This window comes from Limnomicrobium aquaticum, assembly GCF_040545545.1.
Lineage (GTDB): Bacteria > Pseudomonadota > Alphaproteobacteria > Rhizobiales > Rhizobiaceae > Ensifer_A > Ensifer_A aquaticum.
The window spans coordinates 1-57671 of sequence record NZ_JBEPMB010000012.1 but is presented as its reverse complement, the minus strand read 5'-3'; the positions used below and the strand labels follow the sequence as shown (position 1 = coordinate 57671).

General features: G+C 61.4%; 51 protein-coding genes (1 of these 51 running past the window's edge). 23 read left to right on the top strand and 28 right to left on the bottom strand.

Annotated elements, in window-relative coordinates:
• Positions 1-496, bottom strand: the 5' portion of a protein-coding gene (locus ABID16_RS22240; RefSeq protein ID WP_354558568.1) for an FxsA family protein. 14 nt of this gene lie to the left of the window's left edge; 496 of the gene's 510 nt are visible here — the first part of the coding sequence; it begins with the start codon at positions 494-496; its stop codon lies off the left edge, out of view.
• A gap of 114 nt (positions 497-610) precedes the next feature.
• Here ABID16_RS22240 and ABID16_RS22235 point away from each other — a divergent pair, with 114 nt between their 5' ends.
• The 5 genes from ABID16_RS22235 to gyrB all read left to right on the top strand — a co-directional run bounded on the left by ABID16_RS22235 (position 611) and on the right by gyrB (position 5982).
• Complete coding sequence (locus ABID16_RS22235; protein WP_354558567.1) at positions 611-1309, top strand: Tim44/TimA family putative adaptor protein; 699 nt, start codon at positions 611-613, stop codon at positions 1307-1309.
• Entirely contained in the window at positions 1309-2418 is a 1110-nt protein-coding gene (gene mltA / locus ABID16_RS22230; RefSeq protein WP_354558566.1) for a murein transglycosylase A, read from the top strand. The genes ABID16_RS22235 and mltA overlap by 1 nt, the downstream gene beginning before the upstream one ends.
• A gap of 1 nt (position 2419) precedes the next feature.
• A complete protein-coding gene (locus ABID16_RS22225; RefSeq protein ID WP_354558565.1) occupies positions 2420-2971 on the top strand; it encodes a Smr/MutS family protein in 552 nt (183 codons plus the stop codon).
• Positions 2968-3336: a helix-turn-helix domain-containing protein gene (locus tag ABID16_RS22220; RefSeq protein WP_354558564.1), complete on the top strand. Its 369-nt coding sequence runs from the start codon at positions 2968-2970 to the stop codon at positions 3334-3336. Before ABID16_RS22225 ends, ABID16_RS22220 begins: the two co-directional genes overlap by 4 nt.
• Positions 3337-3543: 207 nt before the next feature.
• The gene (gene gyrB, locus ABID16_RS22215; protein ID WP_354558563.1) at positions 3544-5982 is read left to right on the top strand and encodes a DNA topoisomerase (ATP-hydrolyzing) subunit B; all 2439 of its coding nucleotides are present in this window, start codon (positions 3544-3546) and stop codon (positions 5980-5982) included.
• 83 nt (positions 5983-6065) lie between these two features.
• Here the strand turns inward: gyrB and ABID16_RS22210 are convergent, their stop codons facing one another.
• Positions 6066-6647 (bottom strand): nitroreductase family protein, encoded by a 582-nt coding sequence (locus tag ABID16_RS22210; protein WP_354558562.1) that lies wholly within the window; start codon positions 6645-6647, stop codon positions 6066-6068.
• A 359-nt stretch (positions 6648-7006) separates the two neighbouring features.
• Here ABID16_RS22210 and ABID16_RS22205 point away from each other — a divergent pair, with 359 nt between their 5' ends.
• From ABID16_RS22205 to ABID16_RS22170, 8 genes are all read left to right on the top strand, one after another.
• A complete protein-coding gene (locus ABID16_RS22205) occupies positions 7007-8299 on the top strand; it encodes a polyhydroxyalkanoate depolymerase (protein WP_354558561.1) in 1293 nt (430 codons plus the stop codon).
• A gap of 151 nt (positions 8300-8450) precedes the next feature.
• On the top strand, positions 8451-8885 hold the full coding sequence (locus ABID16_RS22200; protein WP_354558560.1) for a DUF2852 domain-containing protein: 435 nt from the start codon (positions 8451-8453) through the stop codon (positions 8883-8885).
• A 109-nt stretch (positions 8886-8994) separates the two neighbouring features.
• Complete coding sequence (locus tag ABID16_RS22195) at positions 8995-9735, top strand: M48 family metallopeptidase (protein WP_354558559.1); 741 nt, start codon at positions 8995-8997, stop codon at positions 9733-9735.
• Between the two features lie 96 nt (positions 9736-9831).
• Positions 9832-10506, top strand: coding sequence for a phosphoribosylanthranilate isomerase (locus ABID16_RS22190; protein WP_354558558.1), 675 nt, complete (start codon positions 9832-9834; stop codon positions 10504-10506).
• A complete protein-coding gene (gene trpB, locus ABID16_RS22185; RefSeq protein ID WP_354558557.1) occupies positions 10503-11723 on the top strand; it encodes a tryptophan synthase subunit beta in 1221 nt (406 codons plus the stop codon). Before ABID16_RS22190 ends, trpB begins: the two co-directional genes overlap by 4 nt.
• 5 nt (positions 11724-11728) lie before the next feature.
• Positions 11729-12568 (top strand): tryptophan synthase subunit alpha, encoded by an 840-nt coding sequence (trpA, locus tag ABID16_RS22180; protein WP_354558556.1) that lies wholly within the window; start codon positions 11729-11731, stop codon positions 12566-12568.
• 36 nt (positions 12569-12604) lie between these two features.
• Positions 12605-13471: an acetyl-CoA carboxylase, carboxyltransferase subunit beta gene (gene accD / locus ABID16_RS22175; protein ID WP_354558555.1), complete on the top strand. Its 867-nt coding sequence runs from the start codon at positions 12605-12607 to the stop codon at positions 13469-13471.
• A gap of 56 nt (positions 13472-13527) precedes the next feature.
• Complete coding sequence (locus tag ABID16_RS22170) at positions 13528-14823, top strand: bifunctional folylpolyglutamate synthase/dihydrofolate synthase (protein ID WP_354558584.1); 1296 nt, start codon at positions 13528-13530, stop codon at positions 14821-14823.
• Between the two features lie 52 nt (positions 14824-14875).
• Here ABID16_RS22170 and trxA read toward each other — a convergent pair whose 3' ends face one another.
• From trxA to ABID16_RS22110, 12 genes are all read right to left on the bottom strand, one after another.
• A complete protein-coding gene (gene trxA, locus ABID16_RS22165; protein WP_112695299.1) occupies positions 14876-15196 on the bottom strand; it encodes a thioredoxin in 321 nt (106 codons plus the stop codon).
• 84 nt (positions 15197-15280) lie between these two features.
• Positions 15281-18856, bottom strand: coding sequence for a double-strand break repair helicase AddA (gene addA, locus ABID16_RS22160; protein ID WP_354558554.1), 3576 nt, complete (start codon positions 18854-18856; stop codon positions 15281-15283).
• The gene (gene addB, locus ABID16_RS22155; RefSeq protein WP_354558553.1) at positions 18849-22040 is read right to left on the bottom strand and encodes a double-strand break repair protein AddB; all 3192 of its coding nucleotides are present in this window, start codon (positions 22038-22040) and stop codon (positions 18849-18851) included. The genes addA and addB overlap by 8 nt, the downstream gene beginning before the upstream one ends.
• Before the next feature lie 4 nt (positions 22041-22044).
• Positions 22045-22779: a nucleotidyltransferase family protein gene (locus ABID16_RS22150; protein WP_354558552.1), complete on the bottom strand. Its 735-nt coding sequence runs from the start codon at positions 22777-22779 to the stop codon at positions 22045-22047.
• Between the two features lie 28 nt (positions 22780-22807).
• A complete protein-coding gene (gene tsaE / locus ABID16_RS22145) occupies positions 22808-24322 on the bottom strand; it encodes a tRNA (adenosine(37)-N6)-threonylcarbamoyltransferase complex ATPase subunit type 1 TsaE (RefSeq protein WP_435532464.1) in 1515 nt (504 codons plus the stop codon).
• 5 nt (positions 24323-24327) lie between these two features.
• On the bottom strand, positions 24328-26814 hold the full coding sequence (locus ABID16_RS22140; protein WP_435532463.1) for a sensor histidine kinase: 2487 nt from the start codon (positions 26812-26814) through the stop codon (positions 24328-24330).
• A 255-nt stretch (positions 26815-27069) separates the two neighbouring features.
• Positions 27070-28470: an adenosylhomocysteinase gene (gene ahcY, locus ABID16_RS22135; RefSeq protein ID WP_354558549.1), complete on the bottom strand. Its 1401-nt coding sequence runs from the start codon at positions 28468-28470 to the stop codon at positions 27070-27072.
• 226 nt (positions 28471-28696) lie between these two features.
• A complete protein-coding gene (locus ABID16_RS22130) occupies positions 28697-28969 on the bottom strand; it encodes an HPr family phosphocarrier protein (protein WP_354558548.1) in 273 nt (90 codons plus the stop codon).
• Between the two features lie 28 nt (positions 28970-28997).
• Positions 28998-29399, bottom strand: a complete 402-nt coding sequence (locus ABID16_RS22125; RefSeq protein WP_354558547.1) for a PTS sugar transporter subunit IIA — start codon at positions 29397-29399, stop codon at positions 28998-29000.
• A 148-nt stretch (positions 29400-29547) separates the two neighbouring features.
• Positions 29548-29805 (bottom strand): hypothetical protein, encoded by a 258-nt coding sequence (locus ABID16_RS22120; RefSeq protein ID WP_354558546.1) that lies wholly within the window; start codon positions 29803-29805, stop codon positions 29548-29550.
• Positions 29806-29993: 188 nt separating this feature from the next.
• Positions 29994-31757, bottom strand: a complete 1764-nt coding sequence (locus ABID16_RS22115; protein ID WP_435532466.1) for a sensor histidine kinase — start codon at positions 31755-31757, stop codon at positions 29994-29996.
• Positions 31758-31876: 119 nt separating this feature from the next.
• On the bottom strand, positions 31877-32608 hold the full coding sequence (locus ABID16_RS22110) for a response regulator transcription factor (RefSeq protein ID WP_230829920.1): 732 nt from the start codon (positions 32606-32608) through the stop codon (positions 31877-31879).
• Positions 32609-32934: 326 nt separating this feature from the next.
• Between ABID16_RS22110 and ABID16_RS22105 the strand changes: the two genes are divergently transcribed.
• The 3 genes from ABID16_RS22105 (at position 32935) to ABID16_RS22095 (ending at position 35763) form a co-directional block, all read left to right on the top strand.
• A complete protein-coding gene (locus tag ABID16_RS22105; RefSeq protein WP_354558545.1) occupies positions 32935-34545 on the top strand; it encodes a phosphoenolpyruvate carboxykinase in 1611 nt (536 codons plus the stop codon).
• Positions 34546-34686: 141 nt separating this feature from the next.
• Complete coding sequence (gene arfB, locus ABID16_RS22100; RefSeq protein ID WP_354558544.1) at positions 34687-35121, top strand: alternative ribosome rescue aminoacyl-tRNA hydrolase ArfB; 435 nt, start codon at positions 34687-34689, stop codon at positions 35119-35121.
• A 30-nt stretch (positions 35122-35151) separates the two neighbouring features.
• Positions 35152-35763 (top strand): alpha-ketoglutarate-dependent dioxygenase AlkB family protein, encoded by a 612-nt coding sequence (locus ABID16_RS22095; protein WP_354558543.1) that lies wholly within the window; start codon positions 35152-35154, stop codon positions 35761-35763.
• Positions 35764-35772: 9 nt separating this feature from the next.
• On the opposite strand, the gene coaA is transcribed toward ABID16_RS22095, so the two are convergent.
• The 8 genes from coaA to hisB all read right to left on the bottom strand — a co-directional run bounded on the left by coaA (position 35773) and on the right by hisB (position 40839).
• On the bottom strand, positions 35773-36768 hold the full coding sequence (gene coaA / locus ABID16_RS22090) for a type I pantothenate kinase (protein WP_354558542.1): 996 nt from the start codon (positions 36766-36768) through the stop codon (positions 35773-35775).
• The gene (locus tag ABID16_RS22085; protein WP_354558541.1) at positions 36765-37088 is read right to left on the bottom strand and encodes a phosphoribosyl-ATP diphosphatase; all 324 of its coding nucleotides are present in this window, start codon (positions 37086-37088) and stop codon (positions 36765-36767) included. The genes coaA and ABID16_RS22085 overlap by 4 nt, the downstream gene beginning before the upstream one ends.
• Positions 37085-37879, bottom strand: coding sequence for an imidazole glycerol phosphate synthase subunit HisF (gene hisF / locus ABID16_RS22080; protein WP_354558540.1), 795 nt, complete (start codon positions 37877-37879; stop codon positions 37085-37087). Before hisF ends, ABID16_RS22085 begins: the two co-directional genes overlap by 4 nt.
• 97 nt (positions 37880-37976) lie before the next feature.
• Positions 37977-38306: a hypothetical protein gene (locus tag ABID16_RS22075; protein WP_354558539.1), complete on the bottom strand. Its 330-nt coding sequence runs from the start codon at positions 38304-38306 to the stop codon at positions 37977-37979.
• A gap of 5 nt (positions 38307-38311) precedes the next feature.
• On the bottom strand, positions 38312-39049 hold the full coding sequence (gene hisA, locus ABID16_RS22070; RefSeq protein ID WP_354558538.1) for a 1-(5-phosphoribosyl)-5-[(5-phosphoribosylamino)methylideneamino]imidazole-4-carboxamide isomerase: 738 nt from the start codon (positions 39047-39049) through the stop codon (positions 38312-38314).
• Positions 39050-39071: 22 nt separating this feature from the next.
• A complete protein-coding gene (gene hisH, locus ABID16_RS22065; RefSeq protein ID WP_354558537.1) occupies positions 39072-39722 on the bottom strand; it encodes an imidazole glycerol phosphate synthase subunit HisH in 651 nt (216 codons plus the stop codon).
• Complete coding sequence (locus ABID16_RS22060) at positions 39722-40192, bottom strand: DUF2628 domain-containing protein (RefSeq protein WP_354558536.1); 471 nt, start codon at positions 40190-40192, stop codon at positions 39722-39724. The genes hisH and ABID16_RS22060 overlap by 1 nt, the downstream gene beginning before the upstream one ends.
• A gap of 38 nt (positions 40193-40230) precedes the next feature.
• The gene (hisB, locus tag ABID16_RS22055; protein WP_354558535.1) at positions 40231-40839 is read right to left on the bottom strand and encodes an imidazoleglycerol-phosphate dehydratase HisB; all 609 of its coding nucleotides are present in this window, start codon (positions 40837-40839) and stop codon (positions 40231-40233) included.
• Between the two features lie 215 nt (positions 40840-41054).
• On the opposite strand from hisB, the gene hslV reads away from it, so the two are divergent.
• The 4 genes from hslV to ABID16_RS22035 all read left to right on the top strand — a co-directional run bounded on the left by hslV (position 41055) and on the right by ABID16_RS22035 (position 45603).
• Entirely contained in the window at positions 41055-41585 is a 531-nt protein-coding gene (hslV, locus tag ABID16_RS22050; protein ID WP_354558534.1) for an ATP-dependent protease subunit HslV, read from the top strand.
• A 27-nt stretch (positions 41586-41612) separates the two neighbouring features.
• Positions 41613-42920 carry an ATP-dependent protease ATPase subunit HslU gene (hslU, locus tag ABID16_RS22045; protein WP_354558533.1) on the top strand — a complete coding sequence of 436 codons (1308 nt, stop codon included), beginning with the start codon at positions 41613-41615 and terminating at the stop codon, positions 42918-42920.
• Positions 42921-43137: 217 nt separating this feature from the next.
• A complete protein-coding gene (locus ABID16_RS22040; RefSeq protein WP_354558582.1) occupies positions 43138-44085 on the top strand; it encodes a DUF1402 family protein in 948 nt (315 codons plus the stop codon).
• Positions 44086-44187: 102 nt separating this feature from the next.
• Positions 44188-45603, top strand: a complete 1416-nt coding sequence (locus ABID16_RS22035) for a cytochrome P450 (protein ID WP_354558532.1) — start codon at positions 44188-44190, stop codon at positions 45601-45603.
• On the opposite strand, the gene ABID16_RS22030 is transcribed toward ABID16_RS22035, so the two are convergent.
• Entirely contained in the window at positions 45604-45870 is a 267-nt protein-coding gene (locus ABID16_RS22030; RefSeq protein WP_354558531.1) for a DUF2798 domain-containing protein, read from the bottom strand.
• A 259-nt stretch (positions 45871-46129) separates the two neighbouring features.
• Between ABID16_RS22030 and ABID16_RS22025 the strand changes: the two genes are divergently transcribed.
• Positions 46130-48130, top strand: a complete 2001-nt coding sequence (locus ABID16_RS22025) for a hydantoinase/oxoprolinase N-terminal domain-containing protein (protein ID WP_354558530.1) — start codon at positions 46130-46132, stop codon at positions 48128-48130.
• 111 nt (positions 48131-48241) lie between these two features.
• Positions 48242-50410: a malate synthase G gene (locus ABID16_RS22020; RefSeq protein ID WP_354558529.1), complete on the top strand. Its 2169-nt coding sequence runs from the start codon at positions 48242-48244 to the stop codon at positions 50408-50410.
• An 88-nt stretch (positions 50411-50498) separates the two neighbouring features.
• Here the strand turns inward: ABID16_RS22020 and ABID16_RS22015 are convergent, their stop codons facing one another.
• On the bottom strand, positions 50499-51152 hold the full coding sequence (locus ABID16_RS22015; protein ID WP_354558528.1) for a L,D-transpeptidase: 654 nt from the start codon (positions 51150-51152) through the stop codon (positions 50499-50501).
• 188 nt (positions 51153-51340) lie between these two features.
• Here ABID16_RS22015 and ABID16_RS22010 point away from each other — a divergent pair, with 188 nt between their 5' ends.
• Positions 51341-51847 (top strand): MmcB family DNA repair protein, encoded by a 507-nt coding sequence (locus ABID16_RS22010; protein WP_354558581.1) that lies wholly within the window; start codon positions 51341-51343, stop codon positions 51845-51847.
• Between the two features lie 5 nt (positions 51848-51852).
• Here the strand turns inward: ABID16_RS22010 and ABID16_RS22005 are convergent, their stop codons facing one another.
• From ABID16_RS22005 to lhpI, 4 genes are all read right to left on the bottom strand, one after another.
• Entirely contained in the window at positions 51853-52398 is a 546-nt protein-coding gene (locus ABID16_RS22005; RefSeq protein WP_354558527.1) for an ActR/PrrA/RegA family redox response regulator transcription factor, read from the bottom strand.
• Between the two features lie 86 nt (positions 52399-52484).
• Positions 52485-53792, bottom strand: a complete 1308-nt coding sequence (locus tag ABID16_RS22000; RefSeq protein WP_354558526.1) for an ActS/PrrB/RegB family redox-sensitive histidine kinase — start codon at positions 53790-53792, stop codon at positions 52485-52487.
• A gap of 12 nt (positions 53793-53804) precedes the next feature.
• Positions 53805-56282 (bottom strand): ATP-dependent helicase HrpB, encoded by a 2478-nt coding sequence (gene hrpB, locus ABID16_RS21995; protein ID WP_354558525.1) that lies wholly within the window; start codon positions 56280-56282, stop codon positions 53805-53807.
• 91 nt (positions 56283-56373) lie between these two features.
• Positions 56374-57333 carry a bifunctional Delta(1)-pyrroline-2-carboxylate/Delta(1)-piperideine-2-carboxylate reductase gene (lhpI, locus tag ABID16_RS21990; RefSeq protein ID WP_354558524.1) on the bottom strand — a complete coding sequence of 320 codons (960 nt, stop codon included), beginning with the start codon at positions 57331-57333 and terminating at the stop codon, positions 56374-56376.
• Positions 57334-57671: the final 338 nt, after the last annotated feature.

The window sequence follows — 57671 nt, the reverse complement described above, 5'->3', positions numbered from 1 at the left end:
GGTTCCAGGGCGATTTGGGATTCGGTTCACGACTGTAATCCTCCGCGTCGAGATCGATGACCTCGCCGGACGGATCGCTGGAGCCTTCGCTTCCGAAGGGCGAGCCCGGTCCGGGTCCGGAACTGCGAAAGACGCCAGAAACGGCGATGCGATCCTTGATCATGAGCCAGGCAGCATCGCGAACGGCGGGAATGAAAAGCAGCAGACCCAGAACATCGGTGACGAAGCCCGGCGTCAGCAGAAAAAGGCCGGCCAGCACGATCATCGCACCATGAATGAGTTCGCGCGCCGGCAGGCGTCCGGCGTCCATTTCCCGCGAGAGCTTGCGCAATACGCCGATTCCCTGAATCCGCAGAAGCAAGCCGCCGACCGCCGAGGAGAGAAAGATCAGTCCAATGACCGGCAGCACCCCGATATAGCGGCCGACGATAATGAACACCGCGATTTCGAGAAGCGGAAGCACGACCAGGGCCAAGGGAAGGATAGAAAATCGCATGACGGACGCCTTTATTGCCGCTGGAACTGTCGAAGCGACATCTAGCGTTTGAATAGCTGTGGTTTGAAGACTATATGATCTCAAGGCATAAATGAGAAACTGGTTTATAGGCCAATGGGTTCAAACGATATCGTCACGATTTTTTTCCTCGTCGCGGCAGTTGTCATATTCATTCAGCTGCGCAACGTGCTCGGGAGAAGAACCGGCAACGAGAAGCCGCCGCACGATCCCTATACGCGCCGCGAAACGACCGAAGTCCGCCCGACGGCGGATCGGCCGGCGCCGGTCGTGACCGGGCGCGATAACGGCGAGCCCGTCAACCCTTACGCTTCGGCCGACACTTTCACGGCAGCCGGAAGCGATCTCAACAAGGGCCTCCGCGCCGTCATCGACGCGGACCCTGCTTTCAATCCGGCCGAATTCATGAAAGGCGCGCGCGCTGCCTACGAGATGATCGTGGTCGCCTTTGCCGAAGGTGATCGCAATTCGCTAAAGAACCTTCTCTCCCGTGAGGTCTATGAGGGCTTTGAAGCCGCAATCAAGGATCGGGAAACAAAGGGCGAGCGGATGAACTCGACCTTTGTCGGTATCAGCAAGGCGGACATGCTCAACGCTGCCGTCAAGGACAGCGAAGCCTTGGTGACCGTGCGCATCGTCAGCCAGCTGATTTCGGCCACCTATGACAAGCAGGGCGCGTTGATTGACGGTCATCCGGAAGAAGTGGCGGAGGTCAAGGACATCTGGACCTTTGCTCGCGACACCCGCTCGCGCGACCCGAACTGGAAGCTCGTCGGCACCGAATCGGAGCAGTGATGACGTCCGGGTTCTCGCTGGAAAAACGCGGCTTCAACGATCTGGCCGGGTGGGGCGAGGACGACCCTCGGGAACTCATTGCGGCGCTACGGCGATGCCGGGCGCATATCCTGGACAAGAAGCCCTACCGGGCCGGTGCCCTCGGCATCACGGCCGGGGAGCTCTTGGCCGCGATGGACGCCGCAGAAGAGTTGGGCAGCGCCGCCTCGGCTGACGAAGCCCGCACCTTTTTCGAGGCGCATTTCATCCCCTTCTTCATTCGCCGCGATAACGGTGGAAGCGGCTTTGTGACCGCGTATTACGAGCCAGATGTCGAGGTCTCGGATACGCCGGATGCGGTCTGGCGTTATCCCTTCTACCGTCGGCCTGATGATCTGATCGACCTGGATGACAACAACCGTCCGGTTACGCTGGACGGTTCCTACATGTTCGGGCTTCTTCGCAACGGAGTGATTTCCGAATACGCGGACCGCAAGGCGATCGATCTCGGCCATCTGGATGGTCGCGGCCTGGAAATCGCCTGGGCAAAATCCAGGGCAGATGTTTTCTTCACCCACGTCCAGGGCGCCGCGCGGCTCACGTTCCGCGACGGCTCGGTCAGGCGTATCACCTATGCAGCCAAGGCCGGCCATCCCTTCACCGGCATCGGCCGATATCTGGTGGAGACGGGCGAAATCGATCCGGTAAAGATTTCGATGGGGGCGATCCGCGACTGGCTTGCGAACAATCCCGACCGCGCGGACGAGACCTATTGGCGCAACCGCTCCTACATCTTCTTCCGCGAAGAAGAGATCGGCGATCCCGCACTCGGTCCCGTTGCCGCCGCCAAGGTGCAGATGACACCCGGACGCTCGCTTGCGGTCGATCGCAACATCCACACTTTCGGCTGTCCCTTCTATATCCAGAGCGAAAGCCTGACCCGGCTGGACCAGGGCAAGCCCTTTCGCCGCCTGATGCTGGCGCTTGATACAGGTACCGCGATCGTCGGCCCTGCGCGGGGCGACATCTTCACTGGCTCCGGCACGGAAGCCGGCGATCTGGCGGGTTCCGTCCGTAATGATGCAAACTTCTTCATCTTAGTCCCCAAGGCCGCTGCGGAGCGCTACTGAGATGGCGACGAAGAAAACCCTGTCGTCGGAAGACCGCATCCTCTGGGGTAAGGTTGCGCGCTCTGTTCGGGCGCTTCCCGGCCGCATGGACTTCCTCGAAGAGTTTGAGCCGCAAATCCTGGAAGAGACGGTTCCTGCCGGTGGTGTGCCGATCTTCAATTTGAAGGACGCCTCGGCCACTGCTCCAGCAAGCAACAAGCCCGATCACCGCCATCACCCGATCGAACGCCCTGTTCAGAAGAAGATCGCGAAGGGCCGCCTGCAGCTCGAAGCCCGCATCGACCTTCACGGTCTGGTGCAGAGCGAGGCGCATGCCATGCTGCTCGGCTTTCTCGTTCATGCCCATGAGCGCGGCCTGCGCCACGTTCTGGTGATTACGGGCAAGGGTTCGTCGATGGGCAGCGAAGGCGCGCTGAAGCGTGCCGTGCCACTCTGGTTTTCGAAGCCTGAGTTCCGGTTCCTGATTTCGGGCTACGAAACGGCAAGCCGCGGCCACGGCGGTGAGGGCGCGCTCTATGTCCGGCTCGCCCGCAAGCCGGGAGACAAATCATGACGCCCTTCGGAGAGGCGATGCGCGAGCTTCGGCGCAAGAAGGGCGTCACGCAAAAGGAGATGGCGACCGCTCTCGGCGTCTCGCAAGCTTACCTCTCGGCACTGGAACACGGTAACCGCAGCGCCCCTAGCTTCGACTTCATCCAACGCGTGGCCGGCTATTTCAATATCATTTGGGACGATCTGGAGGATCTGATGCGGATCGCCGGCCTGTCTCACCCTCGTGTTGTCATCGATACATCCGGGCTCGATGCCGCCTATACCGCGCTCGCCAACCGGCTGGCGCGCGAGATCAGGAACCTCGACCGCGAGACACTGGCGGCCATTGACGCGGTGCTGAATGACGCCGCAGGGCCGAAGGCCTGAAAAGGCCCCGAAAACCGCCGCTTTCCGGGGAAAAGCGGTCCCGCGCGTTTGGTTTCAACGCCAAAGTGCCTATAGTCGAAATGATAAATTCGTGGTGATTCGGGCAAGGCGCGGCACATCGTGCGCCCTGCCCAGAAACCGGCGGAATGGGTGCCTATTCAAGGCTTGCCCGCCGCATCGGTCGCCGGTTCATCTGGGAAAGTTTAAATGAGCGAGAATACCGACATCCAACAGGGTTCAGGCGCCGAGGAATATGGCGCAGACAGCATCAAGGTCCTGAAGGGCCTCGATGCCGTGCGCAAGCGCCCCGGCATGTATATCGGCGACACGGATGACGGCTCCGGCCTGCATCACATGGTCTATGAAGTCGTCGATAACGCCATCGACGAAGCGCTGGCCGGTCATGCCGATCGCGTGACGGTGACGCTCAATGCCGATGGCTCTGTCTCCGTGACGGACAACGGCCGCGGCATCCCGACGGGCATCCACCAGGAAGAAGGCGTCTCGGCCGCCGAAGTCATCATGACCCAGCTGCATGCCGGCGGTAAGTTCGACCAGAATTCCTACAAGGTCTCCGGCGGTCTGCACGGCGTGGGCGTCTCGGTGGTGAATGCGCTCTCTACCAAGCTCAAGCTCAAGATCCGCCGCGACAACAAGGTCCACGAAATGTCCTTCACGCATGGCGTTGCGGATTCGCCGCTCGCCGTGACCGGCGCATATGAAGGCCGCTCCGGCACGGAAGTTACCTTCCTGCCGAGTCCGGAAACCTTCACCAGGATCGAGTTCGACTACGACACGCTGGAACATCGCCTGCGCGAACTCGCCTTCCTCAATTCGGGCGTCCACATCATCCTGACCGACAGGCGTCATTCCGATGTCCGCGAGACGGAACTGGTCTATGATGGCGGTCTGGAAGCCTTCGTTGCCTATTTGGACCGCGCCAAGAAGCCGCTCGTTCAGAAGCCGATCGCCATCAAGGGCGAAAAGGATGGCATCACGGTCGAAGTGGCCATGTGGTGGAATGACAGCTACCACGAGAATGTGCTCTGCTTTACCAACAACATCCCGCAGCGCGATGGCGGTACGCACCTGGCCGGCTTCCGCGGTGCGCTGACGCGTCAGGTCACGTCCTATGCCGACACGTCAGGCATCCTGAAAAAGGAAAAGGTGACGCTGAGCGGCGAAGACTGCCGCGAAGGTCTGAGCGCCGTACTCTCGGTCAAGGTGCCCGACCCGAAATTTTCCTCGCAGACGAAGGACAAGCTCGTTTCGTCCGAAGTCCGCCCCGTGGTCGAAAACCTTGTCAACGAGGCACTGAACCGCTGGTTTGAGGAGCATCCCGGCGAAGCCAAGATCCTGATCGGCAAGGTGGTCGAAGCCGCCGCCGCCCGCGAAGCCGCCCGCAAGGCGCGCGAACTGACGCGGCGCAAGGGTGCGCTCGACATTTCCTCGCTGCCCGGCAAGCTCGCCGACTGTTCCGAACGCGATCCTGCCAAGTCCGAACTCTTCCTCGTCGAGGGCGATTCGGCAGGTGGTTCGGCCAAGCAGGGCCGTTCGCGCGAAAACCAGGCGATCCTGCCGCTGCGCGGCAAGATCCTGAACGTCGAGCGCGCGCGCTTCGACAAGATGCTGTCGAGCCAGGAAATCGGCACGCTGATCACCGCGCTCGGCACCTCGATCGGTAAGGACGAGTTCAACGCCGAGAAGCTGCGCTACCACAAGATCATCATCATGACCGATGCTGACGTCGACGGCGCGCATATCCGTACCCTGCTGCTCACCTTCTTCTTCCGCCAGATGCCGGAACTGATCGAGCGCGGTCATCTCTATATCGCCCAGCCGCCGCTCTATAAGGTGACGCGCGGCAAGTCCTCGCAGTACCTGAAGGACGAAAAGGCCTTCGAGGATTATCTGATCAATGCCGGTCTCGACGATTCGGTTCTGCAGCTTGGTACAGGCGAAGCCCGCGCCGGGCAGGATCTGCGCGAAGTCGTGACCGATGCGCTGCGCCTGCGCGCGCTGATCGAGGGCCTGCATTCGCGCTATAACCGCAATGTCGTCGAACAGGCGGCCATTGCCGGTGCGCTGAATGTCGAGCTGGTCCAGAACCGCGAAGTTGCCGAAAGCACCGTCGCTGAAGTCGCGCACCGCCTCGATCTCATTTCCGAAGAGACCGAGCGCGGCTGGACCGGCCATGTCAACGATCAGGGTAACCTGGTGTTCGAGCGAATGGTCCGCGGCGTCAAGGAAGCCGCCATTCTCGACATGGCGCTTTTGGGCTCCGCCGATGCGCGCCATATCGATCAGATGAGCGGGCGGCTGAAAGAGATCTACGCAATTCCGCCGACGCTTCGCCGCAAGGACGGCGAGACCCAGATCATCGGGCCGCGCGCGCTGCTCGACATCATCTTCGGCGCCGGCCGCAAGGGCATCGCCATGCAGCGCTACAAGGGTCTCGGTGAAATGAACGCCGAACAGCTTTGGGAAACGACGCTCGATCCGAACGTCCGCTCGCTGCTTCAGGTGCGGGTCATGGATGCGGTCGATGCCGATGGTCTGTTCGCCCGCCTCATGGGCGACGAAGTGGAACCGCGGCGTGACTTCATTCAGGAAAACGCGCTGAGCGTCGCCAACCTCGACATCTGATCGACCGCAATCCGGCTGAGAATCTAGTAAACAAAAGCCCGCCTTCGATGTCTCGGAGGCGGGCTTTATTTTGTGCAGTTAAATCAGGCGACGAAAACGCCGTTACCCGCAATGGCCGAAAGCGGCTTGCGCGGGCTTGGAGCCTCACGTTCCTGCAGTCGCTCTGGAAGGGCACCCTTATCGCCGCGCGTCCCGATGGCGATGCCCACTTCCAGACGGAAGGACGACGGAACGTTGAAGATTTCCGTTGCCTTATCATGCAGAACGCCGCCCATGGCATGGGCGTGATAGCCGAGCAGGTGCGCTTGCAGGGCCAGCGACATCCAGGCAGCGCCGGCGTCAAAAGCATGGCTGTAGAAGGGCTTTTCCTCGCCCGAATCGGACGTCACCGTCTTCTGAGAGAAGATGAAAACGAGGGCCGACGCGTTCTTGGCCCACATCGCATTGAACTCGATAAGCGCCGAAGCGAGCTTTTCGAATTCCGGCGTATCGCGATGTGCGTAAACGAAGCGCCAGGGCTGCGCGTTCATGGCAGACGGGGCAAAGCGCGCAGCTTCCAGGATCGTCATCAGATCCTTGTCGGAAATGGCTTGCGGAACGAAGGAGCGGGGAGACCAGCGGGCGGTAAAGAGAGGATCGACGGGAAATTCTGACTGACGCGACATGTGCTGTTGCCTTGTCTTGATGTGAAGCCTTGGGGTGAACGAGGTTTGAAAACTGCCTCATGAAAGCCGACGGGAGGAGCCGGTACGGGGCAGGCGGACCTTAGAGCCATTCCTCTGAAGTGGGAAGAGTGTTGCGGCGCAACAGATGCAACTGATTCGTCCTTCTTCGAAAGACGGGCCGCGAAGGTGCCGTGGAAGCTTCGTAAGCCGACAACTGAAATCATTGAAAACAGACGTCAATCCATCCCTAGTTCTAGACTATAATCTTGATTGTTCGGAAAGGGAAAAGTGCTAGGCTTGAACAATAGTCCGGTGCAGTGCGTTCCGACATCTGTGATCCGGCAAGAAAGGCACGGCTGATGTTCTATCAGATGTATGAGTTCAACCATGCGGTCATGGCCCCATGGAGAGCAGCGGCAGAGGCGATGCGCGTAGCCTACCGCAATCCCTTCAATCCGCTTTCGCTGACTGCTTATGGACGCACGATGGCCGCAGGCTTCGAAGTGTTCGAGCGCGCCACGCGGCGTTATGGCAAACCGGAATTCGGCCTTCCGCTGACAGTCATCAACGGTGAGGAAGTCTCGGTCCACGAAAAGATCGTCTGGTCGAAACCCTTCTGCAATCTTCTGCATTTCGAGCGCGTTCTGCCGCCGGGTACAGAGCGCGGCCCGAAACTGCTGATGGTCGCGCCCATGTCCGGCCACTATGCCACGCTGCTGCGCGGCACGGTCGAAACCATGCTGCCGCATGCCGATGTCTACATCACCGATTGGGTCGATGCCCGCATGGTGCCGGTCCACGACGGCGCATTCGATCTCGATGATTATATCGACTATGTCATCGAAATGATCCGCTTTCTCGGCCCCGATACGCATCTGATGGCCGTCTGCCAGCCCTCCGTTCCAGTTCTCGCCGCCGCCGCCGTGATGGCGATGGATGAAGATCCGAATGTTCCGGCCTCCATGACCCTGATGGGAGGACCGATTGACACGCGCAGCAATCCGACGGCGGTCAACCGCCTTGCTGAAAACAAGCCGATCGAATGGTTTGCAGAGAATGTCGTCATGCAGGTTCCGTGGCCCCAGCCGGGTGCGATGCGCCTCGTCTATCCCGGCTTCCTGCAATTGAGCGGCTTCATGTCGATGAACCTCGATCGCCACATGACGGCGCAGAAGGATTTCTTCGTTCACTTGGTGAAGAATGACGGCGAGCCGGCCGAAAAGCACCGGGAGTTCTACGACGAATATCTCGCCGTCATGGACCTGACCGCCGAATTCTATCTCCAGACGGTCGACACCGTCTTCATCCGTCACGCTCTGCCGAAGGGCGAGATGACCCATCGCGGCCGTCTGATCGATCTCAAGGCGATCACGAAGACGGCGCTGATGACCGTCGAAGGTGAGAATGACGACATTTCCGGTGTCGGCCAGACGGCGGCGGCGCAGACGCTCTGCTCATCCATCCCGGACGGCATGCGGATGCATTATCTGCAACCCGATGTCGGCCACTATGGCGTCTTCAACGGCTCCCGCTTCCGCCGCGAGATCGCCCCCCGCATCCTGAACTTCATGAAGGCCAATGCGCTCGGAAATCGCGCGACAACTGCCGAGACACCCCGCGTGGTCAAGGGCCGCTTCACCCGCAAGTCCTGAACTTGTGAGCGGATTAGACCGAAATCTTCCAGCGTTTCGCAGCGCTTATCCGGTTTTGGCCCGGATCGTCTTGAAAGCGATCCGGGCCTTTCCCACTTCGTTATCAGTGAGATCGCATGGGGCGGTCTCCTTGAAAAACGAGGTTTCTTCAATGAACCAGTCTGCCTGGATCCGTCCGGAATGGAATCCGGCGACCATCGCGCTCATGGTATTGGGTTTCGTGATCTTCTGGCCGCTTGGTCTGGCGATGCTCGCCTATATCCTGTTCGGCGACCGTTTGCATGAGTTCAAGCGCGAGGCAAACGCTACAGTTGACCGCGGCTTCGACACCATGCGTCGTTATACGAGCGGTAAGGGCTTCAGCCAATATACCGGCGGAACCGGCAATGCCGCCTTCGACGACTGGCGCCGTCAGGAGCTGGAGCGCATCGAGAACGAGCGCCGCAAGCTCGACGAGGCGCGCCGCGAGTTCGATGAATATGTGAGTGAGCTGCGCCGCGCGAAGGATCAGGAGGAATTCTCCAAATTCATGCGCGACCGCAATGCCCGCAACGGTAACGACACGAATGGAACGACGGGTAACTGATCCGTCTGACTGATCGGAAGGACCGGCCTTCGCCCGAAGGCCGGTTTTTTCGTGCCAGAAGCCCCGCCGAATCGGCTATTGATGCCGGGATCAAACATAAAGACCCGAGATGTTTTTCAGACGAACCAAGCCCGCGGAGCCACAGCAAAGGACGGTCAGCGTTGCCGGCCGCGCCATTCCGCTAACGATCCGCAGTGACAGGCGCGCGACACGGCTGACGCTGCGGATCGAGCCGGGCGGGCGGGCGCTGAAGATGACGGTGCCGCCCGGCGTGCCGATCCGCGATGTCGAGGATTTTCTGGAGCGCCATCACGGCTGGCTGACCACACGGCTCTCGAATCTCCCGAGCGAAAGCGGCTTGCGGGAAGGCGGCCACATCATGCTGCGCGGTGTCAGCCACCGCATCGTCACGACCGGCAAACTCCGCGGCCTGACGGAAAAGTCACAAATCGAGGGTGAGCCGGTTCTACTGGTCAGCGGCGAACCGCAGCATCTTCGCCGCCGGCTCGCTGATTTCCTCAAGAAGGAAGCCCGGCGCGATCTGGAGGAATTGGCGCACTATCACGCCCGCATCAGCGGCAAGCGCATCGCCTCGATCAGCATGAAGGACACGAAAAGCCGCTGGGGCTCCTGCACCCATGATGGACACTTGAGCTTTTCCTGGCGCATCGTCATGGCCCCTGCGTCGGTCATCGACTATCTCGCCGCCCACGAAGTGGCGCATCTGACCGAGATGAACCACGGTCCGCGCTTCTGGGCGCTCTGCGAAAAGCTCTGCCCCGGAACGAAGGAAGCCAAGGCCTGGCTCAAGCGCCATGGCTCTGCCCTTCACGCCATCGATTTCAGCTGAGCCGGCAGCTCTTAAAGTCAGCGATAGCGCAATGCGATCAGTCCATAACGCAAATTGGCTCGACTCTTTTGCCGTTTCATGCGAGTGCCAACAGCCATGACATTCTCGATCAAGATTTGTGGTCTCAAGACGCCCGAGGCGGTGGAACTCGCTGTCCGCCGCGGCGCGACCCATATCGGCTTCATCTTCTTCGCCAAGAGCCCGCGCTATGTCGAACCCATGGACGCAGCGCGCCTGGCGGAAGCTGCGCGTGGCAAGGCGAAGATCGTTTCGGTGACTGTCGATGCCGACACCGATTTCCTTGATGAGATCGTCGATCAGCTGAAGCCCGATATCCTTCAGCTTCATGGTCACGAAAGAGTCGATGAGCTGTTGCGGCTCAAGGCATTCTATGCCCGGCCGGTGATGAAAGCCTTTTCCATCCGCGATGCCGATGATCTGGCCCGCGTCGATCCCTATATTGGGGTTGCCGATCGTTTCCTCTTCGACGCCAAGGCCCCGAAGGGCTCGGAACTGCCCGGCGGCAATGGGGTTTCGTTCGACTGGTCGCTGCTCGATGCGCTTGACGACGATGTCGATTACATGCTTTCCGGTGGCCTCAACAAGGACAACGTCGCGGACGCCATCCTGAAAACGCGCTGCTCCGGCATCGATGTGTCGTCAGGGGTTGAAAGCGAACCGGGCGTGAAGAGCCTGGACAAGATGAATGAATTTTTCGACGCGGCCGAACGCGCGATTGCCATGCGCAAGGGCCCTGGGAGTTTGATGTGAACGAGACGCCAAAGCTGAATTCCTTCCGCGCCGGTCCCGATGAGGACGGTCGTTTCGGCATTTACGGCGGCCGCTTTGTGGCCGAAACGCTGATGCCGCTGATCCTCGATCTCGAGGCCGAGTTCAAGAAGGCCAAGACCGATCCAGAGTTCCAGGCTGAGCTTGCCAATCTCGGCACACATTATATCGGCCGCCCGAGCCCCCTTTACTTCGCCGAGCGCCTGACGGCCGAGCTTGGCGGCGCGAAGATCTATTTCAAGCGTGACGAGCTGAACCATACCGGTTCGCACAAGATCAACAATTGCATTGGCCAGATCCTTCTCGCCAAGCGCATGGGCAAGAAGCGAATCATCGCCGAAACCGGCGCCGGCCAGCATGGCGTGGCGTCTGCCACCGTCGCCGCCCGTTTCGGTTTCCCCTGCGTCGTCTATATGGGCGCAACCGATGTCGAGCGTCAGGCTCCGAACGTGTTCCGGATGAAGCTGCTGGGCGCCGAAGTGAAGCCGGTTACGGCCGGTCACGGCACGCTCAAGGATGCCATGAACGAGGCTCTGCGCGACTGGGTCACCAATGTCGATGACACTTATTACATCATCGGCACCGCTGCCGGCCCGCATCCCTATCCGGAAATCGTTCGCGAGTTCCAGTCGGTGATCGGCAAGGAAGCCAAGGAACAGATGATGGCCGCCGAAGGCCGTCTGCCCGATATGCTGGTCGCGGCCGTCGGTGGTGGCTCCAACGCCATTGGTCTCTTCCATCCCTTCCTGGATGATGAATCGGTTAAGATCGTCGGCGTCGAAGCCGGCGGCAAGGGTCTCGACGGTGAGGAGCACTGCGCCTCGCTGACCGCCGGCAGCCCCGGCGTTCTGCACGGCAACCGCACTTATCTGCTGCAGGACAGCGACGGCCAGATCAAGGAAGGCCACTCGATCTCCGCCGGCCTCGATTATCCCGGCATCGGCCCGGAACATTCATGGCTGAAGGATACCGGCCGCGTCGAATACGTGCCGATCATGGACAATGAAGCGCTGGATGCCTTCCAGATGCTCACCCGCACCGAGGGCATCATCCCGGCGCTGGAACCCAGCCATGCGCTGGCCGAAGTCATCAAGCGCGCGCCGAAGATGGACAAGGACCAGATCATTCTGATGAACCTCTGTGGCCGCGGCGACAAGGACATCTTCACCGTAGGCAAGATTCTCGGAATGGGGCTCTGATCGTCATGACCGCACGTATGGACAAACGCTTTGCCGACCTGAAAGCCGAAGGCCGTCCGGCCCTCGTGACCTATTTCATGGGCGGCGACCCCGATTTCGAAACCTCGATGAAGATCATGCAGGCGCTGCCGAAGGCTGGCGCTGACATCATCGAGCTCGGCATGCCCTTCTCCGACCCGATGGCGGACGGCCCGGCGATCCAGCTGGCTGGTCAGCGCGCACTCAAGGGCGGGCAGAACCTTGCCAAGACCATCGACATGGCCCGCCGTTTCCGCGAGACGGACCAGGACACGCCGATCGTTCTGATGGGTTATTACAATCCGATCTATATCTACGGTGTCGATCGCTTCATCGAGGACGCGCTGGCAGCCGGTATCGACGGCCTCATCGTCGTTGACCTGCCGGCCGAAATGGATGACGAGCTTTGCATCCCGGCCGTTGCGCGCGGCATCAACTTCATCCGCCTCACCACGCCGACGACGGACAACAAGCGCCTGCCGCGCGTTCTCCAGAACTCGTCCGGCTTCGTCTATTATGTCTCGATGAACGGCATCACCGGTTCGGCCCTGCCGGACCCGTCGCTGATTGCCGGCGCGGTTGCCCGCATCAAGGGGCATACCGAGCTTCCGATCTGCGTCGGCTTCGGCGTCAAGACGGCCGAACATGCCCGCTTGATCGGCGCCTCCGCCGATGGCGTGGTCGTCGGCACCGCCATCGTCAACCAGATCGCGCTCAGCCTGAGCAAGGATGGGCAGGCCACTCAGGATACCGTGCCGAGCGTTGAAACGCTGGTGCGCGGGCTTTCAACCGGCGTTCGCGCCGCCCGCCTCAAAGCGGCCGAATAAGCGCGCTTAAAAGATCCAGAACAAGGAGTTTCACCCATGAACTGGCTGACCAATTACGTTCGCCCGCGCATCAACTCGATGCTGGGCCGTCGCGAGGTTCCGGAAAACCTCTGGATCAAGTGCCCGGAAACGGGCGAGATGGTCTTTCACAAGGACCTCGAGGAAAACCAGTGGGTGATCCCCGCATCCGGCCATCACATGAAGATGCCCGGCAAGGCACGTCTCGCCTGGCTGTTTGACAACGGCCAGTATGAGCTGATGTCCCAGCCCAAGGTGGCGCAGGACCCGCTGAAGTTCCGCGATTCCAAGAAATACAGCGATCGTCTCAAGGACAGCCGCGCCAAGACTGAGCTTGAGGACACGATCCTCGCCGGTGTCGGTACGATCAGCGGCGTCAAGGCCGTCGGCGTTGTCCACGAGTTCGAATTCATGGGCGGCTCGCTTGGCACCGCTGCCGGCGAGGCGATCATCGCAGCCTTTGAAAAGGCCATTGCCGAGAAATGCCCGCTCGTCATGTTCCCGGCTTCGGGTGGAGCCCGCATGCAGGAGGGCATTCTTTCCTTGATGCAGCTTCCGCGCACGACGGTTGCCGTCGAAATGCTGAAGGAAGCCGGCCTGCCCTATATCGTGGTTCTGACCAATCCGACGACCGGGGGTGTTACGGCCTCCTACGCCATGCTGGGCGATATCCACATCGCCGAGCCCGGCGCGCTGATCGGCTTCGCCGGCCGCCGCGTCATAGAGCAGACCATCCGCGAAAAGCTGCCCGAGGGCTTCCAGACGGCAGAATACCTCTATCAGCATGGCATGGTCGACATGGTTCTCCATCGCCACAAGATCCCGGAAACCATCGGCCGCATTCTCTCCATGCTGAGCGAAGGCGTGAAGTCCAAGGCGGCTTGATCCCGTCAACCAAGCGAGAATCCGTGAGCCAGGCCGCAGTGGAAATCGACAAGTTGATGGCCCTTCATCCGAAGGGCTTCGACCTGTCGCTTGATCGAATCACCCGCGTACTGGAGACGCTGGGCAATCCGCATCTGCGCTTGCCGCCGGTGATCCATATCGCCGGCACAAACGGCAAGGGGTCTGCGACCGCCTATTGCCGGGCGCTTCTTGAGGCGGCAGGTCTCTCGGTTCACGTTCATTCCAAGCCGCATCTGGTCAACTGGCATGAACGCTACCGCATGGGCCGCAAGGGTGCACGCGGCGAGTTCATCGATGACGAGACGCTGGCCGATGCCATTCGCCGGGTCGCGGAGGCAAACGGCGGGCAGCACATCACGGTCTTTGAAATTCTGACTGCCGTGATGTTCCTGCTCTTTTCTGAACATCCGGCAGATGTAGCGGTCGTGGAAGTCGGCCTCGGAGGCCGGTTTGACGCCACCAACGTGATCGTCAACCCCGCCGCGACCGTGATCATGCCGATCTCGCTCGATCACATCGCCTATCTCGGCGACCGGGTGGAGCTGATTGCCGCCGAAAAAGCCGCGATCATGAAGCCCGGCTGCCCGTCTGTCATTGGCTATCAGAGTGAGGACGCGGCACTCGACGTGCTGGTCTCAACGGCGGAACGGGTCGGCTGTCCCTACACGGTCTTCGGTCAGGATTACCTCGCTTACGAAGAGTTCGGCAGGCTGGTCTATCAGGACGAATTCGGCCTTCTGGATCTGCCGCTGCCCCGGCTGCTGGGCCGCCATCAATATGGAAATGCCGCGGCTGCGATCCGCGCGGTAAAGGCCGCCGGCTTTGATCTGACCGAAAAGATGATCGCATCCGCGCTCGTCAACGTCGAATGGCCTGCACGCATGCAGAAACTTCCTGCCGGCAAGCTGTGGGAGCATGTCCCCGACGGTGCCGAACTATGGCTCGACGGCGGACACAATCCGGGAGCCGGCGTGGTCATAGCCGAACTGCTGGCCGACCTTGAGGAGCGCCAGTCGCGTCCGGTTTTCCTGATTGCCGGCATGGTCAACACGAAAGATGCCACCGGCTATTTCCGCGCCTTTGCCGATCTGGTGGAGACTGTGTTCACGGTTCCGGTCAACGATTCCGATGCGAGCGTCGATCCGGTCGCTTTGGCCACCGATGCGCAGGTTGCCGGGCTCAATGCCCGGCCCTGCTCAGGTGTTGAAGACGCGCTGAAGGAAATAGCGACGCTTGTCCAACAGGGCGAAGAACCGCCGCGCATTCTCATCGGCGGCTCGCTTTATCTCGCGGGCAGCGTGCTCCGGGATAATGGAACCCCCCCGACATGAAAAAAGGCCCGGTCAATGCCGGGCCTTTTCGCATTTCAAAGTCTGAAGACGATCAGGCTGCGCCGTTGATCCAGGCGGACAGCTGCGACTTCGGACGCGCACCGGTCAGCTGGTCGGCGAGTTCCCCGCCCTTGAACATGGCGAGCATCGGAATGCCGCGTACGCCGAAGCGGGCTGCGATTTCCGGGTTTTCATCCACATTGACCTTGGCGATCTTCACCTTGCCGGCAAGCTCGGTCGACAGCTCTTCGAGCGCCGGCGCGATCATGCGGCAGGGGCCGCACCATTCAGCCCAGAAATCAACGACGACCGGCTCGGCGGATTGCAGAACCTCGGTCTGGAAATTGGCATTATCGACCTTGACGGTGCTCATAGGGAAACTCCTGAACGAATCTAGTTATCCCATCATGTATGTGTACAGGCTGAGAATTCAATCCCTTTCCGCAGTGCATCCCGACTAAACGACGCGCGCGCCGCCCAGACCGAGTTCCGACAGGGCATCGTCGAGCTGCGCCGTTGGGAGAGCGAAGCCAGCGCCCGATGTCGTGAAGATCAGCCGGCATTCGATCGCGCGCTCCGGGTAGAGCGGCCGCAGGATTTCGCGATAGATCGCAAGCTGCGCGATATAGGGTTTCGATATGTCTTCCAGACGTTTCGGTGGCGCACGGTCTGTCTTGAAGTCGGCGATGATCACCCGTTCCGCCTCGACAGCCAGACGGTCGATCCGTCCCGCCACGGAGAATTGCCTGTCATGGGTCGCGAGCATGCCCATCAGATTGGTCTCGGCCCGCGCCTCAGCCCCGAAGAGGCTGGCAAAGTCCGGGTTTTCCAGAATGGCGAAAACCTGTTCCACGGCACTCTGCCGATCTTCTTCCCGCCAGTCGCGGGCCGCGCGCACCAGATAGCGTTCCGCCGCAGCGCGCCGTTCGTCTTCCGGAAAATCGGGAAGGACCTGAAAGAGGCGGTGGATCGTCTTGCCCCGTTTGACGGCAAAGTTCATCTTTTCTGTGTCTCCGAAAAGACGCGAGCCGGGCGCCGGGCGCGGCCCGACACCCTCCAGTTCCGCTGCGGCACCCGAGGGGCTGAGCGGTCTTGGGAGGCGCATGTGAGGTGGCAGCGGCTTCATCAGGGAGGCCGGCAGCGAGAAATCGGCCGGGAGACGTGCAAGCTCGTCGTGTCGCTCGATGTCGCGCGCCTCCCTGCCGGATGTCCAGATGAGCCCCGGCCACTCTTCCGTCCGCGTCTTGAATAGGGTTTCCCGGCAGCGGCCGGTATCCAGGGCAAGCGCCGACCAGACGAGCTTGTGCCAGCAATCCGCCACTTCGCGCTTCTTGCGATGGCCGCAGACGATCAGTCTGTCGGCCGCGCGCGTCATCCCGACATAGAGCAGCCGGCGATATTCCTCCTCGGCCAGTGCCTTGCGCCTTGCGGCGTCCTCCTCGGTCAGCGGGACGTTCAGCGACGAATCCGGCAACCAGACGGGAATTGCCGGCCGATCCTCGCCCTGCTCGATCACTCTGAGCTTCGGCATATGGTTGGCATTGAAAGGCGCACTGCCGTCATCGACCAGGAAAACGATCGGTGCTTCCAGTCCCTTGGAGGCATGAACCGTCATGATCCGCACCTCGTCGCGGCCCTTGTCCTGCTCACGCTTGACGGTCGGCGGGTCGAGTTCCAGTGAAGAAATGAAGGATTGCAGGCCCGGCAGGCCCTTGCCGCCATGATCCAGCGCCATCGCCAGAAACTCGTCCAGCACGTCGGTGACTTCCGTGCCGAGCCGGGCAAAGAACTTGCGGCGTCCACCCATGGGGCCGAGAATCCGGGAAAAGAAATCGAACGGATTTTGTGTGCCCGCCAGCCGCCGCCAGCCCTCGATAAGGTCAACCGGCTGCGTGAATAGAGAATTGCCGTCGCTTGCGAGTGCGCGGAAGCGTTGCCACAGGCTTTCCCTCTTGCCGCGACCGGCTGCCGCCAGCATCAGCTCGTCCTCCGTAAGATCCATCAGAGGTGATTTGCTCAATGCTGCCAGCGACAGGTCGTCCTCCGGCAGCAGCATGAATTTGCCGACCGCCATCAGGTCCTGAATGGCGATATGGCGCGTCAGGACAAGACGGTCCGCACCGCCAACCGGAATGCCGTTGCGGGATTTCAGCGCTCGGGTCAGCGCGTTGACGAATCCGTCGCGCTTGCGCACCAGTACGAGAACATCACCGGGCCGCACCAGCCGCGCCTTCTTGTCCTCGACAATCATCTCCTGTCCGATCCAGCCGGCAATCGTATCGGCAATCCGCCGAGCGAGGATTGCCGGCGGCGTGGTCTCGGGCGTCGCGTCGAAGGGCAGCGTCCAGTCGTCCTCTTCCGCGCTGTCTGCCGGGGCGATCATTTCCCAGACTTCTGTGCGTCCGGGATGACCTATGCGGCTGGACTGATGCGTAACGCCATCGCCCGCTTCACCCAGCCCCCGCCGGTTCTCCGGCACCGAGAAGACCTGATCGACGGCGCTCAGGACATGGTCGGTCGAGCGGAAGGAAAGCGGCAGGCGGATCGGCCGGAATTCCAGTTCCGCAGCTTCGGCCATCGCTTTGGCATGGCGGCCTTCGCTCGCAAGCTTTTCCGGCCGCGCGCCCTGGAAGGAGTAGATCGACTGTTTCTCGTCCCCCACCGCAAAGAGCGTGCGAGAAACATTGCGCGCCGATCTGCCGGAGAAAAACTCCTCCGAGAGGGCGCGGATGATGCGCCACTGCACCGGGCTCGTATCCTGCGCTTCGTCGACGAGAATATGGTCGATGCCCTGATCGAGCTTGTAGTGAATCCACGGCCCGGCATCGCTGCGGGTCAAAAGACTTGCGGCGCGCTCGATCAGATCCTCGAAGTCCATATAGCCGAGCCGGCGCTTGAGGTCCTCATAGTCCCGAACCAGCCTTTCGCCGATGGTCAGCGCCGCACAACTGGCCTCCAGAATGTCGAGCCTGCGCAAATTGTCCAGATGATCGCTCACATGAGCCAGCATATCGGCGACCCGCTGTTCCAGCATCGGATCCTGTTTCAGCATGGCGGCATTGTAGAAGGCCTGGTTGCCGCGCGGGCTTCCGGTCTGCGTGAAAGCAAAAGCGCGGATCGCTGCAAGCCGCCGCTGCGGGTCGTCCTCAGTCAGGATGGCGGAGAGTTTTTGCACGCTCTCCTGAACTTTTGAACCGCCCGCCTGGCCTGCGAATTGAATGTAAGCCAAGCCTTCCGGTCCGGAGAATCCGGGCAAATGCCGAAGTGCCTCATAGGCCTCTTCGCGCGTCGCATCGGCCGCGAGTCCTAGCTTCTGGCGCAACAGGTTGTCATAGTTGCCGTTGCGAATGGCGTGCAGGCTTTCGGTCAGCGCGCTGCGCTGCGAGACGATGTCTCCGATCAGCGTCTCAAGCCCGCTGTCAGAGCCGAAATCCATGACGGCCGCAAAGGCGGCGGCAAGCCCGGCATCGTCCTCGGCAGTCGCAGCAACGAGCAGATTGCGGCGAACATCCGTCAGCAGATCGGAGGCGGCGCGTTCGTCCAGCACAGTGAAATGACCCGCGACATTCGCCTCCAGCGGAAACTGATGCAGCAGCGCCTCGCAGAAGGCGTGGATCGTCTGGATCTTCAGGCCGCCCGGCGTTTCGAGCGCACGGGCAAAGAGCCGCCGCGCCTCGGCCAGCATCACGCGATTGGGCGGTCTGCCCTCCATCATCTCGATTTCGCGCGATAGCGCCGCGTCGTCCAGAAGCGCCCATTTCGACAGCGTTCTGAACACGCGGTTGGACATTTCCGACGCGGCGGCCTTGGTATAGGTCAGACAGAGGATCGCGGAGGGGCGTGCGCCGGCCAGCAGCAGCCGGATCACGCGCTGTGTGAGCACATGCGTCTTGCCCGAGCCGGCATTGGCCGACACCCATGCGAGGCTCCCCGGATCGGACGCAAGCCCCTGCTGGCGCGTGGTCCAGCCGATCGAGGCCAGCGGATCGTTGGGCATCGGGTCGACATGATGGTCCGGAAACGTCTCAGCCATCGGTGTCACCCTCGTCATTGTCGTCACCCGACGACCATTCGGCGACGCGCGCCAGATGATCGTAGTCGCCAACGATCGCCGCGCTTTCCGGAAGTACGCGTGAGAGGAAGCCGCGCTTGCCGGTCTTCAGCGTTGTCAGCAGCTTCACCAGTTCGCGCGCCGCATCTTCGGCCAGTTGCGCGGAGGTCTTGGGCGGTGTCTTCGAGCGGGAACTGGCCGGATCGCCGTTCACCGTCTCCGGCTTGAACCGGTCGCCGGGCCGCAGGCGCACATAGATCAGGTCGCCGGGTTCCTTTGTGCCGATATCGGCAAACCCGCCGGCCATCAGGGCGGCCGCTTCCAGCGCAAGCTGCGGATCGATCAGCGTGCGGGCCTGCTTGAGCGAGGGCGAACTGCCGGTCTTGTAGTCCACGATATCGGCAAGCCCGCTGCGTGTGATGTCGATGCGGTCGGCATAGCCCGTCAGTTCGAACCCGCCATCCAGCGGCATGGCGGCCCGCGCTTCGGTGAAGGACTGCCGGATATCAGCCTGCCGCTTTTTCTCCCAATCGAGAAAGGCCCGTGCCGTCTCGTCAAACCGCGGTCGCCATGTCGCTTCTATATGCGCGGGAAGATCGGCCTCGGCGAAAGCCCGGTCGGCCAGCTCCGCCATCGCGGCGGAGACCGTCTCGCTCATCGGATCAATCTTTTCTCCGACAAAGGATTCGATGATGGCATGATAGAGCGTTCCGCGTTCCGCGGGCCCCGGATCCGCGTTGAAAGGATCGACCGGATCCAGGCGCAGGATGCGCCGGGCATAGACCGCATAAGGGTCGCGGCGGAGTTTTCCGGCTTCTGAAAACGAGTAGCGGCTGGGAATGAGGCTGGAATCCGGCTTCGGTTCCGGACGCGAGGCCAGCGGCTGTCGCTCGCCCTCGTCGATGAGCGTTGCGCAGCGCAGATAATAGTCGCCACGCTGACGCATTGTGGCTGTCAGCCCGGCTCCCGCAATTGCCGTCAGCCGTTGCAGGAAACGCGAGGCAACGGAAGGCGCGCTGCCGGAACGCAGGGCGCGGGAATAGATCACGTTCGGCATTCCGCTCGCCATCTGGAAATCATGCGCGATCTGCCCGGCGCGGCGTTCCGGTGGTTCCAGTCCCATGCGGATTTTCATGATGCGGGAGAGGAACGGGTTGGGGCTCGCCTGCTGTGGCCATACGCCCTCGTTCATGCCGCCGAGAATGACGGTTTCAACGTGTTGCAGGCGGGCCTCCTGCGTGCCCCAGATGAAGACGCGCGGATGGCTCATGGCGCGCGGCTTGACCGCCACGCCGGAGACGAGAGCATCAAGGACACCCGCCCAGTCCGGTCCGGTGAGCGCCAATCCGCCTGGCGCTTCCATGACGCCGGATAGAAGATCAGCCAGTGCTTCCCCGGCTTCTCCGGACCAGAGTGCCGACGTGTCGCCGGCCTCGTCAGCCGCGAAGGCTTCCAGCGCTCGGCCGGTCCGCTCGGCCCATTCGGCGGTGCTGCGGGTGATCGAGAGACCCTTGCCCGGCAGGCGCCGCACCAGAGCCTCCACAAGTGGTTCGGCAGCAGCAGCAATCCGGCCGGCGGCGTCCAAAGCGAGCGCAAGATCGCTCGACGGCAGCGGCGGACGCCATGCGGGTTCATACCGCGCTGTGGCGGCCCGTTCCACCTGCGCCTCCATCAGTGGCGCCAGCGCCGAAATGTCGACCGCGCCCGTACCGCCGCGTAGCGCATGAACCTCCAGCAGCCGGGCAGCCTTCGAAACCGTCTCCTGCGGCAGACCCAGTCGCGTCAGCGGGTGCTTCAGCAGCGAAACGATGGGCACGGGATCGCCGGGAAACAGCGTCGATTCGACCAGCAGCTTCAGCAGTGTCCCCTGCGGCGTGGCGTTGAGCGGCGTGCCGGCACTGTCGTCGGCCTCGATGCCGAAGCGTTCAAGTTCCGCCACAACCCGGCGGGCGAGGCCGCGATCCGGCGTGATCAGCGCTACCTGGCTGTCCGGGCTTTCCGAACCGTCCAGCGCCAGCTTCAGGGCAACAGCAATGGCGGTCGCTTCCAGCCGCTCGTTTGCCGCCTCGATCAGCGCGACATTCGCAAAGGCATCGGCCATGGCCTCGTCGCCGATTTCCGCTTTCATTTCCGGCCAGAGATGGGTCGAAGCAGACGGGGCGAGGGCCAGCGATACCGCCCTCGTCCGGGTTTCAATGGCCCTTTCCGATCGGCCATGGGACAGCACATCGTCGCGCTTGAGATGCATGACATCGAGAAGGCGCGCCAGACCGAATTGCGGATGTCCGAAAATGGTGGGATCGATCCCTGTGCCATCCGTCGTGGCGGGCATGGCGAGACAATCCCATTGCTCCGCCGGCATGTCGAGATCGAGGCCGGGAAGCACGACAGCCCCCTCCCTAAGCTGGCTCACCGCATCGATCAGCCGGGCGGTCGCGGGCAGCGATCCGGTGGAGCCTGCGACAATCACCGGGCCCTTGTGAGCGGCCGTCGCCAGCCGCTCGACTTCTGCCTTGAGGACTGCGTTGCGATGCCGCGAGGCGGATGAGGCGTTCAGTTCCTCAAGCCGCGCCGGCCAGTAGACATGTGCGATCTTCAGGAATTCCAGCGTCAATTGCCACCACGACGCATAATCCTGAGTATCCAGCCGTTCCAGATTGTCCCAGCCGATCTCTGCCGTCTCGACCTCGCCGATCAGCGCAATCAGCTCCTTGGCAAGCCACACGGCATCCGCCGGGCTCGCCGGCGCAATGACCGGCGCGCCACCATGGAAATTGACGACTGCTTCCGGCAGGCTGTTGCGCCACACGGTAATGAGCCGCGCCAGTTCCAGCGCTGCCGCGACCGGACCGATGGGCGGCAGGAGATCGAGCGTTTCCGGCAGGCCGGCGTCGAAGAAGCCGCTGTCGTCATCCGTCTCGCCCAGCGGACGAATGGTCGGCAGAATGGCAGATCCGTGCGAGAGCAGAAGGGCGAATTCCGAGCGCAGGACGCGCGCGGCGCGTCGGGTGGGCACGAAGACGGTCACGTCCGCCAGCATTTCCGGACGGTTGGGGTCGAAGGCATAACCCTCGACGATCTCGCCCGTCAGGATACCCTCGGCAAGCGTGCGCAGAAATGCCGGCCCCGGCGAAATGGTGAGAACTCTCTTGCCCTGCCGCGCCATGAGCCTAGCGTCCTGGCGTCGAAAAGCGGGCGACGGCGGCTTCTGCCGGCGCAATCGCATCCGGTGTGCCAACGGTAATCCAGTGGCCGGAAAGCATCAGGCCGTGTAGCCGCCCCGCGGCAATGGCTTTGTCGAAGCTAGCATTCAGCCCGAAAGGTCCTTCTGGCGCCCCGTCCAGAAGCTTCGGTGCGAGCACGAAAGCGCCGGCGTAAACCACAGGGTTGGGCAACCCGTCCTTGTAGCGCGTCAGCCGGCCATCTTCTCCAAGTGAAAAGTCGAGCTTTCCATTGTGGCCGGTCGTATCCTCATTGCGGACGACCAGCATGGCAATGTCCATGCGCTCAGGCTCGAAGAATCCGGCTAAACGAGACAGATTGCTGGCCTCACCGTCTCTCTCGCCGACCCAGAAGAGATCGGCATTCATCACGTAAAGCGGCTTGCGCGGCAGGAGTGCCATGCCCTTCACAAGGCCGCCGCCCGAGTCCATCAGTTTGTCGCGTTCATCCGAGACAAGAACATTGGGCTTTTTTCGGCGCGCCAGATGCGCTTCCATCTGATCCGCCAGATGGTGGACATTGACGACTGCCTCTTCAACGCCCGCTTCCGCCAGCGCATCGAGCACGTAGTCGATCATCGGCTTGCCGGCGATCGGCACCAGCGGTTTGGGCGTCGTATCGGTGATGGGGCGAAGTCTTGTGCCGAGGCCGGCCGCAAGCACCATCGCGGTGTCGATCTTCATACGGGAAAGCCCTGCTTACGCGCCCTGCTTATGCAGGAACTGATTCGCGCGTCAGGATTCCAGCCTCCAGACACCAATTGCGCAAGGGGGCAAGCGCCTCATGTTCGAAGGCGACCTCCAGATGCCACAGCGTGCGCGGCATATGCTGCATGTAGCCGGCCATGTTGTCGCGCTTCAGCAAACGCACCCAGAGCCCGTTCAGGCGGCAGGCGCGCTGTGCCGACATGATCGACCAGTTCTTGAGGAAGGCCTTGCGATCGAAGGGACCGGCAGCCTCGCGCGCCTGCATGTAGGTTTCCATCAGATCGTCCATCAGCGGCCGCTCCACGGTGACGCGCGCATCCTGCACCAGCGAGACGACGTCGTAAGCAGAGGGGCCGATAATCGCATCCTGGAAATCGATCATGCCGATCTTGCGGAAGCCCTCGCGCTCCGGCAGCCAGAGCAGGTTCGGCGAATGATAGTCGCGCATGACGAGGTGCGTCTCGCCGGACAGCGCCTCATCGATCAGCCCGCTCCAGATAGAGAGATATTCCTCGCGCTCTGCCGCGGTCGCCTGTTCGCCGTTCCTCCTCCACGGAATATGCCAGTCGAGCAGCAGTTCGACTTCATAGAGCAGGGCAGCCTTGTCGAAGGCAGGAACCTGATGGACCGATTGGTTGTCGATGGGCAGATCGCGCGCAATGGGAAGCTGGTGGTACTCGGCAAGGCAAAGAACGGCTTCGTGATAGCGTTCCGCAATCGGCTTACGCTCGCCGTCGATCACGCCCTCGTTGCCGAGGTCTTCGACCAGAAGAATGCCCTGTTCCTGATCCGCCTCGTAGATCTCCGGTGCCGACAGCCCGATGCCGCGCAGATAGCGGTCAACGGCGATGAAGGGCCGCACGTCTTCGGCGAGATGCACGAGTTGCGAATAGGTCTTGCCGTCACGAATGACCGGCCCGTTCGAGCGCGCGGGTGAATCCATCAGCACGACACCGCGACCGTCGGCAGTCTGGATACGCTCATAAGCGCGGAACGACGAATCGCCCGTGAGGAAACTGCGGCGCGCTTCGGCATATCCGCGCGCATCGAGAAAGGCGCGGATGTCGAGGACGCGCCTGACCCTTGCCAGCCGCTTTTCCGGCCCCGTAATGGTCACCCGTCGGCCGGCGCCCTCATTCTCGAACGTGATCCGCAGCAGGTCTTCGGGCAGCCGGTTGCCCGCAAGGTCCGGCCATTCAACGAGGCAGACGCCGGTCTCCAGGATTTCGTCAAAGCCGAGTTCGTCCAGTTCGCTGGAATCGGCGATTCGGTAGAGGTCAAAATGTCCGACCGGAAATCGTAGATCGTAGACCTGTACAAGCGTGAATGTTGGGCTCGGCACTTCCAGCGAGGTATCATTCGCCAAGGCTCGCAGCGTGGCACGGGCGAGCGTCGATTTGCCTGCCCCGAGATCGCCCTCCAGCGCTACGCAAAGTCCAGGCACCAGTGCCAGTGCCAGATCTTCGCCAAAACGGAGCGTCGCGGCCTCGTCCCTGAGATGAAGAGAAAGCGTCTCCATGTGCATCACTCGGCGGCGGCGATCGAGCCGATGTCTGGCAGGATCTTGGACGGGATGCGGCAGGTGACTTCGGTTCCGCGGCCTTCGACAGAATCGATGGTAACCTGGCCACCATGCAAGGTGACGAAGCAATCGACGATGGCAAGACCGAGCCCTGCGCCGCTGCCCTTCCCGTGTGATTCGAAGCGGTTGAAGACGGTGTCGAGAATATCCTTCGGGATACCCGGACCGTCATCGGAAACCTTGAAGACGAAGTCGTTGCCGTCACGCCAGCATTTCAGCCGGATCGTGCTGTGCTCGGGTGCGAAGTTGGCGGCATTGGTCAGGAGCTTGAGGAGAATCTGCTTCAGCCGCTGCCGGTCCGCGTTGATCGCGCCCAGCCCTGCCGGTGCGGTGATCTGCAGGGTGATGTTCATTTCCTGCATGCGTCCGGCAATCTGCTGCGCCACGTCGTCGAGGAAGCCATCGAGCGCGATCGGCGCGAAGTCGAGCTGCATGATGCCCGCATCGACGGTCGCGAGGTCGAGAATGTCGTTCACGATGGTGAGCAGGATCGAGGAGGAGGCCGAGATATGCTCGACATATTCCGCCTGCCGCTCGTTGAGCGTGCCAAGCGCGGGCGTCTTCAGGAGATCGGTAAAGCCGATGATATTGGTCAGCGGCGAGCGCAGTTCATAGGAGACGTGCTGGACAAAGTCGTTCTTGATTTCGTCGGCCTTCTGCAGCGCGGCGTTCTTTTCCGTGAGCGCCCGCTCGGCCAGAACGCTGTCCGTCATGTCGACGAAGGTCAACATCGTCTGCGCATTCGGCAGCGGCGTGACGGCATAGTCGAGCACCAGGCCGGTATTGAGTTCCAGCGTGCCGCTGAGATTGGAGCGCTCGTCTTCGAAGCTGGTGATGATCTGGCCGAAGCGCCGCCAGCCATCGGCCTGACCATAGGCCGCCGTGCAGGCGGTCTCAACCGAGCGGATGTGTGTGCCGGGCTTGGCGTCGCCCTCACCAAGGCCCCAGAGCTTGCGGAAGGCCGGGTTGGAAATCCGGATCTTTCCATCCGGGCCGAACACCGCCACGCCCTCAGCGAGGTGGTTGATCGTCTCTTCCTGCACCTTGACCAGCGAATTGTAGAGCGTTTCGAGGTTGACCTTCTCGGTCAGGTTCTCGAACACCCACGTCGCACCGCCCTGCGGCAGGGCGTTGGCGAAGACGCGCAGCGTCTGGCCATTGGGCAGATACCAGATGTCCGTCTGTGTTTCGACGGCGCGGTAGACGTTCAGCGCATGTTCGCGCCAGGATTTCCAGTTGAGCTGTTCCGGCAGGCGGCCCTTGGCCCGCAGGCGGTCGAGCAGGGCGCCGTTGTCCGGACGCGATTCAAGGAAGACCAGATCGAGTTCCCAAAGCTGCTGGAAGGCCTGATTGTAGAACTGCAGCCGCTGGTCCTTGTCGAAGATCGCAACCGGCGTGCCGAGATGATCGAGGATTTCCGCATGGCTCTTCAGCGTGCGCTTCAGCTCTTCCCGCAGTGCCTCTTGCGCCGTCGTGTCGATCGCCATGCCGGCAGAGCCGCCGCGGCTCTTCACATCGAAGACTTCGTAGAAGGCGCGTTCGCCCCGAACGACAGTCGAGACTTTGTCGTGAAAGGGCGAGTCCGGTGTCAGCGTTGCGCGGATCTTTTCACGCGCCACGGTCGGCAACAGTTCCCGGCCTTCGCGCACGGCTTCGTCGCGCGTTTTGGCTTCGACTGCGCCGCTATAGGCCTCGTTGACCCAGTTCAGCCGGCCTTCCGTGTTGCGCTGCCAGACGGGCATGTCGATCGTGTCGAGTAGCGCCTGGAAGGAGGCGATCGTGGCCGCCAGCCGGTCGCGCTCGATCTGCAGTTCGGCGAGTTCGGCGCGCAGACTGTTAAGTGCCACAAAGCGCACAAAGGAGCGTCCGCCGGTCACACGGCCCTGCGCCTCGATGGCTTCGCCGCGCTGGCTCTCGACAACAAGGTCAAACGGCGCGCCTAGGCCGCGTAGCTTGTCGATGGCATTTTCAATCTCGGATGCCGAACGGGGGCTCAGCCAGCGGCCAAAGGCGATGAAGTCACGGTCCTGCACCGGCGCGCCGGTTTCGAGCGGCAACTGCCCGATAACTTCGATCTGCCCCGAAAGCCCGTCCCAGATGACGATGCGGCGGTTCTTGTCGGCAATCAGCGCCTGATAGCTGGAAATCTTCTGGCTGGCTTCTGAGAGTGCGCTGCGGATCTCACGGCTTTCAGCCTCGGCCGTATTACGGCGGCGGGCGTTCCAGAAAGAGGAGATGAAGGCTGCGGAGAGAATGCCGGCGAGGATCGCCGCACCGGCAATGCCGCCCGTGGTGTAAAGCGACCCGACCGAGGGCGAAGCGGCAAGAACGTCGCTCGCCGTCAACGCGGTCGTCGCGGTCATCAAGATATGAATTCTTTTCAAGGAGCTGTTCTTCTTGGGCGAACCGGATGTCTGTCCCGAAATCATGTCCGGTTTTTCTCCATGCAGGTCATGTGAGAGGCCGAAGCGGCCATTCCGGGCGCAGCCTGCCACGAAGAACTTGTGCGAAGGCTGCGCGGAACGCCTTGAGAAGCGGCCTCGCAAAGCAGTCAAAACTGTCGAATCAGTGCCGGTGACATTACTTCCTTCGGGAATCGCCATAAAGCGAAATGCCCAAAAAAGAGCCGCCGGCAGGTTATCCTGCCGGCGGCGTCCATATCTTGTGGTGGCGACTGATTATTATCAGTAGCGGTAGTGTTCCGACTTGAACGGGCCTGTCTGGCCGACGCCGATATAGGCGGCCTGTTCTTCCGAAAGCTCCGTCAGCTTCGCATTGAGCTTGGCGAGATGCAGGCGGGCAACCTTTTCGTCCAGGTGCTTGGGCAACACGTAGACGTCGTTCTTGTAGTTCTCACCGCGGGTGAAAAGCTCGATCTGGGCGAGAACCTGATTCGTGAACGAAGCCGACATCACGAAAGACGGATGGCCCGTCGCGTTGCCGAGGTTGAGCAGGCGGCCTTCCGAGAGAAGGATCATGCGGTTGCCCTTCGGGAACTCGACGATATCCACCTGCGGCTTGACGTTGGTCCACTTCAGGTTACGCAGTGCTGCGACCTGAATTTCGTTGTCGAAATGACCGATATTGCCGACGATGGCCATGTCCTTCATCTCGCGCATATGCTCGATGCGGATGACGTCCTTGTTGCCGGTCGTGGTGATGAAGATGTCGGCCGAGGAAACGACGTCTTCGAGCTGAACGACTTCGAAACCGTCCATGGCAGCCTGAAGTGCGCAGATCGGGTCGACTTCCGTGACCTTGACGCGGGCGCCTGCGCCCTGGAGAGAAGCGGCCGAGCCCTTGCCCACGTCGCCGTAACCGCAGACGACGGCGACCTTGCCGGCCATCATCACGTCGGTGCCGCGGCGGATGCCGTCAACCAGCGATTCCTTGCAGCCATACTTGTTGTCGAACTTCGACTTGGTGACGCTATCATTGACGTTGATCGCCGGGAAGGGCAGCAGGCCCTTCTTGGCAAGCTGATAGAGACGGTTGACGCCCGTGGTTGTTTCTTCCGTCACTCCCTTGATGGCGTCGCGCTGCTTCGTGAACCAGCCCGGCGACGCCTGGAGACGCTTCTTGATCTGTGCGAAGAGGATTTCTTCTTCTTCCGAACCGGGGTTCGACAGCACGTTCTCGCCGGCTTCAGCGCGGGCGCCGAGCAGAATATACATGGTGGCGTCGCCGCCGTCGTCGAGGATCATGTTGGACACGCCGCCGTCGGTCCACTGGAAGATCATGTCCGTGTAGGTCCAGTATTCATAGAGCGTTTCGCCCTTCTTGGCGAAGACCGGGATGCCGGCAGCGGCGATGGCTGCTGCAGCATGGTCCTGCGTCGAGAAGATGTTGCACGAGGCCCAACGCACTTCCGCGCCCAGCTTCACCAGCGTTTCGATCAGAACGGCGGTCTGGATCGTCATGTGCAGCGAGCCGGTGATGCGCGCACCCTTCAGCGGCTTCGTCGTGCCGAATTCCTCGCGCGCAGCCATCAGGCCCGGCATTTCGGTTTCGGCAATTTGGATTTCCTTGCGTCCGAAATCGGCAAGGTTGATGTCGGTCACGATATAGTCGTTGGCTTTGCTCATCGAATTCTCCAGATCCGGCGGAAACAGGGCTCAAAACAAAAACGCCCAACGGACGCAATGCCGGTCATTGGCGTCCGAGAAATGGATATGCGCTATCTACCAGCGATGGGTCGTTTTGGCAATCAGGATATAAAGAAGTCTTTATGTCTTTATATCACAGGATGAATCAAGCGTTAGGAATGGCCATCGAAGGCCTTTCATCCTGCCAACTTCAACGAAAGGAATTTCAGGCTTCTTCGCCAAACTTGTCGGCGATCAGGGCTGCGATGGCCTCAAGGGCAGCATCGGCTTCCGCGCCGTCTGCTTCCACCATGATGGTGCAGCCAGGGCTCGCTGCCAGCATCATCAGGCCCATGATGGAGGTGCCCCCGACCGACATACCGTCCTTCGAAACGGTAATCTTTGCGTCGAAACCATCGACGGTCTGAACGAATTTGGCAGATGCGCGGGCATGCAGGCCGCGCTTGTTGATGATCAGAAGCTCGCGAGAAACGGACACCTTGAGGTCTTGCTCCTGATTTCAGAGGTTACTTGCTGGCAAGCACGCTGCTCGCGACGTTGATATATTTGCGTCCGGCTTCGGAGGAATCCGTGAGCGCCTTCTGCATGTTGTTCTCGCCGCGAATTCCGGCAAGTTTGATCAGCATGGGAAGATTGACGCCTGCAATGACTTCGACACGCCCAGCTGACATGACCGAGATGGCGAGATTGGAAGGGGTGCCGCCGAACATGTCAGTCAGGATTATGACGCCGTGGCCTTCATCTGCGCGGGTGACCGAATCAAGGATATCCTGCCGACGCTGATCCATATCGTCTTCGGGCCCGATGCAAACTGTTTCAAGCTGCTTTTGCGGCCCGACCACATGTTCGAGGGCATGACGAAATTCTTCAGCCAGCTTGCCATGGGTGACAAGCACAAGTCCGATCATGTCGCAGTTTGCTCCATTGCACAGTCCAGAGGCACGCGCTTTATCGCATTGCAATAATAACGTCCACCGGCAAGGTGGCCATCATGGCGAGGAAATTTCGAAGTGCAAGCGCAAAATAGGCTCCGCAAAGGGGCTGAAACGGTTGAAATCACGCTCTTGCAGCCGCAATGCGAAGCAATTGGTCCAGAATTTCGGATGAAGGATTGGGCAGACGCAACAAAGGTAAAGCCCCTGCTCCGTCGATGTAAAACTTCTCGCTTTCGGGGGGCAGGCGGTCTGATTTGCTGACATCGATCGGCTGCACGGCGAAATCCATCACGGCTGCCGAAATCGCCGGAACCTCCACGATTTCCGCACCGCGTATTTCCGCGCGCCCTGCAATCGTGTCAATCGCTTCTGCAATCATCTTTCCCGACCTCACGGATATCAACACCTGATCGTCTCCGACGAAGGCCGCGAAGAATCCGCGCGCCTGCGCCTGCGCCAGACAGGCGAGCGCGCATGACGTCTTGCCGCTTCCCGATGGCCCGACGAACAGGAACCCTTGCGTGCCGATCACGATGGCAGTCGCATGGAGGTTCCGGGAGGCTTTGTTCATGCTTCGGTAAAGGCGGGCAGGGTGAGGATGAAACGCGCACCGGCGGGTTTTTCACCATCGCTGGACGGCAGGTTTTCGGCACGAAGAGTACCCTGATGCGCCTCGGCGATCTGCCGGCTGATCGAAAGGCCAAGGCCCGAATTCTGGCCGAAATCCTCGCCGTCTGGCCGGTCAGTATAGAAACGCTCGAAGATGCGTTCGATGTCTTCCGCCTGAATGCCGGGTCCGTTGTCCTCGACAATGACAATGCATTGATGACGGTTGCGCGTCAGCTTGACATGGATGGTGCCTTTTTCCGGCGGAACGAAGGAGCGCGCGTTTTCGATCAGATTGGTAATGATCTGGCCGAGGCGCAGGTCGTGGCCCGGAACGCGGAACCCGGCTTTCGCTCCCTTGGCAGTCCGGTCGATTTGCAGGTCGATCGTTACGGGCTTCTTGGCGCTGCGGATTTCACGTGAAATGGTGACAAGGTCGCCGAGCAGCTTTTCAAGATCGACCTCGCGCTGGTCCACACGCGCCAGTTCAGCGTCCAGACGTGAGGCGTCCGAGATATCGCTGATGAGGCGATCGAGGCGGCGAACGTCATGCTGGATGATATCCATCAAACGCTGCTTCGACGTATCGGTCTTGGCAAGGGGCAGAGTCTCGACGGCGCTTCTGAGCGATGTCAGCGGGTTCTTCAACTCGTGGCTCACGTCTGCGGCGAATTGCTCGATGGCGTCGATGCGGTCATAGAGCGCATTCGTCATGCCGCGCAGCGCAATCGAAAGATTGCCGATCTCGTCCTGCCGGTCCGAAAAATCGGGAATTTCCGCGCGCTCCTTGCCGCGACGCACCCGAATGGCCGCCGCCGAGAGACGTCGAAGCGGCGTGGCTATGGTCGAGGAGAGAAGCAGCGATACGATAACGTTGACCAGAGTTGCCACACCGAAGACGCGCAGGATGGCGAATCGTTCGGCGTGCACAATCTTGTCGATGTCGCCGGCCTGCGTCGAAAGCAGCAGAACGCCGAGCACGGCGCGGAAGCGCTGTACGGGAACGGCGACCGACACGATCAGTTCGCCGTCGTCGGTGATGCGCACCACGGCCCCGCGCACGCCGGTCAGCGCATTCATGACTTCAGGATAGATCGAGCCATCGCCGCCGGGCGATTCCTTGTAGACGGGCAGGTCGCTCTGCTGCAGCAGCCGGTTGAAGAAATTGGCGACCCGATCCGTCCAGGTCACCGGCTCACCCTGCAGCGGCGGCAGATCGAAGCGCAACACCTGCGCCCCGGTATAGAGATGCTTCGAATCGAGGATCAGGTTGGCATCGGCATCATAGATGCGCGCGCGCGTTCGCGTCGGCGAGATGAGGCGGCGCAGCACGGGCGCGACGCGCTGCGGCACAATCGGAAATTCCAGATCCTCGTCGTTCGGAACCGGCGTGATGCTCTGGCCGGCCTGCAGTTCCAGAAGCTTCTGCGGATCGATGGTGATCGAGTTGGTGTCGACGGAGGCGGAGGCGGCGATGGCGCCCGAAATGATTTCGCCCTGCGTCAACAGGCTTTCGACGCGTGCGTCGATCAGGCCTTCGCGAAACTGGTTGAGATAGAGAATACCACCCACGAGCACGATGAGAGCGGTGAAATTGAAGAAGAGAATGCGCCGCGTCAGGCTCGAAAACACCGCATGGCGCAGAATGCGGCGGATGCGCGGGAACGGCCAGAAGCGTACGCGGCCGCCGCGACGCCTGTCTGCGGCATCCACCGTATCTTCCAAGCCGTTATCGAGAGTGTTATCCGCCAATTCTGCTGTCCGCGTCGCCCTGGTGCGACACGCGGAGCGCGCGCTTTCTGCTGGCCCCGCGTTTCATATCCTGTTTGTCTCAGATCGGTGGTTCAGGCGGCTTCGCGGAACCTGTATCCGACGCCATAGAGCGTCTCGATCATGTCGAATTCCGTGTCGACCATCTTGAACTTCTTGCGCAGCCGCTTGATGTGGCTGTCGATCGTCCGGTCATCGACATATACCTGTTCGTCATAGGCCGCGTCCATAAGCGAATCGCGGCTTTTCACCACGCCCGGACGCTGCGCCAGCGAATGAAGGATGAGGAATTCGGTGACCGTCAGCGTCACCGGCTCGCCCTTCCAGGTGCAGGTGTGGCGCTCCTGGTCCATGATGAGCTGCCCGCGTTCCAGCGAGCGCGACGGCGCAGTTGCAGCTGCGCCCGGCTTTGGGTTGGCGCCAGCGATCGCAGCGGCCTCACGGCTGGCGGCGCGGCGAAGCACGGCCTTGACGCGTTCGACGAGAAGGCGCTGCGAGAAGGGCTTGGTGATAAAATCGTCGGCGCCCATCTTGAGGCCGAAAAGTTCGTCGATCTCTTCATCCTTCGAGGTGAGGAAGATGACGGGCAGGTCCGATTTCTGGCGCAGGCGGCGCAGCAGCTCCATGCCGTCCATGCGCGGCATCTTGATGTCGAAGATCGCAAGCTGCGGCGGTCGGGCGAGAAGTCCCTCCAGCGCGGATGCGCCGTCGGTATAGGTCTCGACCTTGTAACCTTCGGCTTCGAGGGCGATCGAAACAGACGTCAGGATGTTCCGGTCATCGTCCACGAGTGCAATCGTCAGCATAAGCATTCATCTCCTTCGGAATCGCGCGGCGCGAGAGGCTTAACATTGAGCTACAGCCTTTGAGTCGGCTCGCTTCATGAGGATAAAGGTGGAACAAATTGTGGCAAGCGCAAATAGCGGGTCGCTGCCGGCAAATTTTACCGGCCAGTCAAAATACGGTTCGGCGCTGGATATTCAAACGATTTAAAAAATCGGAATAAAAATTAAATCGATTAATATATTGATATCATTGTAAAATTGCACTTTTTGCTGATTGTCTTTTTAAAAAACTCTGCCTATGTTCCCGCTCATCGACGGTGCAATGAGTTAGAAAAGGATTTTGCACGATGGAGGAGCTCGGCATTCGCAACCAGGCCAACAGCCTGGCAAAGATCGGCTTCAGGAATCTGGCGACGGTTCGCTATAACTTTCTGGAAGCCTCCCTTTACGAAGAAGCCATCCGCAATGGCGAAGCCACCCTGACGGCCGATGGTGCACTGCGCGCCATGACCGGCCAGCACACGGGCCGCTCCGCCAAGGACAAGTTTGTCGTCCGCGATGCCAAGACCGACGGCCAGATCTGGTGGGACAACAACAAGCCCCTGTCGCCGGTGCATTTTGAAGTCCTTTACAACGACATGCTGCAGTTCGCTGAGGGCAAGTCGCTCTACGTTCAGGATCTCATTGGTGGCGCCGATGCCGCCAATGCGCTGCCGACCCGCGTCGTCACGGAATATGCCTGGCACTCGCTCTTCATTCGCAACCTTCTGATCCGTCCGGACCAGTCGACGCTCGAAGGTTTCCTGCCGAAGCTGACGATCATCAACCTGCCGTCCTTCCGCGCCAATCCGGAGCGTCACGGCTGCCGCACCGAGACCGTCATTGCCTGCGATCTCGAAAACGGCGTGGTTCTCATTGGCGGGACGTCCTATGCTGGCGAAATCAAGAAGTCGGTCTTCACGGCGCTGAACTACCTGCTGCCGGCAAAGAGCGTCATGCCGATGCACTGCTCGGCAAACGTTGGTCCCGCTGGCGACACGGCCGTGTTCTTCGGCCTCTCCGGCACCGGCAAGACCACGCTCTCGGCCGATCCGAGCCGCACGCTCATCGGCGACGACGAGCATGGCTGGGGCGAAGACGGCGTCTTCAACTTCGAAGGTGGCTGCTACGCCAAGACCATTCGCCTGTCGGCGGAAGCCGAGCCGGAAATCTATGCCGCCTCGCGCCGCTTCGGCACGGTTCTGGAAAACGTCGCTCTCGATGACGCGCGCGTTCCGAACTTCGACGATGCATCGGCTACGGAAAACACCCGCAGCGCCTATCCGCTGCACTTCATCCCGAACGCTTCCGATACGGGTCGTGCGGGTCAGCCGAAGAACATTATCATGCTGACGGCGGATGCGTTCGGCGTGCTGCCGCCGATTGCCAAGCTGACGCCCGAACAGGCCATGTACCACTTCCTCTCCGGCTATACCGCCAAGGTTGCCGGCACGGAAAAGGGCGTGACCGAGCCGGAAGCCACCTTCTCGACCTGCTTCGGCGCACCGTTCATGCCGCGTCATCCTTCTGCATACGGCAATCTGCTGAAGGACCTGATCGCCAAGCATGGCGTCAATTGCTGGCTTGTCTCCACCGGTTGGACCGGCGGCGCATACGGCACCGGCAAGCGCATGCCGATCAAGGCGACCCGCGCGCTCCTGACGGCGGCTCTCGATGGCTCGCTGAACAATGTCGAGTTCCGCGTCGATCCGAATTTCGGTTTCCGCGTTCCGGTAGCCGTTGAAGGCGTCGACACGAATATCCTCGACCCGCGTTCAACCTGGGCCGATGGCGCTGCCTATGACGCCCAGGCTCGCAAGCTGGTCGACATGTTCGTCGCCAACTTCGCCAAGTTCGAAAATCATGTCGATGGCAGCGTTCGTGACGCCGCTCCCGGCACCCGTCTGGCGGCTGAATAAGCCAGAGGACCACAGACGGATTTAACGGAAACCCGGTATGCGGAACCGCATGCCGGGTTCTCCGTTTTTCGGATTGTTTGACGGCAGCCCGCCATGTGAAATAGAGGTCGTCGCCCGCAACACCCGCAGGAACAACAAGGCATGGCCAGCGAAGACCTCATTATTTCAAGCCGCGTGACCATCAATGGCTGGGAATTGACCGAGCAGTTCATCCTGGCCGGCGGACCCGGCGGGCAGAATGTCAACAAGGTCGCGAGCGCCGTGCAGCTTTTCTTTCCGCTGATGGCGTCGCCCTCGTTGTCGGAGGCCGTCAAGGAACGCGCTGCCAAGATCGCCGGACGCCGCCTGTCGAAAGAGGGCGTGCTGCTGATCGAGGCGAGCCGCTTCCGCAGCCAGGACCGCAATCGTGAGGATGCCCGCGAACGCCTCAAAGAGCTGATCGTCGAGGCCATGCAACCGCCGCCGCCGCCGCGTCGGAAGACAAAGCCGACGAAGGGCTCCATCGAACGCCGCCTGAAGGCCAAGTCCGGCCGCTCAGAAATCAAGAAGATGCGCGGCAAACCGGGCGGCGATTGACGACGTAAACGGCTTCAAGGAGTTGGCGTGATGAAAGAACTTCCGGAAGACTTCGTCTACCTGCCCGGCTATCTTGATCGCGAGGCGCAAGTCTCCCTGCTGGAGACCGTTCGGGCCGGTGTTGCCGAAGCCCCGCTTTTCACGCCCATCATGCCGAAGACTGGCAAGCCCATGTCGGTACGGATGACCAATTTCGGCACGCTCGGTTGGGTGACGGACAAGGAGCGGGGCTATCGCTATCAGCCGATGCATCCGGTCACGGCCAAGCCCTGGCCCGCCATCCCGCCGGTGCTTCTAGACATGTGGCACAGGCTTGCGAACTATCCAAAAGATCCGGAAGCCTGTCTCGTTAACTTCTATGGCGCAGACGCCAGGATGGGCCTGCATCAGGACAGAGACGAAAAGGAGTTTGCTGCTCCTGTTCTGTCGATCTCGCTTGGTGACACCTGCCTCTTTCGAATAGGCGGTGAGGAGAGAACGGGTCCTGCGGCCTCGCTCAAGCTTTCAAGTGGCGATGTCGTCTTGTTGGCCGGGAAAAGCCGGCTCGCGTTTCACGGCGTCACGCGGATCTATCCGGGAACATCCACTTTGCTCAAAGGTGAGGGGCGCGTGAACCTGACGCTCCGCCGGGTCAATCCGTGAGAGCTGTGCTCAAAGCTTGCGCAGCGCCACTTCCTCGATGAGGTGGTTCTTGCCCTTGCGCAGGATCAGATCGGCGCGCGGTCGGGTCGGCAGGATGTTTTCGCGCAGGTTTTTCAGGTTCGTGTTCGACCAGAGACCTTCCGCAATCTTCAGCGCATCCGCTTCGCTGATTTCCGAGTAGCGATGGAAATAGGACTCCGGCTTCTTGAACGCCGTTTCCCGGAGCCGCATGAAGCGGTCGATATACCAGGTGTGGATCTGGCTCTCTTCAGCGTCGATATAGATCGAGAAGTCGAAGAAATCCGATACCATCGGCACGATCTTGCCGTCGGCGGGCAAGTTGCGCGCCTGCAGAACATTGATGCCCTCGAAGATCAGGATGTCCGGCCGGTCGACGATATCAAATTCGTTGTCGAGCACGTCATAGGTCAGGTGTGAATATTTCGGGGCCTTCACATTCGGCTGTCCCGCCTTGATGGCGGAGAGAAAGCGTAGCAGCGCGCCGATATCGTAGCTTTCGGGGAAACCCTTGCGATCCATGATCTTCTGCGCGTTGAGAACCGCGTTGGGATAGAGAAAGCCGTCCGTTGTCACGAGGTCGACCTTCGGGCTCGACGGCCACCGGGCGAGCAGCTGCTTCAGGATACGCGCCGTCGTCGATTTGCCCACGGCGACCGAACCGGCAATGCCGATAACGAACGGGGTCTTGATGTCATTGTCCATGGACAGGAATTGCTGGCGCTGCCGGAAAAGCAATTGCGAGGATTCCACGTGTGTGGACAGAAGTCGCGAGAGCGACAGATAGATGCGCCGGACTTCGGAAATATCGATCGGGTCGTTGAGCGATCGAAGCTGGCGAACTTCTTCCGCAGTCAGGGTCAGCGGCGTATCGGCCCGGAACTGCGACCACTCTTCGGCGGTGAAGAAACGGTAGGGGGAATAGTCGTTGGGCTGGAAATGATCCAAGGCTGCTACCGCTTCGATGTCACCGACAACACTGTTCATGAGGACTTCCGGCTCGCCTTTTCCTCGAGACCAGACTGGGCCGTGCGGCGCTCAAGCTCGGCAATCACGTCGCTGATTGGGATGCCGGCTATGCCGAGAACCACAAGCAGATGATAGATCAGGTCCGCCGCCTCATAGGTGAGGTTTTCGCGGTCGTTGGTCACGGCGGCCATCACGGCTTCGATGGCTTCTTCGCCGAGTTTCTTGGCTGCCTTCGGCTGGCCCCCGGCATAGAGCTTGGCGGTCCAGGATTCCTCCGGCGACGCCTTGGCGCGCGTGGCGACAATCGCTTCGAGATCGGAAAGGGAAAAGCCGCTCATGCCGCCTCTCCTGCCGGATCGAGCCGCATGGGGATGCCGTGGTCTGCCATGTAACGCTTGGCCTCGCCGACCGAATAGGTGCCGAAATGGAAGATAGAGGCGGCAAGAACCGCCGTCGCATGGCCGTCGCGGATGCCCTCGACCATGTGGTCGAGATTGCCGACACCACCCGAAGCAATCACCGGCACATGCACGGCATCCGCAATGGTGCGCGTCAGGCCGATATCATAGCCCGACTTCTGTCCGTCGCGGTCCATCGAGGTCAGCAGCAGCTCGCCGGCTCCGCGTTCGACCATCTTGATTGCAAACTCCACCGCGTCGATGCCGGTGGCATTGCGGCCGCCATGGGTGAAGATTTCCCAGCGGTCGGTTTCGCCGGGCTTCGATACCTTCTTCGAATCGATGGAAACGACAATGCACTGATCGCCGAACTTGTCGGCAGCTTCCGAGACGAAATCCGGGTTCTGCACGGCGGCCGAATTGATCGACACCTTGTCAGCTCCCGCAAGCAAAAGCTTACGAATGTCGCCGACGCTCCGTACGCCACCGCCGACCGTCACCGGCATGAAGCAATGATCGGCCGTGCGGGCCACCACGTCGAAGATGGTGTCGCGATTGTCGGAAGAGGCGGTGATGTCGAGGAAGCAAAGCTCGTCGGCGCCGGCCGCATCATAGGCCTTGGCGGCATCGACCGGGTCGCCGGCATCGATCAGGTTCACAAAGCTTACGCCCTTGACGACGCGTCCGTCCTTGACGTCGAGGCAGGGAATTACGCGTGCTTTCAAGGTCATGAATACCGCTCCCGCGATAGTAGATGTCTGGTTTCAGGTAGAAAGGGCGATAGCCGCGTCTTGTCAAGGCGTTGCGCCGCCGCAAATCGTTTGAAGGTCACGAATTCTTCCTTCTGTATTTCACGACGAGGACGATGACCAGAACGAGGCACCAAACGAGCGCGGCCAAGGCGCCGAGCGGCAAAGTAACGAGCCCTAACCATCCAAGCACGAACATGACCGACAGGGTTTCACCATAATCCGTCCCGCCGATCACACAGGGATGGACCCCGCCTTCATCCAGTGCGCAGCCGTTTGCATCGGCGATCGCACTGGCCACGAAGGCTGAAATCAGCGGCGCGAGGGAGAGAAGGACAATCACCGCGGCAGACAGGGCGAAAGCCAGGACAAGGCCTCTTCCGCTCTTCTGTCCGGTCGGCAGCCCCACAGTCATCATCCGGCGGATGCCTCGCGCAGGATCGCCAGCGCCTCGGCCGGATCGACGCGGCCGTCATACAGCGCGCGTCCCGAAATTGCGCCTTCCAGCTTCTTCGCATCCGGCATGGTCATCCGCACGATATCGGCAATGGAGGCGAGACCTCCCGAGGCGATCACCGGAATGCTCACCGCATCGGCAAGTTCGATCGTCGAATCCCAGTTGATGCCGGTCAGAATGCCGTCGCGGTCGATGTCGGTGTAGACGATGGCCGAAACGCCGGCCCCTTCGAACTTCTTCGCCAGCTCGATGACGCCGAGTTCCGACGCCTCCGCCCAGCCTTCGACGGCGACCCGGCCGCCCTTGGCGTCGATGCCGACCGCGATATGGCCGGGGAAATTGCGGCAGGCTTCCTTGACCAGCTCAGGATTACGCACCGCAACGGTCCCGAGGATGACGCGCGTCAGCCCCTTGGAAAGCCAGGCCTCGATATGCTCCAGCGTGCGGATGCCGCCGCCGAGCTGGACCGGGTTCTTCGTTGCCTTCAGGATCGCTTCAACCGCAGCGCCATTGACCGACTCACCGGCGAATGCCCCATTCAGGTCCACCACATGCAACCATTCAAATCCCTGATTCTCGAAGGCGAGTGCCTGTGCCGCCGGGTCGGGATTGTAAATCGTCGCCTGGTCCATGTCGCCGAGTTTGAGGCGAACGCATTGGCCGTCCTTGAGGTCGATTGCCGGAAAAAGGATCATGGTCGTCTCTCGAAGGAATGTTTCAGGGCTTCCATTTCAGGAAGTTGGAAATGAGGGCGAGGCCGAGCTTCTGGCTCTTCTCCGGATGGAATTGCGCGCCGGCCTTGTTGTCATGGGCGACGAAGGCCGTGACCGGCGCGCCATAATCCGTCACCGCCACGACATCCTCGGGTCGCTCGGCCTTCAGGTGATAGGAGTGGACGAAATAGGCGTGCAGGCCATCCGGTCCGGTCGGGATGCCGTCGAATAGCGGGTGAGGACGGTTGAGTGTCAGCGTGTTCCAACCGATCTGCGGCACTTTAAGTGTCTTGTCTTCCGGCTCGATCAGCACGACATCGCCCTTGATCCAGTCGAGACCTTCCGTGACAGTCTTTTCAAGACCGCGCGAGGACATGAGCTGCATGCCGACGCAGATGCCGAGGAAGGGATTGCCCTTCACCTCGACCGCCTCCCGCAGCGCCTCCACCATGCCGTCGACGGCATTCAGCCCGGCGCGACAATCGGCATAGGCTCCGACACCCGGCAAAACGATATGACTGGCGGAAGCAACCACATGCGGATCGGCCGTCAGCACGATCCGATGATCATGGCCGGCCTCGCGCGCCGCCCGCTCGAACGCCTTGGTGGCAGAGCGCAGGTTTCCCGAACCGTAATCGACAATGGCGGTCAGCATCAGCGTCCCTTCTGAAAATCAATCATACCGAACTGGAGTTTCGGCCCGCGAGGAGGCGTTCCGATTGCGTCAGGTCCGAACTTGAACATTGGATCTTCGGCGTCGTCCGTATCGTCTTCGCCGTAGTGGATTGTCTCGGCATCCGCAAGGCTTCCAGCGGTAATCACGCGCTCGGTTTTCCAGCCGCGCCGTGCAAGATGGTCTGCCAGCCGTCCCTTGGCTTCGAAGCCATAGATCAGGCTGGAGGCGACCAGCAGGATGAAGCCGACCCCGAAGGTTTCGTTCGCCACCAGAAACGCAAAGCCGAAGGCACGCACGACCAGGAGAACGAGCGCATCCACGATCAGCCCATGGAAGAACGCATGGATCACCGGAAAGAGTGCGGCAAGCCACGAAAACCCGTCGTGCACGAAGCGGCAATCCGGATCGTGGCGCCGGCCATTGGGCGAAAGAACGATATAGGCTGCCATCTCCGTCAATCCCGATGGAGCGGGCTGCTGAGGTCCTGTCAGACCAGCATGCCCTTGGTGGAAGGAACCCGGCTTTGCTGGCGCGGATCGATCTCGCAGGCGGTGCGCAAAACCCTGGCAACCGCCTTGAAGCAGGTTTCGGCGATGTGATGGTTGTTGGCGCCGTAGTGGTTCATCACATGTAGCGTGATGCCGCCATGCTGCGACAGCGCCTGGAAAAACTCGCGCACCAGTTCGGTGTCGAACGTGCCGATTTTCGGCGACGAGAAATTGACGTTCCAGACAAGGAACGGCCGGCCGGAGATATCGACCGCTGCCTTGGTCATCGTCTCGTCCATCGCAAGGTCGAGCGACGCGTAGCGCGTGATCCCGCGACGGTCGCCCAGCGCCTTGGAAAGGGCCTGACCGATGGCAATACCCGTATCCTCGACCGTATGATGATCGTCGATATGCAGATCGCCCTTCGCCTCGATGTCCATGTCGATCAGCGAATGACGCGAAAGCTGTTCCAGCATATGGTCGAAGAAGCCGACACCCGTCGAAATGCGCGATGCACCCGTGCCGTCGATTTTGACGGAAACGGAAATCGACGTCTCGTTCGTCTTGCGGGAAATGCTCGCGCTGCGGCTCTCGGTGCTATCGGCCATCGCATACTCCAGTCGTATAGGCTTGGCCCGCTGAATATCAGGTGGGGCCTCAAGAATCCAGCACGAACGGCCCATGTCCCGCGCGCGCAAGAGATAGGCGCGCATGCGCGGCGTTTCAACGGATTGCAATCGTCGTCCCACCGCTTACATAGGTCTCGAAACGTGCCTTAAGGGGCGTCTTAAAGGGCCGGGGTATCCGGTGCAACGGGTGTTTTATGACAACGATTATTACAGTCCGCAAAGGCGGCAGGGTCGTCATGGCTGGCGACGGGCAGGTAAGCCTCGGCCAGACGGTGATGAAGGGCAATGCCCGCAAGGTGCGCCGCATCGGCAAGGGCGGCGACGTGATCGCCGGTTTCGCCGGTGCGACGGCGGATGCCTTCACGCTGCTCGACCGGCTTGAAAAGAAGCTCGAGCAATATCCCGGCCAGCTGATGCGCGCGGCTGTCGAACTCGCCAAGGACTGGCGGACCGACAAGTATCTGCGCAATCTCGAAGCGATGATGCTGGTCGCCGACAAGGACATTACGCTGGCCGTTACCGGCAATGGCGACGTGCTGGAGCCCGAACATGGCGCGATAGCGATCGGCTCCGGTGGCAATTACGCCTTCGCGGCTGCCCGCGCGCTGATGGATACGGACCTGTCGGCCGAAGACGTCGCCCGACGCGCGATGACGATCGCCGCCGACATATGCGTCTATACCAATGGCAATGTCATCGTCGAAACGCTCGACGCGGCCAACTAAGCCTCAGTTCGAATTGGACCTGTCCCAATGACCAATTTTTCTCCCCGCGAGATCGTCTCCGAGCTCGATCGCTATATCATCGGCCAGCATGAGGCCAAGCGCGCGGTGGCGATCGCGCTGCGCAACCGCTGGCGCCGGCAGCAATTGCCCGACGACCTGCGCGATGAAGTCATGCCCAAGAACATCCTGATGATCGGCCCGACCGGCGTCGGCAAGACGGAAATCTCCCGCCGTCTCGCCCGCCTTGCCGGTGCGCCCTTCATCAAGGTCGAAGCCACCAAATTCACCGAAGTTGGCTATGTCGGCCGCGACGTCGAGCAGATCGTGCGCGATCTGGTCGAGGCCGGCATTGTTCTGGTGAAGGAAAAGAAGCGCGCCGAAGTGAAGGCCAAGGCACATCTGAACGCTGAGGAACGGGTTCTCGATGCGCTGGTCGGTTCCACTTCGTCGCCCGCCACGCGTGACAGCTTCCGTAAGAAACTGCGAGACGGTCAGCTGGACGACAAGGAAATCGAGGTCGAAGTTGCCGACACTGGCAATCAGGGCGGCGGGTTCGAAATCCCCGGCATGCCGGGCGCCAATATCGGCGTGCTGAACATTTCCGATCTGCTCGGCAAGGCCATGGGCGGCCGCACGAAGAAGATCCGCACGACGGTAAAGAACTCCTATGCCGATCTCATCAACGATGAGTCCGACAAGCTGATCGACAACGAGCAGATCACCCGTGAGGCGATCCGCTCGGCTGAAAACGACGGCATCGTCTTCCTCGACGAAATCGACAAGATTGCTGCCGGTGAAGGTCGCTTCGGCGCAGGGGTTTCGCGCGAAGGTGTGCAGCGCGACCTGCTGCCGCTGGTCGAAGGCACGACGGTTGCGACGAAGTACGGGCCGGTGAAGACGGATCATATCCTGTTCATCGCCTCGGGTGCGTTCCACGTCTCCAAGCCCTCGGATCTGTTGCCGGAGCTTCAGGGCCGTTTGCCGATCCGCGTCGAACTGAAGGCGCTGACGAAGGAGGATTTCCGCCGCATCCTGACGGAAACCGAGGCCAGCCTCATCCGCCAGTACAAGGCGCTGATGGCGACGGAGGAGATCGATCTCGATTTCACCGAGGATGCCATCGACGCGCTGGCCGATGTCGCCGTGCATCTGAATGCGACGGTCGAAAACATCGGCGCACGCCGTCTGCAGACGGTCATGGAACGCGTTCTGGACGAGATTTCCTATGTCGCGCCCGACAAGTCCGGCGAAAAGCTACTGATCGATTCCGACTATGTGGCCAAGCATGTCGGCGATCTGGCGGCGAACACGGATTTGTCGCGCTACATTCTTTGATCGCGTAGTCGAAAAACGGGCCCGGTGGAAAATTTTCGCCGGGTTCGATTGTTTTAAAAGAGCTTTTTCGCACCGCCCGAAATACTTCGTCCAGCTGCCCGAAGCGCTGTTGCTCTTGCGGCAGTTTAAGGGCATTTTTCCGCCAAATTTTGCAGGCACTTGCCCCCTTCGGGCGAAGATGAAATCGTGAACGGGTATTGGGATCGTGAAAATCGGCATACGGATCGGGGCGTTTCTTCTGGCAGCGGCGTTTGTTTTGTCGTCAGCTGCCGCATGGTCGGCTGATTTCAAGGTGCCGCCGGGCAATCGCAATGCCGAGCAGCCGCCGATCCCCGGTGCCTCCTACAAGCGCACCAAGGAAGGCCGCACGACCTTTGACGACAAGTATGACAAGGTTCGCGATCTCCTGAAGACCGATCGCGCGCTGATCTCCAAGATTCAAGCCACTGCCTCCCGCTATGGCATCGATCCGATCCACATCGTCGGCGCCATCGTCGGCGAACACACCTATAATGTGGACGCCTACGACCGGCTCCAGAACTATTACATCAAGGCCGCTTCCTATGCCGGCAACAGCTTCCGCTTTGCCTATGACGGTCAGTCGGTCGATGAGTTCGTCTCAAAGCCCGAGTTTTCCGAATGCACGAGCAAGACGGAAAGCTATGCGCTCTGGACCTGCCGCGAACGCGTCTGGGACAGCGAGTTCCGGGGAAAGACCGTGGGCGGCAAGACCTATCCGAACAACCGCTTCAGCGCCGTCTTCTTCCAGCCCTTCTATGCCGGCCAGACCTTCGGCCTGGGCCAGATCAACCCGCTGACGGCGCTCAAGCTGACGGACCTCGTACATCAGAAGTCCGGCTACGAGCGTCTGGACGAAAACAGGGCCTCCGACGTCTACAAGGCGATCATGGACCCCGATCAGTCGCTGGCCTACATCGCCGCCGCCGTCCGCAAGTCGATCGACGATTACCGCTCGATCGCTGACATGGACATTTCCGGCAATCCGGGCATTACCGCGACGCTCTACAATCTGGGCAATTCGGCCTCCCGCGCGGCAGCGCTCGCAGCCAAGAACCGCGGCCGTTCGTCTCCCGAATGGCCCGAGGAAAACTATTACGGCTGGTTGATCAATGAAAAGCTGGCCGACCTGAAGTCGCTGCTCTGATCAGCTTTTCGCTCGCCGCAAATACGATGCGGTGATCCGATCGGCAGGACGGGCGCATAATGGAGACAGGAGCCCGCCATTCGGGTTCCATGGAGCCGACCGATGACTGTTGCCGCGACCGCTGACACCCTTGCGTTTGAGCCACCCGCACCGATTCCGCGAAACACGCCGCCCTCACGGCTGGAGGTCATTCGGACGCTGTTCCGCAATCCGCTCGAACTTTGGGGCGAGCCTAGCTATTCCGAGCCGGTGATCCAGGCGAAATTCTTCGGCCAGCTCACCACCATCGTCAATCATCCCGGTCTGATCCGCCATGTCCTGGTCGACAATGCCGCCAATTACGGCATGCAGCCGGTGCGCCAGCTGGTGCTTCGGCCTATCCTGCGTGACGGGTTGCTGACGGCGGAAGGCGATACCTGGAAGCGGTCGCGCAAGGCGATGGCCCCCGTCTTCACGCCGCGCCATGCGCGCGGCTTTGCCAACCAGATGCTCGAACAGTCGATGAAGTTTGCGGACGGCATGCAGGGCTCGGCGAAAGCGGGTGCGGAAGTGAATGTCTCGCAGGAGATGACCGAACTCACCTTCGCCATTCTTGCCGAGACTCTGTTTTCCGGCGAAATTGTCCGCACCGCCGGCAATTTCGCCGAACATGTCGACAAGCTCCTGCACACGATGGGTCGCATCGACCCGATGGATCTCCTGCAGGCGCCGTCCTTTGTTCCGCGTGTCACGCGGTGGGCCGGTCAAAGGCCGCTCAATCATTTCCGTCGTATCGTCGCTGAAACGATGGAACAGCGCCGCCCGCGCATCGCTGACTGCACCGCGCCGCGTGATTTTCTGACGCTTCTGCTGGAACTGGAGGGCCCGGACGGGCTGACCCGCGAGGAGATCGAGGACAATATCCTGACCTTCATCGGCGCGGGTCACGAGACAACGGCCCGGTCGCTGGCCTGGACACTTTATCTTCTGGCCGAGGCGCCGCATTTCCGTGCGCAGGTCGAGGCGGAGGTGGACCGCGTGGTAACGAGCGGTGCCGATCCGGTCGAATGGCTGGAGCTACTGCCCCACACACGCGCCGCTTTCGAGGAGGCGATGCGTCTTTATCCGCCCGCTCCCAATCTTGGCCGCGCGCCGCTGAAGGATGACGTCTGGACGGATGAAAACGGCCGGCGTTACGAGATGCCGGAGGGAGAGGCGGTGCTGGTCATGCCCTGGGTTCTGCATCGGCATAAGCTTTATTGGGACAAGCCCCGGCAGTTCGTGCCGGAACGCTTCCTGCCCGGAAACCGCGAGAAGATCGGCCGTTTCCAGTATCTCCCTTTCGGCGCCGGCCCCCGCATCTGCATCGGCGCGACCTTCGCGCTTCAGGAAGCCGTCATTGCACTCGCCGTTCTTCTCAATCGTTTCCGTTTCGAAACGACGATCAATACGAAGCCCTGGCCGGTCCAGCGGCTGACGGTGCAGCCGCTGGCAGGCCTGCCGCTGCGCGTCAGCGAGCGGCAGGATCGACGGAGCTGATCAGCGCCGGGCCGGAGATTCGACGACCAGGCCGACCAGCCATCGAACCACAGGCAGAACGAGCAGCAGGGTCGGGAAGGCGACGAGCCAGGAAAGACCCCAGGCGGTCGGCCAGGTCGCGAGGAACGCGGCATTGAGCCCGAGGCTTTTCAGCGTCGAAATTGCCGAGACCACAAAGGTCATGACGATCGAGAGAAAAAGCGGCATGACGAACGCGGCATACCGCGCCGGAAGCTTGGCGCCGCGAGAGTTGGTTTCATATTTCATGAGATAGTCTTTCGATTTGCGGGTCCGTCCTGGCGCGTCGCTTGTTCAACGGCTTTGCATTCGCGGGGACGAACCCGGTTGAATGCGTTGCCTGACGTCGGACGCTTACGGTGCTCTCGCAAATCTGGAAGCACAGTCCCAGTTGAAACACAGGACTTGAGAATGGTCAAGTGGAACGCCCGACGTCGCGGGCGAGCTTGCAGGCCGCCACTATTAATGCCATCGCTCGCTTGAGGTCATTCATTCGCATGGGCTGACAGTGGCAGACATCATCTCTCTCGGCATCGACACCGGCGGCACCTATACAGATGCCGTCATTTTCTCCGACGCGCGGGGCGTGATCGCAAAAGCGAAATCGCTGACGACTCGCCACGATCTTTCGGAGGGTATAGCCGGAGCGGCCGATGCCGCGCTTGCCGCAGCCCAAATTGATTCACGTGAAATACGTCTGGTTTCGCTTTCGACCACACTTGCCACCAATGCGCTGGTCGAAGGGCAGGGCCAGCGGGTCGCCCTCGTGATGATCGGCTTTGGTGAGGACGATCTTGCCCGCGACGGTCTCGGCGAGGCAGCCAGGGCAGGACCGGTGATTTTCCTGCCCGGCGGCCACGATGTGCATGGCCGCGAAACGCCGCTCGAGATGGAAAGGCTGCAGGTGGCGCTGCCGCAGCTTGCTCAGGAGGTCTCCGCCTTCGCTGTTGCCGGCTACTTTGCTGTTCGCAATCCGGCACATGAGCAGCGTGTTCGCGATCTCATCCTGCGAGACGCCGGCCTGCCGGTCACTTGCAGCCATGAACTCTCCTCCAGGCTCGGTGGTCCGCGCCGTGCGCTCACGACGCTTTTGAACGCGCGCCTCGTCGGCATGATCGGCCGACTTGTGGGGGCCTGCGAGGCCTATCTTTCCAGCCGCAACATCGCAGCACCCCTCATGGTCGTCCGCGGCGACGGTGCCCTGATCTCGGCCTCCGAGGCTCGCCTTCGCCCCATCGAAACAATTCTTTCCGGCCCGGCGGCCAGCCTTGCCGGCGCGCAGTTCCTGACCGGACTCGACAACGCCGTCGTCAGCGATATCGGCGGCACGACGACCGATGTGGCGATCCTCGAAAACGGCCGGCCGAAGCTCGATCCGGACGGCGCCATGGTCGGCGGCCATCGCACAATGGTCGAGGCAGTCGCCATGCGGACCTTTGGGCTGGGTGGTGATTCGGAAGTGCGGGTCGACCTCGCCGGCCTCATCGCCCGCATCGAGCTTGGCCCGCGCCGCGTCCTGCCGCTGAGCCTCATCGGTCATCGCTTCTCCGATATTGTCATTCCGGCGCTCGAAAAGCAGGTCGGTTCCGTCCATGCGCAGCGCAACGAAGGTCTCTTTGCGATTCGCACCGGCCTGCCCGATTCGATGGCCGCCGGCCTCTCCGCGCAAGAAGCCTCGCTTTATGCCCGGATCACCGATCAGCCACAGCCGCTGACCCAGCTCCTGACCACCGCGCCGCAGAAATCCGCGCTTGACCGGCTGGCAGCGCGAGGCCTCGCCCATATCAGCGGGATCACGCCCTCCGATGCGCTCCATGTCCTTGGCCGGCAAGGCCAGTGGAATGCCGCCGCCGCCCGCCTCGGTCTCGACCTCGCCGCCCGCCAGAAGGGCGGAAACGGCAAGCCGATTGCGGCGGATGCCGAGGACTTGGCAAATCGCATAGTCCAGCGTCTGACGCGCCAATCTTCGCACGCCATACTCGAAGCCTGTCTTACTGACGACGGCGAAACAGGCATCGACCCGGCAAAATCCCGCGCCATTGCCCGCGCGCTGGATCGCCAGCCCGGCGTCGTGCGCTTCTCGCTGGCGCTGGATAGGCCCCTGATTGGCCTCGGCGCCTCCGCGCCGGTCTACTATCCCGCCATTGCCGAGGAACTTGCCGCCCCCGCGGTGATTCCGGACCACGCAGACGTTGCGAATGCCATTGGCGCGGTCGCCGGACAGATAAGGGAAACGGTGACGGTTTTCGTGACGAGCCCGGAGGAGGGCATCTTCCTTCTCAATGGTTCGGGCGAAACCCTGCGATTCGTCTCCGAGACCGAAGCGCTGGAGGCGGCCCGCGCCCGTGCCATCGAGCATGCCCGCGCGCTTGCGGCCCGCAACGGACTTGCCGAGCCGCATATCGAGCTCATGGAAGACGCCGATGCCGCCGAAATCGAGGGCAAGCGCAAGCTGGTCGAGGCTCGGGTGAGAGCCGTTGCGTCGGGGCGCCCGCGCGTTGCCAATTGATTTTCGCAAAAATGGCGAAAATCTTTGGCATTCTTGCCCCATTGACCGGGAATGGCGCTTGGCGGAAAGTGCGCTACAAATGCTGCAATTGTATCTGACGGGAGCGTTATCATGGGCATGATCGACAAGAACGGGCTGAAGATCGACAGCGAGCTTCACGACTTCATCGTGAACGAGGCGATCCCCGGAACCAGCATCGATCCGGACGCCTTCTTCAAGTCCTTCGCCGCCATCGTTACTGATCTGGCTCCGAAGAACCGCGCGCTGCTTGAGAAGCGCGATGCGTTCCAGGCGAAGCTCGATGACTGGTATCGCAAGAACGGCGCGCCTTCGGACATGGCGGCTTACGAGACCTATCTCCGCGAGATCGGCTATATCCTGCCGGAAGGTCCGAAGTTCCAGGTCGCGACCGACAATGTCGATCCGGAAATTGCTGAAGTCGCAGGTCCCCAGCTTGTCGTTCCCGTGTCCAATGCCCGCTACGCGCTGAACGCCGCCAATGCCCGCTGGGGTTCGCTCTATGATGCGCTCTACGGCACGGACGCAATTCCGGAAGCTGACGGCGCGGAAAAGGGCAAGGGCTACAATCCGGTTCGCGGCGGCAAGGTCATTGCCTGGGCGCGCGATTTCCTTGATCGCTCCGTTCCGCTCGCCGGCGAAAGCTGGAGCGTCGCTCAAGGCTTCAAGATCACGGACGGCGCGCTTCTGATTGCTACGCCCAACGGCACCACCGGCCCCGCCGACCCGTATCAGTTTGCCGGCTATCGCGGCACGCCGGAAGCGCCGACGGCGCTGGTTCTGACACGCAACAACCTCTATCTGATCGTTGAAATCGACGCGACGTCCGCCATCGGCAAGACCGATCCGGCGCACATTTCCGACATCGTCGTCGAATCGGCCATTACAACGATCATGGACTGCGAAGATTCGGTCGCGGCCGTCGATGCCGAAGACAAGGTCGGCGTCTATCGCAACTGGCTCGGCCTCATGAAGGGCGATCTCGCTGAAGAGGTTTCCAAGGGTGGCAAGACCTTCACCCGCAAGCTGAACCCCGATGTCGAGTTTCTGGCTCCCAACGGTTCCCCCGCGACACTGCCCGGCCGTTCGCTGATGCTTATCCGCAATGTCGGCCACCTGATGACCAACCCGGCCATCACCTTTGACGGTGGCCGCGAGGTTCCTGAAGGCATCATGGATGCGCTTGTCACCGGCCTGATCGCGCTGCACGATCTGGGCAAGAACGGCCGCCGCATGAATTCCCGCGCCGGCTCCATGTATGTTGTCAAGCCGAAGATGCACGGTCCGGAAGAGGTCGCCTTCGCATGCGAAATCTTCACCCGCGTCGAGCAGGCGCTTGGCATGGCGCCGAACACCATGAAGATGGGCATTATGGATGAGGAGCGCCGCACGACGGTCAACCTCAAGGAAAGCATCCGCGCTGCCCGCGAACGCGTCGTTTTCATCAACACCGGCTTCCTCGACCGCACCGGCGACGAGATGCACACCTCGATGGAAGCGGGCCCGATGATCCGCAAGGGCGACATGAAGCAGGCCGCCTGGATCGGCGCGTATGAAAACTGGAATGTCGATATCGGCCTGGAATGCGGCCTCTCCGGCCGCGCCCAGATCGGCAAGGGCATGTGGGCCATGCCGGACCTGATGGCCGCCATGCTGGAGCAAAAGATCGCGCATCCGAAGGCCGGCGCCAATACCGCTTGGGTCCCGTCGCCGACGGCCGCGACGCTGCATGCCACGCATTATCACAGCGTCAACGTCGCCCACATTCAGGATGCCTTGCGCAAGCGCGGCCGTGCCAAGCTCTCCGATATCCTCTCCGTTCCGGTCGCACCGCGTCCGAACTGGAGCCCGGAAGACATCCAGAAGGAACTAGACAACAATGCGCAGGGCATTCTGGGCTATGTCGTGCGCTGGATCGACCAGGGTGTCGGCTGCTCCAAGGTGCCGGACATCAATAATATCGGCCTGATGGAAGACCGCGCGACGCTGCGCATCTCTTCGCAGCACATGGCCAACTGGCTGCGCCACGGCGTCGTCTCGGAAGCGCAGGTCATCGAAACGCTGAGGCGCATGGCGGTCGTGGTCGACAAGCAGAACGCGGACGATCCGCTCTACACACCCATGGCCGCAAATTATGAGAGCTCCGTGGCCTTCCAGGCCGCGCTCGAACTCGTGCTGAAGGGTCTCGAACAGCCGAACGGTTACACCGAGCCGGTCCTGCATCGCCGCCGTCTGGAATTGAAGGCCAAGCTCGCCGGCTGAGCTTCATAACAGACCTACCCATGATAAAGCCCGCGATCCGGTCAGGATCGCGGGCTTTTCCGTTTCAAGAGCGTGAGGCGAAATCGCCTTACTGAATGACGACGACCTTGGTGTTGCGGCCCGGACGGACGCGGCTATAGAGGTCGATGACGTCCTGGTTGATCAGGCGGATGCAGCCCGAAGAGGCAGCCGTGCCGATGGACGACCATTCCGGCGTGCCATGCAGGCGGAACAGCGTGTCCTGGCCCTTTTCGTTGAAGAGATACATGGCGCGGGCGCCGAGCGGGTTGGTAACGCCCGGATTCATGCCGTCTTCGACATACTTGGCGACTTCCGGCTTGCGGGATGCCATTTCCTTCGGCGGATGCCAGGTCGGCCATTCCTGCTTCCAGGCGACATAAGCCGTGCCGGACCATGCAAAGCCCTGCTTGCCGACGCCGATGCCGTAACGAACGGCCTTACCGCCCGAAAGGACATAATACAGGAAGCGTTCACGGGTGTTCACGATGACCGTGCCGGCGCTTTCCTTGGTCTGGAAATCGACGATCTGGCGGTGGAACTTCTTATCGAGCTTCTGGATCGGGATTGCCGGAAGCTGGAAGCCGTTATCGACGATCCTGCCATAGGCATCGGGAACCGGGCTGCCGGCGTCGGTCGGGGCTGCGAGCGAGGCGGAAGAAAAACCGGAAATGGCGAGGGCGGCGAAAATGCCGAGAATTTTTGTGGTGTTGCGCGGGCGCATTCGTAATCTCTTGAAGTCGGAGGGTTTCCGGCCGGACGTTCATGTCCGTGCAGAACCGGTTCATTCGTTATTTTACAGAGGCTACTCGATTGCAAGGCGAGCTTGGGACTCGCATGGGCCGAATCGCCCAAAAATGCCCGCCATGGGTTTTTTTGCAACAGAACCTGATTCGTGCCAAGGTCTTCGACATGCCTATTCTCAATTTGCATGATTCTCACCCGCTGATCGACGGGCGGCAGTCCGAGCGTGCCATGCTGGTGCGCCGCGGTGTCCAGCGCCTGCTTCATGCCATGCGGCTTGCGGTATTGCCGGAGCTTTCGCTCTCCAGCGGCCGGCGCGCCGACCTCATCGCGCTGACGCCGAAGGGCGAGATCTGGATTGTCGAGATCAAGTCCTCAATCGAGGATTTCCGCGTTGATCGCAAATGGCCGGATTATCGCCAGCACTGCGACCGGCTGTTCTTCGCAACGCATAAGGATGTGCCGCTCGAGATATTTCCCGAAGACTGCGGGCTGTTTCTGTCGGACGGTTATGACGCCCATATCATCCGCGACGCGCCTGAGCACAAGCTGCCGCCGGCGGTGCGCAAATCCGTGACGCTGAATTTCTCGCGCATCGCGGCGCAACGCCTGCTGATGGCGGAATTGGCCCTGGAAACCGGCCGCCCTCTGCCGCCGACCTGGGATGAAGGTTGAAGCGTTTATTTCGGCGCGCGCTTTGCCAGAATGCGTTGCAGCGTGCGCCGATGCATGTTGAGCCGCCGCGCCGTCTCCGACACGTTCCGCTCGCACATTTCATAGACACGCTGAATATGCTCCCAGCGGACCCGGTCGGCCGACATCGGATTTTCCGGCGGTTCGACCTTGTCGCCGGGGCTTCTGACCAGCGCGGCATAGATCTCGTCCGCATCGGCCGGCTTGGCGAGGTAATCTTCGGCTCCGAGCTTCACAGCGTTGACCGCGGTGGCAATGTTGCCGTAGCCGGTGAGCACGATCACGCGCGCGTCCGCCTTGTTCTGGCGGATGGCAGCAATGACGTCGAGCCCGTTTCCATCGCCAAGCCGCAGATCGACTAACGCGTATTGGGGCGGCCGGGCGCGGGCCCGATTGATGCCTTCGTTCACCGATTCCGCGCTTTCGACCGCAAATCCGCGGGCCTCCATCGCCTTGGCCAGCCGTCGGATGAAGGGACCGTCGTCATCGACGATCAAAAGCGAATTGTCCGGGCCGATTGCGTCATCTGTCATGGGAGAAACAGCCGTTTTGTTCTTGAGATTTGCTGTCAGGATTGCATTCATCAAGTCTATAGGCCCCGTCTGCCGTTGGCGTAAAGTCATTTCGCGCGAGAAACATCCATCCGGTGTCGCGACCATTCGACACTGACGCGGGCGCCGCCGGTTTCGCCGGAACTGTTGCCGAAGCTCAGCCGTGCCCCGGAGCGCTCCAGCAGCGTCTTGGCAATAAACAGACCGAGGCCGAGACCCCCGGCATTGTCATCGCGGCTCCGCGATGTGACATAGGGCTCGCCGATCCGCTGGAGGATGTCGGGAGAATAGCCTTCTCCATCGTCCTCGATTGTAACGATCACCTTGTCGTTCCGAGCCTCTGTCGTCACCACGACATGGTTTCGCGCATAGTCGACAGCATTCTCTACGAGATTTCCGAGCCCGTAGATGATGCCGGCATTGCGCGCGCCCACCGGTTCGCTCTCGCGTGGCGTCTTTTCAATGACGATGATGCGGATACCGAAGTCCCGATGCGGGGCCGTGACTTCCTCTATCAGCGACGAGAGCGGCAGAAGCTTCATCGCCTCGGCCTCTTCAGAAGAGAGTGTCGTCAGGCGTCTGAGGATATCGCGGCACCGTTCCGCCTGGCTGCGTAACAATTGCACATCCTCACCATAGCGCTCGTCGGTACCGAGTTCCCGCTCCATTTCCTTGGCGACGAGGCTGATCGTGGCGAGCGGCGTGCCAAGCTCGTGCGCCGCCGCGGCCGCCAGACCATCGAGCTGCGTCAAGTGATTTTCCCGTTGCAGCACAAGTTCGGTCGCCGCCAGCGCTTCGGATAGCTGCATGGCTTCCAGCGACACGCGATAGGAATAGACAGCCGCAAAGGCCGTGGTGGTGAGAATCGCCAGCCATATCCCGACGATGAGTTCCGTAGGCATCGTATAGGACGAACCCGGATACCAGGGCAGGGGGTAGGGCGAGAAGGTCAGGATCGACACGAAGAGGATCAGCAGCAGCCCGAGGCCCAGCGTGTACCGGATCGGCTGTGTTGAAGACGAGATGATGACGGGAACGCAAAGCAGCGGCGCGAACGGGTTACTAAGGCCCCCCGTCACGAAAAGCACGCCGGCGAGTTCCAGCAGGTCGATCGTCAACAGCGCCAGTGTTGCCTGCGGGGCGAGGCGCAGTGTCGGCGGGTAGCGAACGGAGAGATAGAAGTTGAAGAAGGCCAGAAGCCCGATCATAGCGCCGCACACCATGTAAGGTAGCGGAAACGCAATCCAGACATGGACGAGATAGACCGTCAGCGATTGCCCGACAACAGCAAGCCAGCGAAGCCGGACCAGCGTCTGCAGGCGGACGCGCCGGCTGTCGCGATAGTCGCTGATTTCGCTCTGGCCGGGTTCGGACATCTTGTCTTCCTCTCAGGTTCCGCGCGGCTTGGCCCTGTGCGTGGCTGCGGCCTCTGCCGGGTCTTCCGGCCAGGGATGCTTGGGATAGCGCCCGCGCATGTCAGCCCGCACATCCTTCCAGGAGCCCGCCCAGAAGCCGGGCAGGTCGCGCGTGGTCTGAATGGGCCGGTGCGCTGGCGATGTCAATTCAAGGAGAAGTGGCAGTTTGCCGCCCCCGATCACGGGATGCGTCTTCAATCCAAACAGTTCCTGCACCCGCACCGTCAGAACCGGCTCCTCGCCATCATATTGGATCGGATGGCGCTGCCCCGCCGGCGTTTCGAAATGCGTGGGAGCAAGCCGCTCCAGATCGCGCCCGGCCCCATGCGGCAGAAGCGCCATCAGCCCCTCGCGAAGGCTTGTCTGCGAAACATCATTCAGGCCGCGCGTGTCATTCTGGAAGGGCACGAACCAGTCATCGAGCCTTTCCAGCAATGCCGCATCGCTGACATCCGGCCACGGGTCGCCCAGCGAGCGATGCAGAAAGCCGATGCGGTCGCGGAGTTGCCCCGCTTCCTTGCCGAAATTCAGCACCTGAAGCCCGAGCCTCTTCAGCCCCTCGGCCAGAACGCCTGCGGCTTCGGGTCCGGAAGGGCGGGGCAGAGGCGTTTCCTCAAATACGATGGCGCCCAGCCGCGTCGATCGCCGTGCACGGACCTCCCGGCTTCCCTCATCGAAATAGACCTGCGCACCGGCGATGATTGCGCCGGGCAGACCCTCCTCGATCTCGGCCCGAGCCACTTCCGCAGCAGACAGAATGCGCGTCTTGCCCGCGCGCCCGGTCGCGTCCGCCACGACCAGCATGGTTGCACCGGCCAGCCGCGTTTCCGTATCCAGTTCGCCGCCGCGCCCATTCGCCATGACGAAACGTCCCCGCCCACCGCGTTGCAGGGCGATCCGGTCGGGGAAAGCGTGGATCAACAGCGGGCCGGGCTGTGGCGTGGCCGCCGGCTTTCGCGAGCCAGCCTCACCCGCAACCTGTGCTGCAATCCGCGAGGCCAGCCCCTTCGCCGCCTGCGCGCGCGGGCTCCGGTCATTGCGGAAACCACGCAGCCGGTCTTCAAGATCGATGGAGTTACCGCCAAGCCCTTGCTCGGTGATCAGAACCGCGAGTTCTGCGGCTGCCATCGTCGATGCCGGTTCATGCAGGGCTGTTCTCGCCACCATCGCCGACAGTCTCGGGGGAAGGCCGAGCTTGCGCATGAGCTTGCCCGTCTCCGTCAACCGGCTCTGCCGGTCGAGCGCCTCCAGGCTCACCAGCAGATTGCGGGCCTCCTGAAATGCCGCGCTCGGCGGCGGATCGGCAAAGCAAAGGGCCGACGGCTCCGCCACACCCCAGGCGGCCATGTCCAGCACGAGGCCGGAAAGGTCGGAGGCCAGGATCTGCGGTGTGGTGTGGGCGGCCAGCGCCGCCGTCTGCCCCTGATGCCAGAGGCGGATCGCCACGCCCGGCTCCGTTCGCCCGGCGCGGCCGGCACGCTGGTCGGCGGAGGCGCGCGAGACGCGGACTGTCTCCAGCCGTGTCATTCCGGTCGCGGGCTCATAGGCGGGTATGCGCTGCAGGCCGCTGTCGATGACGATGCGGACGCCATCGATGGTAATGGAGGTTTCCGCAATCGAGGTCGCCAGCACCACTTTCCGGGTTCCGGGCGGGGCCGGGCGGATCGCCTGATCCTGCTCCTTCTGTGTCAGGTTGCCATAAAGCGGCACGACCGTCACATCCGTCCCGAGCGTTCCGCTGAGCGCGTCCGCCGCTCGGCTGATCTCTCCCTGACCCGGCAGGAAGGCGAGTATGGAACCCGTCTCTTCGGCAATGGCACGCCGGACTGTCCGGATGACGGTCTGTTCGACCGCCTCACCAGCCGGCCTATCTTCATGACGGATATCGACGGGATAGGCGCGGCCCTCGCTGACGATGACAGGGGGATTTTCCAGCAACGCCCCGACCTTCTCGACATCGAGCGTCGCCGACATGACGAGTATCCGCAGGTCTTCTCGCAAGCCCGATTGCGCATCCAGCGCCAGAGCGAGACCGAAATCCGCATCCAGCGACCGTTCGTGGAATTCGTCGAAAATGACGAGGCCAACGTCGGCGAGTTCCGGATCATCGAGGATCATCCGGGAGAAGACGCCTTCGGTCACCACTTCTATGCGCGTGCGCGACGAGATGCGATTGTCGAGCCGCATGCGATAGCCGACTGTCCCGCCGGCCTCCTCGCCCAGCAGGCTTGCCATGCGCGAAGCCGTCGCCCGCGCCGCAAGCCTCCGTGGCTCCAGCAGAATGATCTTCCGCCCCTCAAGCCAGGGCTGTGCCAGCAGGTCAAGCGGCGCAATCGTCGTCTTGCCTGCGCCGGGCGGGGCACACAGAACGGCGCGGTTATGTCCATGCAGAGCCTCGCGAAGCTGCGGCAGCACGGCGCTGACGGGAAGTTGGGGCAGATCGCGGGTCAATGTCGCATTCCTTAGATGGGCAGGCCTTTGCCATAGTCGCCTGCGGCTTCCGGCGTCAACTCTGCGCGTCTCTTATAGAGAGAACCACGCTTCAGCCGTCCGACTGCACGAGCCGGGTGGAGGTTTCAAAGGCAAGGATCGCCCCTGCCAGATCCTCCAGTGCGGCGCCCACCGATTTGAACAGCGTGATTTCCTCCGCGCTTGACCGTCCCGCATGGTCACCGCGCGAGAGCGCCGCCAGATCGGCCTTGATCGCATCGCGTCCAATGAGCCCCGCCCTCAACGGCTGAACGAGGTCGCCGCCTTCCGAAAGGGCACCGTCATATGTATCGACGAAGAGGCTTGCCCGCAGAACCGCGTCGTCATCGCATTCGCGCATAGTGGGCGTGAAGGCGCCGATCAGATCGAGATGCGAACCCGGCTTCAGCCAGGCGCCCTTGACAATAGCGGTATCGGAGAGCGTCCCGCAGGAAATGATGTCGGCTTCGCGTACCGCAGCCTCCAGATCCGATGCGACGGATACATTGCCATGCAGCCGAGAGGCGAGCTTGACGGTTTCTGCTGCCTTTTCGGCAGAGCGGCCCCAGACAAGCACCGTTTCGATGGGCCTCTGGGAGCAATGCGCTTCAATGAGATTGAGCGAAAGACGCCCTGTCCCACACACAAGGAGTGTCTTCGCGTCCGCGCGCGAGAGAAACCGTGCGGCGAGCGCGGAACTGGCAGCCGTTCGCCGCGCAGTCAACTCCGCTCCATCGATAATAGCCAGGTTCTGGCCGGTGAGTGCCGAAGAGAGCAGGTAGGTGCCGCTGACGGAGGGAAGCGAGCGCCGCACATTGCCCGGAAACACCGAAACGATCTTCACACCCATATAGAGGCCTTCGGTCCAGGCAGGCATCAGAAGCAGTGTCGCATCCGGCTCGTCCGGAACGCGCAGCGAATGATGGTGCCGCGTGGGCATGCGGCAGTCGGACGCGAACATGGTTCGAACAGCCTCGACGAGCTCCGGAAAGGCGGTGGTGTTTCTGACTTCGGTCTCATCAAGGATCAACATGCGGCCTTCTCTTCTCTTGCAAATGGGATGCTTCTGATGGGCCAAGTTTTGCACGCACGCGCGCGTCCGGCAACTGAAGGCGCATAGACCGAGAAAGAGCCGGTGGTGAGCCCGCCTGAGCATGGTTAACAGATCGAAAATTCGACCATGACAGCCGCGCAACAAGAAAAACACATATAAATCAATAACTTGTCACTTTTTTTCATTTTTTTGTTTTGTGGCTGTTGACTGTTCTGAGGCCTGGGGTCTATAAGGCGATCACTGACGAGGGCGGCGGCGCTGCTAGCGACTAACGAACTCGTCCCTGAGAAAATCTTCTGATGGTTGCGTAAGTGACT

Excerpts from the sequence above, each read along its gene's own strand:
- ABID16_RS22015 (WP_354558528.1), bottom strand. The coding sequence starts at position 51,152 with ATGCGCCCGCGCAACACCACAAAAATTCTCGGCATTTTCGCCGCCCTC.
- hslV (WP_354558534.1), top strand. The coding sequence starts at position 41,055 with ATGACAACGATTATTACAGTCCGCAAAGGCGGCAGGGTCGTCATGGCT.
- hisB (WP_354558535.1), bottom strand. The coding sequence starts at position 40,839 with ATGGCCGATAGCACCGAGAGCCGCAGCGCGAGCATTTCCCGCAAGACG.
- tsaE (WP_435532464.1), bottom strand. The coding sequence starts at position 24,322 with ATGGAGACGCTTTCTCTTCATCTCAGGGACGAGGCCGCGACGCTCCGT.
- accD (WP_354558555.1), top strand. The coding sequence starts at position 12,605 with ATGAACTGGCTGACCAATTACGTTCGCCCGCGCATCAACTCGATGCTG.
- gyrB (WP_354558563.1), top strand. The coding sequence starts at position 3,544 with ATGAGCGAGAATACCGACATCCAACAGGGTTCAGGCGCCGAGGAATAT.
- ABID16_RS22095 (WP_354558543.1), top strand. The coding sequence starts at position 35,152 with ATGAAAGAACTTCCGGAAGACTTCGTCTACCTGCCCGGCTATCTTGAT.
- ABID16_RS22235 (WP_354558567.1), top strand. The coding sequence starts at position 611 with ATGGGTTCAAACGATATCGTCACGATTTTTTTCCTCGTCGCGGCAGTT.
- ABID16_RS22030 (WP_354558531.1), bottom strand. The coding sequence starts at position 45,870 with ATGAAATATGAAACCAACTCTCGCGGCGCCAAGCTTCCGGCGCGGTAT.
- mltA (WP_354558566.1), top strand. The coding sequence starts at position 1,309 with ATGACGTCCGGGTTCTCGCTGGAAAAACGCGGCTTCAACGATCTGGCC.
- ABID16_RS22140 (WP_435532463.1), bottom strand. The coding sequence starts at position 26,814 with ATGATTTCGGGACAGACATCCGGTTCGCCCAAGAAGAACAGCTCCTTG.
- hisA (WP_354558538.1), bottom strand. The coding sequence starts at position 39,049 with ATGATCCTTTTTCCGGCAATCGACCTCAAGGACGGCCAATGCGTTCGC.
- hisH (WP_354558537.1), bottom strand. The coding sequence starts at position 39,722 with ATGCTGACCGCCATTGTCGATTACGGTTCGGGAAACCTGCGCTCTGCC.
- ABID16_RS22200 (WP_354558560.1), top strand. The coding sequence starts at position 8,451 with ATGAACCAGTCTGCCTGGATCCGTCCGGAATGGAATCCGGCGACCATC.
- lhpI (WP_354558524.1), bottom strand. The coding sequence starts at position 57,333 with ATGTTGATCCTTGATGAGACCGAAGTCAGAAACACCACCGCCTTTCCG.
- ABID16_RS22195 (WP_354558559.1), top strand. The coding sequence starts at position 8,995 with ATGTTTTTCAGACGAACCAAGCCCGCGGAGCCACAGCAAAGGACGGTC.
- addA (WP_354558554.1), bottom strand. The coding sequence starts at position 18,856 with ATGGCTGAGACGTTTCCGGACCATCATGTCGACCCGATGCCCAACGAT.
- ABID16_RS22105 (WP_354558545.1), top strand. The coding sequence starts at position 32,935 with ATGGAGGAGCTCGGCATTCGCAACCAGGCCAACAGCCTGGCAAAGATC.
- ABID16_RS22120 (WP_354558546.1), bottom strand. The coding sequence starts at position 29,805 with ATGATTGCAGAAGCGATTGACACGATTGCAGGGCGCGCGGAAATACGC.
- ABID16_RS22150 (WP_354558552.1), bottom strand. The coding sequence starts at position 22,779 with ATGAAGATCGACACCGCGATGGTGCTTGCGGCCGGCCTCGGCACAAGA.
- ABID16_RS22020 (WP_354558529.1), top strand. The coding sequence starts at position 48,242 with ATGGGCATGATCGACAAGAACGGGCTGAAGATCGACAGCGAGCTTCAC.
- ABID16_RS22125 (WP_354558547.1), bottom strand. The coding sequence starts at position 29,399 with ATGATCGGACTTGTGCTTGTCACCCATGGCAAGCTGGCTGAAGAATTT.
- ABID16_RS22205 (WP_354558561.1), top strand. The coding sequence starts at position 7,007 with ATGTTCTATCAGATGTATGAGTTCAACCATGCGGTCATGGCCCCATGG.
- ABID16_RS22225 (WP_354558565.1), top strand. The coding sequence starts at position 2,420 with ATGGCGACGAAGAAAACCCTGTCGTCGGAAGACCGCATCCTCTGGGGT.
- ABID16_RS22060 (WP_354558536.1), bottom strand. The coding sequence starts at position 40,192 with ATGGCAGCCTATATCGTTCTTTCGCCCAATGGCCGGCGCCACGATCCG.
- ABID16_RS22110 (WP_230829920.1), bottom strand. The coding sequence starts at position 32,608 with ATGCTGACGATTGCACTCGTGGACGATGACCGGAACATCCTGACGTCT.
- ABID16_RS22000 (WP_354558526.1), bottom strand. The coding sequence starts at position 53,792 with ATGTCCGAACCCGGCCAGAGCGAAATCAGCGACTATCGCGACAGCCGG.
- ABID16_RS22220 (WP_354558564.1), top strand. The coding sequence starts at position 2,968 with ATGACGCCCTTCGGAGAGGCGATGCGCGAGCTTCGGCGCAAGAAGGGC.
- arfB (WP_354558544.1), top strand. The coding sequence starts at position 34,687 with ATGGCCAGCGAAGACCTCATTATTTCAAGCCGCGTGACCATCAATGGC.
- ABID16_RS22190 (WP_354558558.1), top strand. The coding sequence starts at position 9,832 with ATGACATTCTCGATCAAGATTTGTGGTCTCAAGACGCCCGAGGCGGTG.
- hisF (WP_354558540.1), bottom strand. The coding sequence starts at position 37,879 with ATGACCTTGAAAGCACGCGTAATTCCCTGCCTCGACGTCAAGGACGGA.
- addB (WP_354558553.1), bottom strand. The coding sequence starts at position 22,040 with ATGGCGCGGCAGGGCAAGAGAGTTCTCACCATTTCGCCGGGGCCGGCA.
- ABID16_RS22210 (WP_354558562.1), bottom strand. The coding sequence starts at position 6,647 with ATGTCGCGTCAGTCAGAATTTCCCGTCGATCCTCTCTTTACCGCCCGC.
- ABID16_RS22010 (WP_354558581.1), top strand. The coding sequence starts at position 51,341 with ATGCCTATTCTCAATTTGCATGATTCTCACCCGCTGATCGACGGGCGG.
- ahcY (WP_354558549.1), bottom strand. The coding sequence starts at position 28,470 with ATGAGCAAAGCCAACGACTATATCGTGACCGACATCAACCTTGCCGAT.
- ABID16_RS22005 (WP_354558527.1), bottom strand. The coding sequence starts at position 52,398 with ATGACAGATGACGCAATCGGCCCGGACAATTCGCTTTTGATCGTCGAT.
- trxA (WP_112695299.1), bottom strand. The coding sequence starts at position 15,196 with ATGAGCACCGTCAAGGTCGATAATGCCAATTTCCAGACCGAGGTTCTG.
- ABID16_RS22170 (WP_354558584.1), top strand. The coding sequence starts at position 13,528 with ATGGCCCTTCATCCGAAGGGCTTCGACCTGTCGCTTGATCGAATCACC.
- coaA (WP_354558542.1), bottom strand. The coding sequence starts at position 36,768 with ATGAACAGTGTTGTCGGTGACATCGAAGCGGTAGCAGCCTTGGATCAT.
- trpA (WP_354558556.1), top strand. The coding sequence starts at position 11,729 with ATGACCGCACGTATGGACAAACGCTTTGCCGACCTGAAAGCCGAAGGC.
- hslU (WP_354558533.1), top strand. The coding sequence starts at position 41,613 with ATGACCAATTTTTCTCCCCGCGAGATCGTCTCCGAGCTCGATCGCTAT.
- ABID16_RS22035 (WP_354558532.1), top strand. The coding sequence starts at position 44,188 with ATGACTGTTGCCGCGACCGCTGACACCCTTGCGTTTGAGCCACCCGCA.
- ABID16_RS22085 (WP_354558541.1), bottom strand. The coding sequence starts at position 37,088 with ATGAGCGGCTTTTCCCTTTCCGATCTCGAAGCGATTGTCGCCACGCGC.